The following is a 57,671-nucleotide window of genomic DNA, read 5'->3' on the forward strand; positions in this document are numbered from 1 at the left end:
CCGCCTCATTCTCTGTGATTAGACCTACACATAATCTACACAATCGGGGTATTACGGCAGCCCCTTCCCGAAAATCAAAACAGGCATAAAGTAAATAAAAACAGTTTACTAGCGAACAAAGACAGAGGCGATCGCCAACTTTGGAGGTATTAGAATTGCTTAGATTGCCTACACAATTTCTAGCTAAATCTACAATATTTCCATTTGCACCGTTCTCTTCCATATAGATTGCGAGCGTAAGCATACACCCGTTTGTGAAATATCGGACATCGCTGTCCGATAGGGAAAACCAATTGAGAAGCTCTACGGCAAGGCTTCAAGATACGACCAGTAAGGAGGTCAAGATGAACGGAATCATGAAGAGGACGACAACTTGTATCATCGCACTTGCGATGCTGTTCGGTAGCATTGTTACCGCAAACGCCTACGATGGCCCCAAGCTCAAATTCCGTCTTGCACACACCACCCCTCCCGGCAACCACATCACTTTGGCGTACCAGAAGTTCGCTGACCTGGTGAAGGAAAAGTCCGAAGGCAAGATTCAGGTGCAGGTATTCCCGAACGCAGTTCTTGGCAGTGACCGCGTTCTGATCGAAGGCGCACAGCGCGGCTCTCTTGAGATGGCTGTGAGTTCCACCCCCAACATGGCCAACTTTGCTCCCGACTATCAGGTATTCGACCTGCCCTACATCACCAGCCCCAAGTTCCAGCAGAACCTGTACAAGGCTCTGGACAGCGGCGATCTGGGCAAATACTTCGACAAGGTTGCCCACGGCATCGGCCTTGAGAACATCATGTGGGCCGAATACGGCTACCGTAACTTCTGCGCCGTAAGCAAAGAAATCACCAACGCCAAGAGCCTTGAAGGTCTGAAGGTCCGCACCACCGCTTCCCCCGTTGAAGTGGACGTTGCCAAGGCACTGGGCATGAGCCCCACCCCCATCGCCTGGGGCGAAGTATACACCGCCCTGCAGCAGGGAACCATCGACTCCGAAGGCAACACCTTCCCCCACCTCTACGGCGCAAAGCACAACGAGGTTCTGCGCTACGCCATGTACTCTTACCACAACTACGGCATGCAGCTCGGCGTTGCCAACAAGAAGTGGTGGGACAGCCTTGACCCCAAGACCCAGCAGGTCATCCGTGAAGCCGCTGCCGAAGCCGTGCAGTACCAGCGTGATGTGCTCTACCCCGAAAACGAAAAGAGCGCCTACGAAGGCTTTGTGAAGAGCGGCATCAAGGTGCACACCCTGACCGACGCCGAAATGGATGAACTCAAGAAGCTCACCCGTCCTGTTTGGGACAACTACCTGAACAAGCTTGCTCCTGAACTCGTACAGATGGTTCAGGACACCCAGAAATAATTAAGGAATTGCGTATCGTCCGTGCGGGCGACGACACCGCACGGACGATATTCTTCAGTTGTACTGATAGAGAAGAGTGCCACTCTCAGTCGATGCAGCTGAGAACACGTTCCTCAAAGAAGGTAATATGAGTTCACTATCATCCTTTATTAAGCGGAATTATAACAACGTGGAAAAGCCGTTTCTGTTCGCCGGCTTCATGATTATGATTCTCGCGATTACATATCAGACCGCCTTCCGCTATATCGTAAGCAATCTCGTCAACTTTCTGAACGACCCTCAGAACAAGACGCTGCTGAACCTGTTCATCAACATAGATTCTGCCCGCCAGTTCATGAAGAGCATAGCCGGCTGGGCTGTCTGGTCAGAAGAGCTGGCCCGCTACGTCTTCGTCTGGGTGTCCTACCTGGCGGTTCCGCTGGCGGTGCTCAAGCGCACCAGCATCAGGGTTGACCTGGTCTACGAAAAACTTTCGGACAATCTCAAGGCCTGCAACTGGGTTGTGGTTGAGCTGTCCATCATCATCCTGTCCGGCATGCTGGCATACATGGGCTGGGGCATCGTGCAGATGCAGCTCGAATTCCCCCAGATCACCCCCGCCATGCGGATCGGGTACTACATTCCCTATCTCATCCTGCCCGTGGCATTCGGCCTTGCCGTTGTCCGCGGCCTGCAGAGCCTGTCCAAGCAGATCCGCAGCATGCCGCCCCTGCACTTCGTGCTCTCCGCAGTTGCCACTGTGCTGATGTACACCCCCATTCTCATATGGGATGACCTGAACCCCGTGGCCCTGCTGTTCGGCTACTTCATCCTGTTCGTATTCCTCGGCATTCCCATGGCGTTTGCGCTGGGCCTGTCCGCGTTCTCCACGGTGCTCGGCGCAGGCACACTGCCTGTGGACTACCTCTCGCAGATCGCGTTCACGTCTATCGACAACTTCCCGATCATGGCCATTCCGTTCTTCATCGCGGCCGGAGTGTTCATGGGTGCAGGCGGCCTTTCAACCAGACTGCTCGCCGTGGCTGACGAACTTGTCGGTTCACTCCCCGGCGGCGTGGCACTGGCCAGCGTTGTGACCTGCATGTTCTTCGCCTCCATCAGCGGTTCCGGTCCCGCTACCGTGGCCGCCATCGGGGCACTGACCATTCCCGCCATGATCGAGCGCGGTTACAACGTCAACTTCTCCGCTGCGGTTGTGGCCGCGGCAGGGGCCATCGGCGTCATGATTCCGCCCAGCAACCCCTTTGTGGTGTATGCTGTGTCAGGGCAGGTTTCCGTGGGCAAACTCTTTGTCGCAGGCATCATTCCCGGCCTTCTGACCGGTCTTGCCCTGATGGTTGTGGTCTACTTCATTTCCAAGAAGAACGGCTGGTGCGGCGAGCAGCGTGAACGCAACATCAAGACGGTGGCACGAAGCATGTGGGAAGCCAAATGGGCTCTGCTTGTTCCCGTCATCGTTCTCGGCGGCATCTACGGCGGTCTCATGACCCCCACCGAAGCCGCAGCCGTTGCCGCCTTCTACGGCATGATGGTCGGTCTCTTCGTCTACAAGGAGCTGAACTGGAAGAGACTGTACGAGAGCACTCTCAGTTCCGCCATGACCTCTTCGGTCATCATCATCCTGATGGCCATGGCAACCCTGTTCGGCAACATCATGACCATTGAGCAGGTGCCTGAGAGAATCACCTCGATCATTCTCTCGATGACTGAAAACAAGATTATCATCCTGCTTCTGATCAACCTGTTCCTGCTGTGGATAGGCACGTTCATGGAAGCACTGGCAGCCATCGTGATCATCACGCCCATTCTCATGCCCCTGATCCTGAAGATAGGCATGGACCCCATTCACTTCGGGGTGGTGATGGTCGTCAACCTTGCAATCGGCTTCTTCACTCCCCCTGTCGGCGTAAACCTGTTCGTTGCCAGCGGCATGAGCGGAACCAAGCTGACGGCGGTGGCCCGTGCAGGCATGCCGCTGCTCATAGCAATGCTGGTTGTCCTCATGCTGGTTACCTACATCCCCTTCCTCTCACTCGCCCTGCTGTAGCAGGCCCGCTGTAAGGAGATGTTGTGAGAATAACGCTTGAACAGGCCATGCAGGCCATCAGCGCAACAGTGGAACGCGCCGCGAACGACGGTGGCAACCACGTGGCCCTGACGGTTGTGGATGCCGCAGGCATAACCATTGCGGCGGCAACCATGGACAAGGCCCCTGCACGGGTTGTCGGCATAGCCAGAGCCAAGGCGTATACCGCCGCCAAGATGACGGTGCCTACTGAAGTGTTTCTGCAAAAGCTCCGGAACGAGAACCTGCAGGCCGAATGGTTCTGCGACAAGGAATTCTCGCCGCTTCCTGGAGGCATTCCCATCCTCATGGACGGTGCATGCATCGGCGCCGTGGGGGTAAGCGGAAGAGCACTTGATGATGATGTGAAACTGGCGATGTTCTTTGCCCGGACACTTGAGGCATCGCTGGCACGATAAAAGACCGGTGCCGTGCGGTGCCGGCTCCTGACAGGCTTATCAGGGCATTGTCCAACTAAAATAACAGTCAGAAAACGTCGGCAGAACCGGCCGGCAAGACGTAACACAAGGAGTACTGTCATGAAGATGACCACTGAAGAAGCATTTGTGAAAGTTCTTCAGATGCACGGAATCGATAACGCCTTCGGCATTATCGGCTCTGCGATGATGCCCATATCCGACCTGTTCCCCAAGGCAGGCATTACCTTCTGGGACTGCGCACACGAAACCAACGCAGGCATGATGGCCGACGGCTTCACCCGTGCATCGGGCAAGATGTCCATGATGATCGCCCAGAACGGCCCCGGCATCACCAACTTCGTAACTCCGGTCAAGACCGCTTACTGGAACCACACCCCGCTGCTGCTGGTAACCCCGCAGGCTGCCAACAAGACCATGGGTCAGGGCGGCTTCCAGGAAGTTCCCCAGATGTCCGTGTTCGAAGACATGGTAGCGTATCAGGAAGAAGTTCTGCACCCCACGCGCATCGCCGAAGTGCTGAACCGTGTAATCCTCAAGGCCAAGCGTGCTTCCGCACCTGCGCAGATCAACATTCCCCGCGACTTCTGGACGCAGGTGATCGACATTGAACTGCCCGCAATCGTGGACTTCGAACTGCCCGGCGGCGGTGAAGATGCCATTGCACGTGCAGCCGAGCTGCTCTCCAATGCCAAGCACCCCGTTATCCTCAACGGCGGCGGCGTTGTCATCGGCGGCGCAATCGAAGATGCCAAGGCTCTGGCCGAGCGTCTTGATGCTCCCGTATGCTGCGGCTACCAGCACAACGATGCCTTCCCCGGCAGCCACCCCCTGTACGCCGGTCCTCTGGGCTACAACGGCTCCAAGGCAGGCATGGAACTCATCGCCAAGGCTGACGTGGTGCTCGCACTGGGCACCCGCCTGAACCCCTTCTCCACCCTGCCCGGCTACGGCATTGACTACTGGCCTGCCAACGCCGCCATCATTCAGGTTGACATCAACCCCGACCGCATCGGCCTGACCAAGACCGTCAGCGTCGGTATCGTCGGCGATGCCAAGAAGGTTGCCCGGAGCATTCTCGCCAAGCTGGCACCCACTGCCGGTGATGCCGGTCGCGAAGAGCGCAAGGCACTCATTGCTCAGACCAAGGCTGCATGGGACAAGGAACTGGCTTCCATGGACCACGAGCAGGACGATCCCGGCACCAGCTGGAACGAGCGCGCCCGCACCCGTGAGCCCGAAAAGCTCACCGCCCGCATGGCATGGCGCGTAATCAAGGAAGTGATGCCCGAAGGTTCCATCATCTCCACCGATATCGGTAACAACTGCGCCATAGGCAACGCGTACCCGACCTTCGAAGAAGGCCGCAAGTACCTTGCTCCCGGCATGTTCGGTCCCTGCGGTTACGGCTTCCCCGCCATTCTGGGTGCCAAGATCGCCAAGCCTGAAGCTCCCGTAATCGGCTTTGCCGGTGACGGTGCGTTCGGCATCTCCATGAACGAAATGGCTGCCTGCGGCCGTAAGGACTGGCCCGCCATCACCATGGTCATCTTCCGCAACTACCAGTGGGGCGCTGAAAAGCGTAACACCACCCTGTGGTACGATGACAACTTCGTGGGTACCGAACTGAACACCAACGTATCCTACGCCAACGTAGCCAAGGCGTGCGGTGTAGACGGTTGTCAGGCTTCCACCGCCGAAGAACTGCGCGAAAAGCTCGCTGCAGCCGTGAAGGCACAGATGGAAGAAGGCAAGACCACCTTCATCGAAATCCTGAACAATCAGGAACTCGGCGAACCTTTCCGTCGTGACGCCATGAAGAAGCCCGTTCCCGTAGCAGGCATCTGCAAGGACGACATGCGCTCCTAAGAGGGAGACGGAACCCGAACTCCACTAGCTCACCAACCCCTCCTTCCGGTGGCAGCCGTTGCGCCCAACAGCCGCTGCCACCGGAGGAGACGTTTTACACGGGGCCTTAATACCCGATGAGACGCACAACCGCCGCCTAAGTACCTTCAGGCGGCGGTCTCATGTGCACGATCCGGCAACGGGAAATATAGGGCTACTGACACATACCGGTTGCACGGATCTGCCAGATCTCTCGCCCCGCTATCTGCCTGTTCATATGGAACGCATTACACACCACTCATGTAAAGCCGTCTGAACTCCTCATACCGCTTGCGGTTCACACCGAAATCCCAATAACCTGAGCGTGAAGCAGAACGGTAGTGCACCATTCCGGTTTCCTCTTCGATGTACAATTCAACATCATCCTTGAAGTGGAAAAGACGGCTCACGAACACAACGTGCACATACACATCTTCCTGCTTTTCAACACTGTTGTGCCCCATGGTGGCAAAAGTCTTCAAAATCAGCGCCATGGTCTGCTGCCTGTCTCCCTTCATGGGTAACGCAGGCACCTGACGGGAAGCATCTCCGCTCAGGCTAGAAACCGCATTGGGCGAAGAAGGCAACGGCGCAAGCCGCCCTGCGGCACCAGTTTCCACAGTTGCATTTGCCTGCACCATACCCGCCTCCGTTCCGTGTCCGGGCGCATTCTGCGCACTTGTACTTGAACACCCTGCCAGCATAAGAACCATTACAACCATTCCCAACGCTACCCGCTTCATGGCCGTGCTCCCAATCGTTAGTTATTCCGGACCTTACAGGGCACAAGGCCCACATGTAGCCTATTCCGACATTTCTGTTGGTTTTCCCAACAAATTCAGCGTTATTGCTTTCACAACATCCCGAATACATGAAATTTTATTGTAGCATATATTTTGCAGCAAAGCCAACCAAGGGAGGACACACTATGAAAAACACCCATACCCTTCTCATTATCCTTCTGATTACAGTCATTACCGGACTCATGCCCGTTTCTCGCGCGCATGCCCTTTTCATTGAATACACGGAAACGTATACGGACGGATCTTCGCAACCTTTCGGGGAGTATCCGTGGCTTTCAGCCAACTTTGCAGACTACGCCCCCGGCGAAGTTCTGCTTACCCTGAGGGCGGTTAACCTGACCGACGCAGAGTTTGCCACCTCGTGGTTCTTCAACTTCAACCCGCTGAAGAATGTCAACCAGCTGAATATCCAGTATCTTGAAGGCACGGCTGCAGCTTCAGTGACCATTGACCCCGACCTTATCTCAGCGGGGGCAAACGTCACCATGCCCATCAGCATCGACTTTGCCACTTCGGCCGGTTCGTCCAAGGCAAAGAAGGCCGCACTCGACCGGTTTGAAGCAGGCGACTACACAGTCTTCCTGCTCTCCGGACTTGATGATCTTACGGCAAAGGATTTCAACACCATTTACTCGAGTAAAGGCCTTGATTACCTTTCCGTTGTCCACATTCAGGGCATCGGGGAAGGTAGCGCGTGGGTAAAGGATGGAACGCCCGTGCCTGCGCCTGAGCCCCAGACATGGATTCTCATGGGTTCCGGACTGGTCCTTCTGGTCATAGGCAGCCGCCGGATGAGAAAGAATCAGGCAACGGCCGGAGCGTAACGGGCTTGAATAAGCTCTGGATGGTCATAACAGACCAGCGGGCCGGAACAGGCCGGAGCGAATATAGCGGACCGAACGAGCTGGTCGGACAGGTCTAAATGGCCGAACCAGCCAGACTGCCAGTCGAAATCAGTTGAGATCGGTTGAGATCAGTTAAGCCTGACGGGGCAGACAGAACGTGCGAACCTGACTTCAGTCACATGAGCCGAGCTGAAGGGACCACAGTAAGCCGAGCCAATCAGCTGCTGGCCAACTCCCCTGCTTCATCATGGATACAGCAAACACAAACCTGCCCATACCGGCCGTTTTCTGGCAACAAAAAAGCCCCCGCTAACGCGGGGGCTTCGTGATTCGCTTTTCGAACGTTCGCTTAGTAGCGGGGACGGCTCGGACGGCTCTCACGGGGCTGAGCTTCGTTAACCTTGAGGTCACGACCGCCAATACCCTTACCATTCAGTGCCTGAATGGCCTGTGCTGCACCGGCATCGTCCATTTCCACAAAGCCGAAGCCGCGGGAGCGACCGGTTTCGCGGTCAGAGATGACACGGGCGGAAATCACTTCACCGAATTCAGCGAAGAGGTTACGAAGATCCGCATCAGTGGTGGACCAAGCCAGATTGCCGACATAAATGTTCTTAGCCAAGTGAATAACTCCAAAATAAAAAAGGGAAGGGGATGTGCTGCCGTCCTCCAGAGCCTACTCAAGAAAATACAGCACCGCTATTGTTTAGAAATCCACTTATACTCTCCTGACACGGATAGTCAACACTTATTTTCGTTTACATCAGATTTATTTCCGCCCGCAACCTATCATAAATCATGAACAATTTTATTCAACCCAAAAACAGTTCAAAAAAAGATGATACTAACATCCACTCCACATGCCTTTTCCGGCCATTTATCTCCCACTAACAATCCACCACGCCCACACTGTATCGTCATCAAACCATTCGCCACGCAAGCAACCCATAATACACCGGCTATTAACAAAATATTCCACAACTCTCCGGCAGCTCCCTAAATAAACACTAATAATTGAAAAGCGGAGTAACCGCACCCCTGCTTTCCCCGTATTTCCACGTATCGATACGTTTCCAACCACGCTTCAGGAAAACTGGCATGCACATACTCTCTCAACGTCTCAGACGATTCAGAAACATCGTGGCGGCAGAGGTGCTCAACCTCGCCTATACCGGAAAGGCCAATGTCGTCTCTTCCAACGCGCTGTTCATCCATATCCCGCACAACGCCGGAGAGGCGATCTCCAGCGCCTTCGGCCTGTCGTCATCAGATCATTATACAGCACGGGAACTGAACTGGTGGATGGGCAAACGCTGTTACGAGCGCTTCTTTACCTTCTGCTTTGTCCGCAACCCGTATGACCGATTCCTCTCCCTGTACCGCAACGCACGCTCTCCCCGCGAAGAAAGCGAACACAGCGCTGCCGACTATGAACTTCTGCGTAATGCCGACCTTGAAACATGCGCAGAGCTGCTCCTGCTGGGCAAATTGTCCAGGCAGTGGCACCCGCAGACAAGCTGGTTTCTCAATGACACGGGTGAGATCATTGTGGATTACATCGGGCGCTATGAAACGCTGAACGAAGACCTTGCCTTCGTATCGCAGCGCATATGCGGTGAATACCTGCTCATGCCGGACAGACACACCGCCGGAAACGACAAGGCCTACCGCAGAATACTCCCCGACAGCGTGACTGATGCGCTGAGCCGGTACTATATGCAGGATATGGCAATGCTCGGTTACACCTTCTGAGCCGCCGGACACATCAGGCGTCGCATCGGCAACGGACAAAGCGCGAAGCTGCGGAAACGTTGCCTTATTTCCACTCTGTCCCCATTGACAAAAGCGCTCTCTCGCGGAAAGGTAGCCCTCTACAAGACCATTCGGATGCCTCGTGCCTGCTTCACTGAATACGATTCAGGCCGTGCCCGATTACGCAATACTTTCTTGAACCGAAGGGATGGACCATGGAAATTTCTCTGAATCTGCTGCCGGAATCCGAACGTCGGCATTCCGTTCTCAAGGGCATGGACAGCCTGCCCTTTGGCAAGCTTCGCTGCGACCACATGCTTGTCATGGACTACGCCAACAAGGAATGGTCCAATCCGCGCATTGTTCCCTACGGTGACTTCAGCGTTCCCCCCGGAGCCATCGCACTGCACTACGGCCAGGCCATCTTTGAAGGCGCCAAGGCATTCCGCCATGAAGACGGCGAAATCTACACCTTCCGCTTTGAAAAGAATGCCGAACGCCTGAACAGATCTGCCGACATCATGTGCATGCCCCACGTTCCCGTGGACATGCAGGTGCAGGGACTCATGCGGCTTCTGGACATAGAGCGCGAATGGTGCCCCACCATTCCCGAATCTTCGCTCTACATCCGCCCCTTCCTGTTCGCCACCGAAGATGCTCTCGGCGTAAAGCCCAGCGACAAATTCACTTACTGCATCATGCTGTCGCCCAGCGGCCCCTACTACGCAGGCGGCTTCAACAAGACCGTTACCCTGCTGATCACCGAACAGTTCCACCGTGCCACCCCCGGCGGCACCGGCGCCGCCAAGGCGGCGGGCAACTATGCCGCATCGCTGCGCGCACAGCTGTTCGCACAGTCCAAGGGGGCCGCTCAGGTACTGTATCTTGATGCATCCAACACCTATCTTGAAGAAGTGGGCGCCATGAACCACTTCCACGTCATGCGCGACGGCAGCGTGGTCATTCCCGAATTCACGGATACCATTCTGCAGTCCATCACGTCTGAATCGGTTCTGGAACTGCTGCCCAACGCCCGTCAGGAACGTGTGAAGCTCAGCGACTTCGTCGCCATGGTCAAGTCCGGCGAAATCACTGAAGCGGGCGGCTTCGGCACCGCAGCCGTTATCACCCCCGTGGGCAAGTACATCACCGACGAAGGCGACTCCTTCACAGTGGGCGACGGCTCCATCGGTCCCGTTACCCGCAAGCTGTACGAAACCTACACCGGCATCCAGAAGGGCGCCCTGCCCGACACCAAGGGCTGGCTCACGAAGGTTCCGCACTTCTAGACCTCAAGGCCAGACGATTAGAACACGAAAGCCCCGCATTGCTGCGGGGCTTTTCTGCTGACAACGTCATTTCTGGTATTTTTCGGCTCCGCCGGGCAGGAACCTAACGTTCCTGCACCTCGTATATGCGATGAAAATCCGTTTTGGATCTCGATCCCGGCTTACCGGGAATACGGTTTTACTGAAAACGAAGGTTTGGCGTTAACCTAAAGCCCCGCATTGCTGCGGGGCTTTTCTGTTTCATGCGAGGCGTCCGTGCTCTCTATGGCAGGATTGGCAAAGCTGGCCGGACGGGGCTGGCGGATTCGGCCCATTCAGCAGAACATTCAGCAGCGGGCGCACCGGCTATTTCTTGCCGTTCTTGCGCTCCCACCAGCTGCGGTCCGGTCCTATGAACCACCAGTCGGTATGATCCGTCTCCGAAATGGTCTGAGCCAGCGCATTCCCCTGCGGGGTGCGCAGACGCTGCAGGGCAGATTCCATCCACTTTCCCGCATACTTGTTGCCCAGATCAAGCTCCTGCTTCAGGTTCAGGATAAGGTCTATCTGGTCGGCATCATGAGCAAGCTGTGCCTCAACGGAACGGGATTCTTCCAGCTCGTCCCACAGTCCGAGAACCGTATCTTCAAGACCGGTTCCTTCCGTGGCGTGCTCCATGGCGGCGCGGGGCTTGGTGGTATTGTAAATGCGGTTCACGTAGTTGAAGTCGCCGATACGGGCCTCATGAAAATCGTGAAAGAGGCACATCATGGCTGTATGCTCGGCATCAACACCCGCTTCCCTTGCCAGCACCCAGCCTATGACCGCTGTGCGGAAGGAGTGCTCTGCCACATTTTCATTGCCCGTTCCAAGAAACTGGTACCCGCTCCTCGGCGTCTTGCGCAGCATACCCGCCTCGAACAAGAAATCAGCCAGACGTGTGAGCCGGTCTCTGCCCTGCAGGTTCTGTTGCGGATTGCATGCTGTCATTGTCATCTCCTGTATCTGTCGCCCGAGCGGGGCGGAATGAAGCCCTTGGCTTACCCCCTTTTCCCTCCCCTGTATAGTCGCCCTGTTTCTCTGGACGGCTCACCAGCACAGCCGGAATCCTGTTCAACTCCAGTTAAAATATTGCGAAGGGAAGCTTGACAGCAGTACGCCATAGCCATATTGCTATATGGCAATATGGAGATACGACATGACAGAACTGGATATTTTCACCCGAGTGTCCAAGGCCATTTCCGATCCCGGTAGAATCAAGATTCTGAAAATGCTCGAAGTCCGTGAGATGTGCGCCTGCGAGATCGTTGCAGCGTTGAATCTGGCGCAGCCCACGGTTTCCAAGCATCTCAAACAACTCACGGAAGCAGGCCTGATAACCGCCCGAAGGGAAGGTTCATGGATGCACTTCCGACTGGCAGAAGACACGGTCGCGGCAGACAGCGCCGAAAACAGCCCGGCCGCCATACGTGCATCCGTTCTGGGCATTCTGAGGACGCATCTGAATAACGATCCCGCCATACGCGTCCTGCGTCTGCAACTGCCTGAACTGTCACCCGAAAAATTGCAATGCAGCAAGGGGTAAGTCATGGATAAACCGGAATCATTCCCGCAGGGCTGCGGTTGCGGCAAGGGTGCTGCACCACGCCCTGCCGACGGTCATTTTGCACAGGCCGTTTTCGGCCAGCCTGTTCCCCCGGCCCAACCGGCACCATCCGGACAACCGGCGCCATCGGCCCAACCTGCTCCCTCGGGCAAATTCGCGGCCTCGGCATTCGGTGCTCCGCAAACAGATCAGGGATCGACCAGCCCCCTTGCGGGCGGTTGCGCCTGTCAGCGCACCACCGCTCCCACCAGCGTACAGCGTGGAAAGGCTGTGTATCTGCTCACAGGCACAACGCTTCTGCTGCTGTGGTTTGCGCTCTACCAGCAGCTCGCGCCCATGGCACGAGCTGCAACGGACATGATTCCCGGCCTTGAACAAGGCAGCCACTGGTATGAGGCCATTGCCTTTTTCCTGTATGATACGCCCAAGGTGCTCATGCTGCTCATGCTTGTCGTATTCGGCATCGGCATGCTCAGAACATGGGTCACGCCCCAGCGCACCAGAAAACTGCTGGCCGGAGACCGGGAGTCCGCAGGCAATGTGCTTGCCGCCCTGCTCGGCGTTGTCACCCCCTTCTGCTCCTGCTCCGCCGTCCCGCTGTTTCTGGGCTTTGTAGCTGCGGGAGTGCCGCTCGGCGTCACCTTCTCCTTTCTCGTCTCCGCCCCCATGGTCAACGAAATAGCGCTGGTGCTGCTCTACGGCCTTTTCGGCTTCAAGGTTGCCGCCATCTATTTTGCCACGGGTGTCGGCATTGCCATCGTGGCCGGATGGATTCTGGGTCGCATGAAACTCGACAACTGGCTGGAGCCATGGGTGCTTCAGGTACGGAACGATGCGGAAGAAAAAGCCCCCCTCTACCGCGACTGGCGTGACAGAATCGACTTTGGCCTCAACTCCGTAAAGGACATTGTCGGCAAGACGTGGAAGTACATCATTCTGGGTATCGCAGCCGGTGCGGGCATACATGGTTTCGTCCCGCAGGGATTCATGGCGGGCATCATGGGAGCCGAAGCATGGTGGAGCGTTCCCGCCGCTGTTCTGGTCGGCATTCCCCTCTACGCCAACGCCGCTGGCATCATTCCCATAGTCTCTGCCCTGCTGGGCAAGGGTGCCGCCCTCGGCACTGTTCTGGCCTTCATGATGTCAGTGATTGCTCTCAGTTTTCCTGAAATGGTAATCCTCAGAAAGGTGCTTACCAAAAAGCTCATCGCCGTGTTTGCCGCAACGGTCGGCACCGGAATACTGGTGGTAGGTTACCTGTTCAACGCCATACTCTAACTTGGGGAAAACACATGGACACCTGCACGGAAGACATTCTGCAAGCTGAAGATGATGCGACAGTATGTTACTGCAATCAGGTGACCAAGAAGGAAGTGATAGCCCTCATCCGGCAAGGCAATTCCGACCTTGCCGTGCTCAAAAGACTCATGGGGGCCGACGGCAGCCGCTGCCCCGAACTTTCTCCCCGTGGCCGGTGCTGCACACCGGAAATAGTCCGCCTGCTGCGCCATGAAAAAGGCATGCTCCCCATGGCATAACTGACAGAACAAAGAAGGCCCCGCAAACGCGGGGCCTTTCAGACTGCTGACAAAGTCATTTCTGGTATTTTTTGGCTCCGCCGGGCAGGAACCTAACGTTCCTGCACCTCGTATAAGCGATGTAAATCCGTTTTTTGGACTTCAGCTCCGGCTTAACGGGAATACGGTTTTACTGAAAACGAAGGTTTGTCATTAACCTGGAAGGCCCCGCAAACGCGGGGCCTTTTCATGTACGTTGTCATATTGACTTGCTAGCGGCTTCCCCACCGCTTGCCGAATACCCAGAACAGAATCAGCGTGACCACGGCGCCAAGCGTATCGGCCAGCATGTCCTTCTGGGCATCCCAGATATCGCCCTGACTGCCAAGAAATTCAATTCCGGCCTCGCCACCTTCGGCCACGGCGTACCACCATTCGATAATCTCATACCCTGCCGCAATGGACATGATGAAAAAAAGTCCGAAGAAGGTGGTGACAATGGGCCCGGCCAGTTTGCGGCGGATGAACAGTTCTGCCATGGGGTATGCGTAGAATCCTACGGAGAAGTGACCGATGCGGTCAAAGTGATTGCGCTGCGAACCCAGCAGTTCAGAAATCCATCCGAACGGCACGTTGGCAAAGGTGAAATGGCCCCCGATGGTATGCCAGAACAGCCACACAGCCATAAGGCCGTATGCCACGTTGGAAAACCGGAACCACCTGTAGGTGGCAACGAGCAGAAGAAAGACAAAGGCCACGGGAATGACCTCGGCTATCCACACTGCGCGGGAAACCGGATTGATGGCAAGAAGCCCGAAAAACACGGTGAATACCGCGGCAAGAACCAGAGGGAAATTATCTGCTGTAACTTTAAAACGCATAAGTACCTGCCTGCATGGAGTAGTATATATGTGCCACTGTGCATCAGCATGAAGGTAAAGTAAACAACGTCAGCGGTAAGCCATGCCCGCCTGAGGAACACCAAAAGGAGCACCCAAAAAAGAAGGGCCGCCTTGCGGCGGCCCTGAATCACGGAGTCTGAACTCCCACCCCCCATGTGGTGGTCGTTAGCCACCGAGGAGCTGCATGGCCATTCTGGGCAGGCTGTTTGCCTGAGACAGCATGGCTACTGCGGCCTGGGTGAGAATCTGCTGGCGGACGAATTCCGTCATTTCGGACGATACGTCAACGTCGGAGATTCGGGATTCTGCAGCCTGCAGGTTTTCGGACTGAATCTGCAGGTTGGAAATGGTGTTTTCCAGACGGTTCTGCAGAGCACCGAGGTTGGCGCGGATCTTGTCCTTGGAAATAATCGCGTTTTCGATACCTACCAGAGCCTGCTGAGCGGCAGACTGGGTGGAAATGGTGTAACCCTGATTGGTAGCGGAAGCCTGGTTGCCAAGGCCGAGAGCAGACGCGGTAGCGGTACCGATCTTGATGTAGTAGTAGTCTTCCGCGCTGTCATTCTTAGTACCGAAGTGGATCTTCATCTTGCCGGTAGACTGCATAGCAGAACCGCTGTGGGTGTCGCTGGACAGGTTACCGTTGAGCAGATGGATGCCGTTGAAGTCGGTGGCGTTTGCGATACGGGTAATTTCCGAAGCCATTGCCTGATATTCGGAGTCGATGATCAGACGCTGCTCAGAGGTGTACGTACCGGTTGCGGCCTGTTCTGCCAGTTCCTTCATGCGGATGAGCTTTTCGTCGATAACGGAAAGCGCGCCGTCCGCGGTCTGAATCAGCGAAATGGCGTCGTTAGCGTTACGAACGCCCTGGTTCAGTGCGGAGATATCGGAACGCATAAGTTCGCGAATCGCCAGACCGGCTGCGTCATCAGAAGCAGTGCCCACACGCAGACCCGAAGAAAGGCGGCGTACGGAGGTTGAAAGGTTGCCAAATGAAGTGCCCAGGTTACGGGCAGCGTTCTGCGCCATCATGTTGTGATTTATGACCAGAGACATAATATTCCTCCCTGAATATTTGTGTCACCAAGGCGGTAGCCCTTTGCTCGGCCGCATCCATGCAGCCTTGTCCGCCAATGCTTGCAGTACTGATCGACCCAGCTTCACACTTCTTAAGGGTTGTTAAGAAAAAAACTTCATAACCCCAGAGTGCGTTTCAAAAAGGGGGCAACACGACACGAAACAGGCACGCGGACTCACTCGGCAAGACGTATCCATCAAATATCATGTATGAAAAACGATATAAAAACTGAAATATGCGCGACTCGGACACTCCAGTTTTTCCTCGTCATTTCTTGCCCTGCCGCCCTCAATCATATACAAATCCAGCCCTGCACAGCACAATTGTCTTTGGTGAACCGGATTCCCACATGACCAATAAGAAGGAATGACCATGAGCACGCATTCGCAAAACGCCCCCTCCGTTACCTCTCTTACAATCAGGGCTGCCAAGGGGAAGCGCAAACTCACCATGCTCACCGCATATGATTACTCCTCCGCCACGTTGGTGGACGAATGCGGCATTGATATGATTCTTGTGGGTGATTCGCTGGGAATGGTCATGCTGGGGCGCGACGACACCATCAGCGTTACCATGGATGAAATGATCCACCATTGCCGCGCGGTGACACGCGGAGCAAAGCAGGCGCTGGTTATCGCCGACATGCCGTTCATGAGCTATGAACCCGGGGTAGAAACGGCCATGAAGAACGCCGCACGGCTGTTTCAGGAAGGCAACGCCCGTGCCGTGAAGCTTGAAGGCGGCCACGATGTGGTGCCCCAGATAGCCGCTCTGGTGAAAGCGGGCATCCCCGTTGTCGGCCATATCGGGCTCACTCCCCAACGGGTGGCCACCCTCGGCGGATTCAAGGTGCAGGGCAAAACTGCCGATGCAGCCCTCAAGCTCATAGAGGAAGCAAAGGCCCTTGAAGCGGCGGGCGCTTTCTGCATCGTGCTGGAAGCCATTCCAGCAACCATTGCCAAGCGCATCACGGAATCGGTGGGCGTTCCCACCATCGGCATTGGTGCCGGCAAGGACTGCGACGGACAGGTGCTTGTGTTCCACGACCTGCTGGGACTCTTCGACCGGTTCGTTCCCAAGTTCGTGAAGCAGTATGCCAACCTGGGGGAGATCGCCTCCAAAGCTATCGGCGACTACAAGGCTGAAGTGGAATCCGGTGCTTTTCCGGGGCAGGAACATGGCTTTGCCATGCCCAGAAATGAAGAAGACAAGCTGGAAGGCTGATATCATCCGCTGACTGCTGAAACGGCATGGCAAACAGGGTCATGGCCTGCAGGATCATGACCGGCTGCGGCATACCTGTCAGAGCGTACCGGCACCTGCACACACAGCGGAGACAAGGCGGACTGCCTGTATACCGCCTCCATACGGTGTGGCCGGATACCCCTGAAGTCGCCGGACCGGCCAAGTAAGACCAAATAAGACCGGATACGCCCCGATACCCCGGCAGGACCGGACAGGACAAACAGAACAGGCAGGCCAGACGGACAGAATACCGCTCAGGCGGTTTCGAGCAGAAAAACGCAGGCCGGATCGACAACAAGCAGCTGTGAGGCGGAGACATTCTCACGCCGGCAAACAAACCCGTATTTATCTATAAGATGCACCGCTGTTTCCTCCATGCTCGCATCAAACAGGAACAGGGTATCCCCCATGAACCTGTCCACCGTTGTCCAATGGCAGACCACGGGGTCTTCACGCGCAGGCAGAAAACGCTGAAAACGGAACACTGCCGTGCGTCGGCCGCCCCCGCCCATCCAGCCGGACATGCCGGACCAGACAACGGCAGGGGCCACGTTGCCCTTATCAGCCCACGGCCGGTGCGCCCGGATGGGAAACAGCTCCTTGCCGTATTCGGCCACAAGCCATTCCACCAGCCATACATAGTCGGTGCGATTCCACACAAGATCATTCCAGCTGTCGGGCATTTCATCGGGAAGCCTCGAAAGAAGCTCGCCAAGCACCCTCTTGGCCTGCCATGCAGACATGGAATGCAGCTGCTGAAAGGCATTCAGCATGGCATACACTGCGCAAAAGACGTCCAGTTTTCCCTGATAAAATGGGCGCATGGCTCCCTCCTCCCGCAAACCTACTCCAGATCGGGCAGGCAAGGCAATCCATCTGTGCCTTTTCCCCTCTCCCGTGCAGCACAGAGATTCAGACTCGAAAACTGCATTTCTGATGGAAAAAGTCCGGCAATGCGATACCATGTTTATCCCGTAGCAGTCAGGCACACCCGGATGAACCACATTTTTCATGAATAACAGCATGTTGCAATGCGCGCTTTTTTCTGGACAAAGGGCACTAGGCAGGCTATATGCTACACAACCATATGCGGATAACTTGATATGCAGATAATTACAGATCCTTCCGAGTTACAGAGTTGCTGCCTCGCATGGCGCATGCAGGGGTTGAAAACGGCACTGGTACCCACCATGGGCTATTTCCATGCTGGCCACGAAAGCCTCATGGCCCATGCCCGCAGCAATGCGGACAAGGTGGTGGTTACCCTTTTCGTCAACCCTGCGCAGTTCGGTCCCAACGAGGACCTTGCCGCTTACCCGCGCAATCATGAGCGGGATATTGTCATAGCGGAGTCGCATGGCGTTGACGTGCTCTTCCTTCCGGAAGCAGGCTCCATGTATGCCCCCGACCATGCCACATGGGTGGATGTGCCGGAACTGGCCAAGGGTCTGTGCGGCATAACCCGCCCGATACACTTTCGCGGGGTGTGCACCGTGGTCATGAAGCTGTTCATGCTCACCCTGCCCAAGGTGGCCGTCTTCGGCCAGAAGGACTGGCAGCAGGTTGCCATCATCAAGCGTATGGTCAGAGATCTCAATGTTCCCGTCGAGATTGTTCCCTGCCCCATCGTCCGCGAGCATGACGGACTGGCGCTCAGCTCCCGCAACGTCTATCTTGCGGGGCATGAACGCGCGCAGGCGCCCGCCATCCGTGCAGGTCTTCTGCAGGCGAAGGGTATGGTTGCCGATGGATGCAGAAACGTGGACGAACTTGCGCAGGCCATCCGCCACTACTGGGCTGAAAAACTGCCCGACGGTGTGGAGGATTACCTTTCCTTCGTGCACCCGGATACGCTTGCACCCCTTGAACGTATTGATGATGCCGCCCTTTGCGCCGTGGCCGTAAAGCTGGGCAAAGCGCGCCTGATTGACAACATAGTGCTGACGGAACAAAGCGCCTAGCGCTCCCTATTCCGTCCATGAACATACGGTGACCGCTCACCGGCAATTCGTAACGGCAGGACCGGCCGACAGCCACCACGCCGTACGGCCAAGCAGGGAGGTTTCATGTCCCAACCGACACCGGAACCCAAAGGACTTCTGAACGCGATCAAACGGTTCTTCAAAGTCAACCTGATTGCCGGGATTCTGTTCCTTGTTCCGCTCATGGCCACCTTCATGACTCTGCGAGTCATCGTGCGCTGGATGGACAAGTCGCTGCTGCTGCTGCCGCCCGCCTACCGCCCGGAAGCCTTTCTGTCTTTCAAGGTGCCGGGACTGGGAGCCATACTGGTGGTGGTCATCGTGCTGGCGACGGGCATACTGGTCCGCAACCTGCTCGGACGCAGACTGGTGCTCTTGTGGGATGCCATAGTGGACCGCATCCCCTTCGTGAGCAATTTTTACAAGGCCGTGAAGCAACTGGTGGAAACCATTTTTTACGGCCCCGCGCGGGATTTCAAACGGGTGGTGCTCATAGAATACCCGCGCACAGGGCTGTATACGCTGGCTTTCGTAACCGGCGTGGCAGTGGGGGAAATTCAGCAGAAGACAGTGAAGAAAGTGCTGAACGTCTTTGTTGCAACAACCCCGAACCCTACATCGGGCTTTTATCTGATGGTACCGGAAGAGGACATCATTCCCCTTGAAATGAGCGTGGAAGATGCCTTCAAGGTGCTTATGTCCGGCGGCATTCTCAATCCGGATGCAGCCGCAGGCAAAAAGAAATCTCAAGCGACAACAAACGCGGAAACCGCTCAGGAGGACACCCCGCAATGATGATCAACAACAAAGGCAAGTATCACTTTACTTCCGAATCCGTGACCGAAGGCCATCCCGACAAAGTTGCCGACGCCATTTCCGATGCCGTTCTGGATACCCTTCTTGAGCAGGATCCCGATTCCCGCGTTGCCTGCGAAACGCTGGTAACCACCGGCATGGCCGTTATCGCCGGCGAAATCACTACCAAAGGCTACGCCGACCTGCCCCAGGTGGTTCGCGATACCATCCGCGAAATCGGTTACACCAGCTCCGACATGGGATTCGACTGCGATACCTGCGCTGTCATCTCCTCCATCGACAAGCAGTCTCCCGACATTGCTCAGGGCGTTGACCGCACTGCTCCCGAAGAACAGGGCGCAGGCGACCAGGGCATGATGTTCGGTTTTGCATGCAACGAAACCCCCACCCTGATGCCCGCCCCCATTTACTGGGCGCACCAGCTTTCCCAGACGCTGACCCGCGTCCGCAAGGAAGGCGTGCTGAACTTCCTGCGCCCCGACGGCAAGACCGAAGTCTCCTTCGAGTACCAGAACGGCAAACCCTCCCGCATCGACACCGTGGTCGTTTCCGCACAGCACACTCCTGAAGCAACTCAGGAAGAGATTATTGAAGGCATCAAGAAAGAAGTTATCCTCAAGACCCTGCCCGCCGAACTGCTCGACAACGCCACCCGTATTTTCATCAATACCACCGGCCGGTTCGTTATCGGCGGCCCCATGGGCGACTGCGGTCTCACCGGCCGCAAGATCATTCAGGACACCTACGGCGGCATGGGCCACCACGGCGGTGGCGCATTCTCCGGCAAGGACCCGTCCAAGGTTGACCGTTCCGCTGCCTACATGGGCCGCTACATCGCCAAGAACGTTGTTGCAGCCGGTCTTGCTCCCACCTGCGAAGTGCAGATCGCATACGTTATCGGCGTGGCCGAGCCCGTATCCGTGCTTGCCACTTCTTTCGGCACTTCCGAAATTCCGGACGAAGTGCTCACCAAGGCAGTGAAGGAAGTATTCGACCTGCGCCCCTACGGCATCACCAAGACTCTGGACCTGAAGCGCCCCATCTACAGGAAGACTTCCTGCTACGGTCACTTCGGTCGCGAGCTGCCCGAATTCGTCTGGGAACAGACCAATGCGGTCGACGATCTGCGCACCGCCGCAAAAATCTAGACAGTAGCCGAAGAATATGGTTTTCAGATGCCGGGGCTATATGCCCCGGCATTTTATCTTCCCCGTCCATGAGGTAGCCTTTTGCGTCCCGTAGCCCGCTCATTTCTCCTGCTGGTTCTTTTACTGGCATTGCATCGCCCCGCTTCCGCAGCGGGTAAGGTTTCACTCGCCTATGAACCGGCCAGCAAGGAAGATGTGGAAATTGCCGAAATGCTCATCGAAAGTCATATCGGTGACGATGTGGCGCGGGTTATCAACGTCCTCAACTGCCTTCCCCGAAACGTCGTCATCCGCTTCGGCACCGAGGAAGGACCGCAGTACGCTCCGGCCATGAAGGGCAGACCGGCGGAGATTCACTTCCCCTACGCCTTTGTTTCCGAACTGCGCCGCATTTTCACACGCAACGGATACACCGACAGCCCGCAGGCACTGGAACGCGCCACACTTGATGCCGTGCAGCACACCCTGTTTCATGAACTCGGTCACGCCATCATCTCCATGCGCGGCATTCCCACCGACGGTGGTGAAGAAGACGCCGTTGATTCGCTGGCAACCATTCTGCTCATCGAATCATTTGAAAATGGCGGAGACATCGCTCTGAGCGCTGCCGACTCCTTCTCCTTCCTTGCACGCGAGGAAGAGATAGATATGAGCGTTCCGCAGGGCGACGTTCCCGACGACAAATTCGGCACCCTGCAGCCCAACATTGCTGCCGCACTGGATGAGCACAGCCTGAACGTGCACCGCTATGAAGCCATCGCCTGCCTCATCTACGGCAGCAACCCCGACCGGTACGATTTCATCGCGCAGGATCTCCAGCTTTCGAAGCAGGACGCCTCCAGCTGCGTGGAAAACTACGACAAGCAATCCGAGTACTGGTTCTCGCTTCTCCAGCGTTAAAAAAGCCCCCGCAGCCGTAACTGCAGGGGCATCTATTCCGTTTTGAGAAATCTCTATTTACCGTGATACTTGCGGATAAGCCCCTTGGCCCGCTCCGTCAGTGTAGGCAGATCGGGCTTGGATACCTGATCGTCAGCGCCCACGGCAATCCCCTTGTGGCGCAGTGTCTCCGTAATGAGAGATGAAAAGAGAATCACCGGCAGGGTCTTCAGCACCGGGTCTTCCTTCACACGCCTGGTGAAGTTGTGGCCGTCCATCTCCGGCATTTCAATATCCGAAACAATCAGGTCCACAAAATCGGTTATGGGCCTCTCCTGCTCCGCAGCCTGCTTTTTCATATCAAGCACTAGGTCCCAGGCCTCGCGGCCGTTGAGCGCCTGCGTGCACTCGAAACCGGCCTTTTCCATGGTGCGGACTATCATGTTGCGGATGGAGCCGGAATCGTCCGCCACCAGTGCCCTGTAGGATACTGCCTCGGCCTGCTGCACTTCCTCTATCCGCCTGTCCATCTGCAGACGCGGGTTAAGGGAAGCAACCACCTTTTCCATGTCCAGAATGAACACGATACGGTCTTCAAAGCGCACGACCCCGGTAACGGAATCGTTGCTGAAGCTGCGCACATGCCCGCTGGGCGCTTCCACCTGACTCCAGCTCAGGCGGTGAATGCGGGTAACCCCCGAGACCAGAAAGGCGGTAATGACACCGCTGAACTCGGAAACGATAACCTTATTGGTATCGGAGGCTTCCATCTTCTTGCCCAGCCATATGGAAAGGTCCACAAGGGGCAGAACACGGCCGCGCAGATTAAACGTTCCCAGAGCGGCAGGATGATGCTTGTTGGGCATTCCCGTCACATCCGGCTTGCGGATTATCTCCAGCACTTTGGCAACGTTCATGCCATAGTAGCCGGTATACTTAATGCCCTGAGCGTCTTCCTCGGCAATGTAAAATTCGATGATCTCGAGCTCGTTGGTACCAGATTCGAGAAGAATATTGCTCTGCGTCATGCTGCGTTCACCCCGTTATACTAGCAAACATACTATATTTCGTCGTCCGATGCATCTTCGCGCAATGATATTTCGCAAATGCCGGAAATACGGACCACATACAAGCCATCAAGGCATCTCCGGCGGCAGATGATCCCGTCGCAGCACCCGCCTGTTCTCACAGATTATCCAAAAGACTGCATCTGTCCTGTTACTGTATACAATATCTCACGGGACGCGGCAAACGGATTCTCCGGTACATTGGGTTCCGGCAACCGCTTGAGTGTCGCAAACGGCGTTGCGGCAAGGTGTTCGTTATATGCCCATATGGCCAGAGGCATAAGGTTGAGCACATCTTCAACATTGTAAGCAAGCAGTGTTTCCAGCGCCCGTGCATCCCCCGTGCGGCGGTAATGCCGCCACAACAGCACAGCCAGAAAACCGTCCACGCCTGAAAGATCGCCACGATCAATACCGAGCACTTTTTCAACGTTCTTCAGTCCGCCGGATATTCCGAGCGCCTTGAACACATACCGCAGGTCTATATGCCCGCACTGCAGCGATATGCCGAAGCTCCGTTCAATAAAGGGTACGTCAAAGCATTTGCCGTTGAAGGTTATCAGCAGTTGATACTGTCGTATATCGTCCGCGAATGCTTCAAGATTATCCCCGTGGACATATGTTTTCACATTGGTCCCGTCATACAGCGCAATGGTGGTGATATGTGCCTGCGGCCATGATAGGCCGGTGGTTTCTATGTCCACGCAGGCAACGGAGTCCATGAAGTCAGGCAGCAGCCGCCACTGCTGGTTGGCTGGCATGCGGGTGCCGAACCATGCTGCATCGCGCGAGTCCAGACGCTTGCGGGATTCATCGAGCAGACGGCACATGCCCTCGTGCGAAGGGCGCTTCACCGGCAGGGAAGAAGCATTCAGGGCATCCTGCCACGTGAACACACCGGCATCCCACAGGCGCTGTTCAGAGGCTCCCCCCACACCGTCGAGATGGCAAAACGAAGATTCAAGCATGTATCGGTCCTATTTAGTCGATTTCTTGCGCGGGGTGCGTGGGCGTTTGGCCTTGGCTTCCGATGCACAGGCGACATCACAGGCAGCGTGGCAGGCAGCAGGTCCCACACCGCAGCGCGGGCATATATCCAGCATCTCGCAATGATCACAATCCGGCTTGCGGGCATCGCAGACATGCCTGCCGAACCAGACCATTCGGTGGTTCACATTGCCCCACTCCGCCTCGGGAAAGAGAGGAAGCAGGTCCTTCTCCACCTGTACGGGATCACCGGAACCGGTCAGCCCGAGCCGAAAGGCGATGCGCTTGACGTGGGTGTCCACCGCCATACCCTCGTTGATGCCGAACCCGCCCCAGAGCACCACGTTGGCCGTCTTGCGCGCCAGCCCCGGCAGGGTGACAAGTTCCGCCATGGTGCGCGGCACCTCGCCGCCATATACCGACATGACCCGACCCGCCGCAGCAATAAGGTTCTTTGCCTTGTTGCGGAAGAATCCGGTGGAGTGCACCACCTCTTCCAGCTCCTCCTGCGGGGCCGTGGCCAGTTCCGCCGGTCCCGGCCAGCGCCGGAACAACTCGGGCGTAACCTTGTTCACGCGTTCGTCTGTACACTGCGCGGCGAGCACGGTGGCCACGAGCAAATCCCACGGGGTCTGGTGATCAAGATGCGTCTCAGGCTCGGGATAACGGGCCTTGAGCCGCTCCAGAATCAAAAGGGCGCGCTGTTCTTTTTTCGGCATCATTCGGTATTCCTTGTATCGGTGTTCCTTGCGGCTGATCCGGCCGGGTGGATATACGACATGAGAAGTGCCGGATATGGCACAGCCTTACAGAGAACGCAACAACCGGAGCTTTCTGCGCGATACAGCGGGCATATACATTCATACGCCATACTCTCCTTGCCTGCTGAATTATCAGCAGTATACGGCTGCAACGCCGTTGCCCGCCATGCCATCTTGCTGTATTGCTAATCCACTTTGCAGCGGCAACAGAAATCACTTCTGCAGCCGCAGATCACAGGAGGCACCATGCACCTTCCGCCGGAAGCAACCTTACTGGTATACATGACGGCAGCGAACGATGCCGAAGCACGCAGCATAGGCGCAGCACTTGTGGAAAAGCGGCTTGCCGCCTGTGTGAACATCCTTGGCGGAATCCAGTCCATCTTCCACTGGGACGGCAAGGTACAGGATGAAAAGGAAGTGGCGTTCACGGCCAAGACCACGGTCGGCCGGTTTGATGCGCTCACGACAGAAGTCAAAAGACTGCACAGCTACGAGGTGCCCTGCATCATCGCCCTGCCCATGGCGGGCGGCAGCGCCGAGTTCCTAGACTGGATACGCACGGAAACCGCCGAACAGGGGTAGCCCTGCACCCAAAAAACACCAACCTTTCCCAGCACAGTTCAAGGAGACGCCATGTCCATCTATATTTCCGGCTCCATTGCATACGACCGCATCATGAACTTTCCCGGCAAGTTCTCCGATCATATCCTGCCCGACAAGATCCATATTCTGAACGTATGCTTCCTCATAGACAGGCTGGAAGAAAAGCGTGGCGGCACCGCCGGCAACATTGCATATTCCCTGTCGCTGCTGGGTGAAAAGCCGATCATCCTCTCTGCAGCGGGCAAGGACTTCGACCGTTACGAAGAAGCCCTGCTCAAGGCCGGACTGCCCCTTGAAGGCATTAAGAAGTTCGACGACCTTTTCACCGCCAGCGCCTACATCACCACCGACCAGAACGACAACCAGATCACCGGTTTCAACCCTGGTGCCATGACCAACCGCTGCGGCTACGAATTCAAGCATCTTGATCCGGCAAAGGACATCGCCCTTGTCTCTCCCGGCAACAAGGACGACATGATCGAGCTGCCCCGCGCGTACCGCGCCGCCGGTATCCGCTATATCTTCGATCCCGGCCAGCAGATTCCCGTCTTCAATGCCGAAGAAATGCTGGAATGCATAACCGGTGCCTACATGCTGGTAACCAACGATTACGAACTGGAAATGATCATGAACACCACCGGCTGCACCAAGGCGCAGCTGCTGGAAAAGTGCGACTATATCATCACCACTCTCGGTGAAAACGGCAGCCGCATAGACAACGGCAGCCCCATACAGGTGGGCATTGCACAGCCCGAAGTGGTGCAGGATCCCACCGGTGCAGGCGACGCTTTCCGCGCCGGACTCATCAAGGGTATTGTCGACGGCAAGTCTATTGAAGAAGCCGCCCGCATGGGTGCGGTATGTGCAAGCTACTGCATTGAGCACTACGGTACGCAGGAGCACGTTTTCTCGCAGGAGAGCTTTGCCGCGCGCCATAGCGCCGCTTTCGGCAAGTAGCGTTTTCCAACCGGAAAAATACAAACGCCGCCATGGTTCCGTGGCGGCGTTTTATTGTATCCGGTGCTTTCCGTAGTCCGACCGGCAGCGCGTCTTCAACTATGTCTGTTTTGAGGCTGCCACACCTTCCATACCTGTTATGCCGTTTGTACCTGCTACGCCAGTCACACCAGTCACCCAAGCCTTTCCGGCGCAACGACTGCGTATCCATGGCAGGCACCCTCAGCGTATCCCCGGATACCATAGTGCCTTCGGCATTCATTCCAGCGACATACCGGTTTCCCCTACCGATGTGTCGCGCAGGGCAAACCGGCTATTCGGAGCTCTGCTCCTCAAGCATGGCCAGCTCGGATTGCAGCGATGCCAGTTCTATTCTCTTGGCATCCAACTCTTCCTTGGCTTCCTCGTCATTATTTGTCTTTGACTGCAGTTTGGTAATCTCCTCCTGCAGCTTTTCAATTTTCTCCTGCAGGTTCTCGATGGTGTCCTCATCGCTGTCGGATGATTCTTCCGTTTCACCCGTGCCTGCTGCGCCCGTGCCTGCTGCAGCCGATCCGCTGGAACTGGCAGAATTGGCGGAACTGGTCGACGCAGCCGAACTGGCTGAACCAGAAGCAAAAGCAACCTGCGTCATATCATCCGTATCGCCCGTATCACCAGGCGAGGTTGCGGTCACAGCATCGGATGATTCTTCCGACAGCACGGAACCCAGCTGCGTCATGAGTGCTCCCTGCTGTTCCGAGGTCAGCTCGTCCACAGAATCGGCACCATATTCCTCAAGCTTTTTGGCCAGCAATTCCCGAGCTTCATCCGAGATGCTGACCGTATCGCCACTGCTCTGAGCCATTCCCGCAGATGACTCCTCGGATGTTCCATACGCAGCGGATTTCGTTTTTGCGGTGAACAACTGCGTCTGCCCTGTGCCTGTCAACAGTTCTGAACTGATGGAAACCATATGCACCTCCATGATATGGATCGTTCGTTGTCTGTACTATCGGCAAAAGCAAAGGACAGCCTGCTTTTCAGAACCTCAATAATAGTCAAGAAGCATTATACAACCGGCGTTCCACATTTACGAATGTGAAGAGGATTATAGGGAAGTACCGGTTCCCCGACAAAAATCCGCAGCAACAAAAAAGTGCCGCCGGAACAGATTCCGGCGGCACCTTGCCCGCAAGAGAACGGAAAGCGGACTATTCTTCCACTTCGTATCCGGCCTGCTCAACGGCTTCCTTCAATATGGACATATCCACACAGGCGGTGGGACCATAGGTCACTTCGCCGGTAGCAAGGTTCACGTTTACGGTTTCCACACCATCGACAGTGGAAACAGCCTGAGAGACAGTCGCTGCGCAATCGGGGCTCTGCATGCCCCGCACCTTGAACTTCTTCATGATATCCTCCGGAATACCTAGTTGGTAGGTATGATTTTTACCATCTGTAGCGCGTGTTCCGAATAATTGCCACTGTTTGCACTCCTGCTTCGCTCTGCAGGCCCTGCCCGTATTCTGCGCACGGGGGGCGCATGCGGTCTTGCTTGCGCCCGGGCCGGTAATGCCGTATTGCATAGCCACCTGAAACGGACGGATCAACCGTCCAAATTCACCAACAGGAATACCATGCTCAAACTGGACTTTACCACGACCGGCTATATTATCATGTGTCTTATCTGGTCCCTGGCCGGTATCATCGGGGCCGTTATTGCTCATAAAAAGGGGCGCAGCCCGTTTTTCTGGGGCATACTCTGCCTCATCGCTCCCTTGGCGCTCTTTGCCATCGGCGGCATGCGCGCTCCCGGCGAGCCGCTTCCCCCCATATTCCAGCGCGAGAAGGAAGAACTGGAACGCCTTGCCCGCGAACGTGCCGAACAGCAGTCACGCCAGTAAACCACGCCCGAAAGCCATCCGCACTGTGCAGCCCATGGAATAACAACCATATTCTGCACTGCCACATTCACTCCGCAAACGGCGCGTGATACAGGAATACGGGACAGGCAACGCATGCAGAGAGCCTGACCGTATTCCTTGCGCAGAGGCGCCGCAGCCTGCGCCACACACAACTTTCGCAGCGGCACCGCCCATTTCCCAGCACCGAGAATGCCATGATTGAACGTAATTTTCACATAATGACCTTTGGCTGCCAGATGAATTCCAACGATTCCGACTGGCTGAAGCGCTCCCTCATCTCCCGCGGCTTTACGGAAGCAGCCACGCCGGAAGACGCATCTGTCTTCATACTCAACACCTGCTCCGTCCGTGAAAAGCCTGAGCAGAAGGTTTACAGCCTGCTGGGCAGAATCCAGACCATGACCAAGGGCCGCGAAGACATTCTCGTGGCTGTGGGCGGCTGCGTTGCGCAGCAGGTAGGCCGGGGTTTCTTCAACCGCTTCAAACAGGTGCGCCTTGTCTTCGGCACGGACGGCCTTGCTTCGGCCCCACAGGCACTCGACCGGCTTGTGGAGGAAGATCAGCTGCGCATGAGCCTGCTCGACTTTTCCGAGGAATACCCTGAAAAGGATCAGGAATGGTCCGACGGCGTGGTTCCTCCGGCGGGATTCGTCAACATCATGCAGGGCTGCGACAACTTCTGCGCATACTGCATCGTGCCCTACACCCGTGGCAGACAGAAATCGCGCTCCAGCGTTTCCGTGCTGGAAGAATGCCGCACGCTGGTTGCACGCGGCATGCGCGATATCACCCTGCTGGGGCAGAACGTGAACTCCTTCGGGCAGGACGCGCACGGCGACGGCACCTCCTTTGCCGCACTGCTGCATCAGGTGGCCGACATCAAGGGACTGGAACGCCTGCGGTTTGTCACCTCGCACCCCAAGGATATCGCCGACGAAGTCATCGACGCATTCGGCACCCGCGAGAATATCTGCCCGCGTCTGCACCTTCCCATGCAGTCCGGCTCTGACCGCATTCTCAAAAGCATGGGCCGCAAGTACGACATTACCCGCTACCGCGGCATAGTGGACAAACTGCGCCACGCCCGTCCCGACCTGCAGCTGACCACGGACATTATTGTCGGCTTCCCCGGCGAAACCGAAGAAGATTTTCTGCAGACCCTGCGCACGGCGCAGGAAATCGGATTTGCCCAGTCCTTCTCGTTCAATTACTCCGACCGCCCCGGAACCCGCGCGGAAATGCTTGCCGACAAGGTGACCAAAGAGGTCATGCAGGACAGGCTGCAGCGATATCAGGATTGGCAGTCGGAATATACTGAACATATCCTGCAAAGTATGGTAGGAAGGAAACTGGACGTCCTTTTCGAAGGCATGAGCAAAAAGCCCGGCTCCGACAACAATGCAGAGGCATGGCAGGGACGCGACGTGTTCGGCCAGCTGGTGCATGTGACACTGCCCTCCGGCGGCGACATGGCGGGCAAATTCATGCCGGTGACCATCACCGAGGCGAAAAAGCACTCCCTGATCGGAGAAAAGGCTGGTGAACCATGGTAGTGATGCAGGTTGCGGGACTGACCCTGGACGAGCAGACCAAGGCTCCCATTCTTGTACTCAAAAGCGTGCAGGGCAATGACACCCTTCCCATCTGGATAGGCGCCATGGAGGCCATGGCTATTTCCGTGGTCATCAACGCCGTCAGCGTTCCCCGCCCCCTTACCCACGACCTCATGCTCGGCACCATCGGCAAGCTCGGCGCCGAACTGCTGGGGGTGGAAATTGTCGATCTGCGTGAAGGCACCTATTTTGCGGAACTGGATATCCTTTCCGCAGGAACCCGCCACAGGGTAGACAGCCGCCCCTCGGACGGCATTGCCCTTGCGCTTCGCGCCGGAGTTCCCATTCTCGTCCGTCAGAGCGTGCTCGATGCCGCCGCCAGGGATAATCTGCGTCCGTCCGCATCCAAACCCGCCCACCTGATTGAACCTGCCGACGCCGCAGCCGAGATGATGCGCAAGGCAGAGAGCATCCGCGCTGCCCACACAGGGCAGACCGGACAGGAAGGGGAGGAACACGAAGGGCCGGACGAAGAGACCCTCAAGGAACTCCTCAAACATCTTGAGCCTGATACAAAAACCAAGATGTAAGCAGCAACACCAAGCCGGGGCCACCCGGCTTTTATTTTTCCCCATTCTCTTTACAATTCTTATAGTTACCCAACGGTGAGTTAAGCTCCTGCGGCCGCCGCCTTGCACGCCTTGCGCATGACACCGCACAGGGAAAATTCTGCCCTGCGCCAACACGAATAGAGAGGTGTGAGTCATGTCTATTTACGGAGTCAGCGGCAGTTCCTCCGGCAGCATGGCAGATGCGCTTGCCCAGCTGCGCAATGCGATGGAACAGAAGGATACGGGCGAGTTTGCCGCATCATTCATTTCCGGCCATGATACGGACCAAAACGGCCTGCTCAGCATTGAAGAAACCGATTTCAGTAAGGAGCAGTTCAATGCAATTGATGCAGACGGAGACGGCTCTCTTTCTGCGGATGAACTGACCGCCGAGGAGCGGAGAAGGCAGGAAAAGGGGGCCTTCAACATGGGGATGCGCGTTTCTCCCACTGCCGATGAAATTGCGTCTTCCCTCATTTCCCAGCTGGATGGGGATGGTGACGGTTCCCTGAGTCAGGAAGAACTGGGCATGGACAGCGACCAGTTCAGCTCCATCGACAGCGATGGCGACGGAATTCTCTCCTCGGAAGAAATTACCGAGGACCTGCAGGCCCGCATGGATGAGATGCATCAGGCAGCCATGCAGATGGGGGCATCCTCCACCAGTACAACCGAAAGCACAAACGGGGACGCATCGGATGTAGCCGCCGCTTCAGCCTCGGACACGAGTGAGACCGCAGCCTCTGCATCCGGCACTCAGGCATCCTCTTCATCTTCCGAAGAAGAGGAATACGATGAACTGGACCTGAACAAGGACGGTACCGTCAGTTTTGACGAGCTTCGTCAGGCCATGATGAACGGCACATTCAGCGGCACGCTGGACGGTCTGTCGGGCAGCGGCTCTTCAGGTTCAGACAGCGGCAGCTTTGTTTCCGGCTTCATGCGCAGAATGGCCGATCAGGCATATCAGACGCAGATGTCACAGATGGCCAGTTATTCCGACACAGCGGCCGCAGCTGTATGACCCTTGCCCCGCTCCTAATCCACATGGCCTCCGCCTGCAAAGGCGGAGGCCATTGCGTTTGCATCATGCAACGCTCTGGCGTATATCGTTTCTGACCCGTAACCCACGACCCATTACCGGACAGGAACGTTCATGATCGATCTGCACGTGCATACCAATTTCAGCGACGGCAAACACATTCCCGCACACATGCTGCGCCTTGCCAAGCTTGCGGGCTACCGCGCCATTGTCTTCACCGACCACGCCGACGCCAGCAACATGCGCCATATTCTGGAAAACCAGCTGCCCATGGCAAAGACCTATTCCCTGCATGAAGGCATTGACCTGTTCGTAGGGGTTGAGCTCACAAGCGTTCCCCCTGCCCTGATACCGGACACCATTGCGCAAGCCCGCGAACTCGGCGCACAGGTGGTCAGCGTACACGGCCAGACTCTTTCCGATGTGGTGGAAGAAGGTACAAACCTCGCCGCCATTGAAGGCGGAGCAGACATTCTGTGTCATCCCGGCCTCATCACGGAGCAGGAAGCCATGCTCGCGGCAGAAAAGGGCGTGCTGCTGGAACTTTCCACCCGCCCGAGCAACGCCCTGTGCAACGGCCTGCTTGTCAATGTGGCCCGACGGGCAAACGCCAGGATCGTGATCAACAACGACGCGCATCACGGATCGGACTTCATATCTCGCGACAAGCGGCGGGCCATCGCCATTGGCGCAGGCATGACGCCGGATGAATACAAACAGGCAGAAGGAAACAGCCGCGAATTCATCTCGCGGTTGCTCCGGCAATCATAACGGTATATTACGGATTGCATACCCATGTGACATCTGCCGCTGCACCATACGGCAGGCAAACATCATTTCATGTCCCACCGAGGAGTTTTTGCATGATCAGACTGGCTTCACTGATGCTCATGATCATCACCCTGATGAGCCCTGCCATCGCTTCCGGCAAGCAGGCCCTTTCCCAGAACGAAAAGACCACCATCATCTTCTTCGATACCATCCGCGAGAATCCGCCCATGCTGCGCGGCTTTCTTACGGCCATGCCCAAGGGAGCGGACCTTCACGCCCATCTTTCCGGCTCGGTCTATGCGGAAGATTACCTCGAGTGGGCAATGCAGGATAACCGCTGCATAAACACCACCACCTTCGAAATTTCAGCTGCTGCCGGCAAGCCGGAAAAAACGGGCAAAACCGACAAGCCCGTCAAGGCCCCTGCACAGTGCCCCGAAGGCACTGTTCCCGCCGCCACCATGGAAAAGGATACCAAGCTGTATTCCTCTGCCATCAACGCGCTTTCAACCCGCGATGTGCAGTATACTTCGGCCATGTGGGGGCATGATCATTTCTTTGATACCTTCGGCAAGTTCGGTGCGGCCCAGCAGGGACGCGATGCCGACATGCTGGCATCCGTTATCCGCCGCGCAGCCGCCCAGAACATCATGCATCTGGAACTGATGGCCTCCATCTATCCTCCGGAACTCAAGACCATAGCCACCACGGTGGGCTGGAACGGTGATGCGGCAGCAACCCTCGCTGCCCTCCGGCAGGCCGGGCTGTTCAATTCCGTGCCCGCCTCCGTGGAAGCACGCCGCCAGCTGCTTGAAAGAACCCGCCCCCTGCTCACCGAACGTGAAGCAGCCCTCGGCGTTTCGTTCATACAGCAGGTCACCCGCACCCAGACTCCTGCGGTGGTGTTCGCCCAGATTGCCTACAGCTTCGAAATGGTCCGGCAGGACCCCGCCACCATCGCCTTCAACCTTGTGGCCCCCGAAGACAACCCTGTGGCCCTGCGCGACTACTCCCTGCACATGAGCATGATAGACGCCCTCTACGGCCTGCCCGAATATGCAGACACCCCCATCACCCTGCATGCGGGCGAACTGACCATGGGGCTTGTTCCCCCGCGCCACCTCGGTTTCCATATCCGCGAAGCCGTGGAAAAGGGCCATGCCCGCCGCATCGGTCACGGTGTGGACGTGATGTATGAAGATAAGCCCTTCGAGCTGCTGCGCACCATGCAGAGCAAGCGCATTGCGGTAGAGATATGCCTCACCAGCAACGACCGCATTCTGGGCGTTTCCGGCGGCAATCATCCTTTCCCCATCTACCGCCAGTTCGGCGTACCGGTGGTGCTGAACACGGATGACGAGGGGGTTTCCCGCATTGACCTGACCAATGAATACCTGCGTGCCGCCAAGGATTATGACCTCGGCTATACCGAGGTGAAAACCCTGTCGCGCAACAGCCTTGAATACAGCTTTCTGCCGGGACAAAGCCTGTGGGATGATCCTGCCGCCTTTGTCATGACCGGAGCCTGCAAAGACTCGCTCATCGGCCACGAAACAGCCACCTGCAGCAAGCTGCTGAACGAAAGTGAAAAGGCGCGGGCACAGTGGAATCTGGAGATGGCCTTCTCCGACTTTGAAAAGGAAGTGGCGGATTCCATGACCAACCGCTAGTTCCGGACACAACATAAGCGGCACCTCAAGGTGCCGCAGACTGCTGACAATGTCATTTCTGGTATTTTTTGGCTCTGCCGGGCAGAAACCTAACGTTCCTGCACCTCGTATACGCGATGAAAATCCGTTTTTATGCCTCAGTTCCGGCTTAATGTGGATGTGGTTTTACTGAAAACAACAGTTTGTCATTAATCTGCGGCACCTCAGGGTGCCGCATTTTTTATGCCTTCTGACCAAGCAGGTACATCGAACAGCAGACAAGGTTCAAAACACGACAGCTTTACTGTTTTCTCCCGCATGGGTACAGTGAGAGGGTATAACCTATATTCTGCGAGCACCCACATGGACTTCATCCGCTTTTCCATACGCAAGCCTGTTGCGGTTTTCGTCGGCGTAATCCTTGTTGTCATGTTCGGCACCATCGGCCTGCTGAGCATGCCCTACCAGCTCAGCCCCACGGTCACGGAACCTGAAATAACCGTGACAACGGACTGGAGCGGCGCCACGCCCTATGAGGTCGAGCGGGATATCATCGAAGAACAGGAAAAGGTGCTCAAGGGGCTGCCCAACCTTATTACCATGGAATCCACTGCTTCCAGCGGCAGAGGGCAGATCACACTGCGCTTCAAGATAGGCACGGATACGGACAACGCCCTGCTCCGCGTCTCCAACAAGCTCAACGAGGTGCAGAGCTATCCGCTCAACGTGGATAAGCCCATCATCAGCGCCACGGGTGAATCCTCATCGCCTGTCATCTGGCTTGTGCTGAAAACCCTGCCGGATAACCCCAGACCCGCCGAACAGTACCGGACCTTCTTTGAAAACGAGGTGCGGCAGTATCTGGAGCGCGTTGACGGCGTCTCGGATCTGTTCGTCTTCGGTGGCACGGAACGTGAGATGCAGGTCATTGTGAACCCGCGCAAACTGGCAGCCCACAACCTGACCATCACCGACCTCATTACAGTGCTGCGCACGGAAAACGCCAACACCTCGGCAGGCACGCTCGATCTGGGCCGCAGGCAGTACCGCATCCGGACAATCGCGGAATTCAACTCTCCGGAATCCATACTGAACACCGTCATATCCTCCAGCGGAGCACGGCGCATAACCGTGGGGGATGTGGCAGATGCCTCTTACGGCTATGCCAAGCACACCACAGCCATGATGCATAACGGCGAGGGGGGCATTGTCTGCGGTATACGGTCAGAGGCGGGTGCCAACGTCCTGACCATGACGGACAGTGTGGAGGCTGTGGTTAGCGAGCTGAATGCGGGCATTCTGAAAAACAACGGCCTGCGCATGGACTGGTCCTACGACCAGCGCCCCTACATCAACGGCGCCATTGATCTGGTAAAAGAAAACATCATGATCGGCGGGGTGCTGGCCATTGTGGTTCTGCTGGTCTTCCTGCAGTCGGTCACATCCACCGTTGTGGTAGCCGTGGCCATTCCCATAAGCGTGGTAGGCACCTTCATCTTCATGAACGCGCTGGGCCGCAACCTCAACGTGGTGAGCCTTGCGGGTATCTCCTTTGCCGTGGGTATGCTGGTGGACAACGCCATTGTCGTGCTCGAGAATATCGACCGCCACCGCAGCATGGGCAAAACACCCTTCCGCGCCACCTATGACGGCACATCAGAAGTGTGGGGAGCGGTTGTGGCCTCCACCCTCACCACTGTGGCCGTATTCCTGCCCGTGGCCTTCATCGAGGAAGAAGCAGGCCAGCTTTTCAAGGATATAGCCATTGCCGTTACCTGCGCCATAACGCTCAGCCTGTTCGTTTCCGTCTCGGTCATCCCCATGCTGGCCAACCTGTTCTTTTCCATGAGCCGCAAGCGGCCAACGGGCAAAAAACTCTTTCCCTTCGTGGATGCTCTCGGCAAGCGCATTGCCGATGCCTTCATGTCGCTGGTACGGCTTGCCATAAGAAACACCGTTACACGGCTTGCCACCATTGCGCTGCTCACCGCGGTTTCCGTCTTCATCACCTGGGCGGCCTTTCCCAAGATGGAATACCTGCCGCAGGGCAACCGCAACCTCGTGCTGAACATCCTCATACCGCCTCCGGGCCTTTCGTATGAGGAACGCAAAGACATAGGCGACTATATCCAGAGCACCTACCGTCCGCTTTATACCTCGGATACGGACGTGAACGGATTACCGCCCATAGACGCCCTGTTCTATGTGGGTGCGGCCGACTTCATGCTCTTTGGCACCACATCCAAGGTGGAAGACCGCGCAGGTGAATACATTCCGGAATTCACCCGCACCATACGCTCCATTCCCGGCATGTACGGCGTTTCCATGCAGGCGGGCATATTTCAGGACAACATCGGCAAGGGCCGCACCATTGAAGTGGACCTTTCCGCAGGCGACATCGACAAACTGGTCGGCGGGGCGGGCGCACTCTTCGGCACGCTCATGCAGGCCATTCCCGGTGCCCAGATACGCCCTGTTCCCTCGCTGGAACTGCTTTTTCCCGAAGTTCGCCTGCACCCCGAGCGCGACCGGCTGAAGGCGGCGGGGCTCACCTCTTCCGAACTGGGCATAGCGGTTGACGTGCTCATGGACGGCCGCAAGATAGGTGACTTCAACGAAGAAGGAAAAAAGAAGATAGATCTGGTGGTCAAGGCGGATGACCGCGACGTGCTCTCGCCCGAAGATCTGTACCACTCGCTGGTGGCCACGCCCACCGGCATACCTGTTCCCGTGTCTTCGCTTGCGGCATTGGAGCGCACCAACGGCATTACGCAGATACGCCACCTTGAACGCCAGCGTACCATCACCCTGCAGGTCACACCGCCCCAGAGCATGCCTCTGGAACAGGCTATGGATATCATCCGTGACGATACCATTCCCAAGCTGCAGCAGGGACCGCTTGCCGGAATCACCTACCGTCTTTCAGGCGCTGCGGACAAGCTGACCCAGACCCGGCAGGCACTGCAATGGAACTTCCTGCTCGCCGTGGCCATTACCTACCTGCTCATGGCTGCGCTGTTCGAGAACTTCATTTATCCGCTGATCATCCTGTTCACGGTTCCGCTCGCCTCCGCAGGGGGAATTCTGGGACTGAAGCTTGAGAACCTGTTCATTGCCCAGCAGCCCATGGATATTCTGACCATGCTCGGCTTCATCATTCTCATCGGGGTGGTGGTGAACAACGCCATCCTCATTGTGCATCAGGCGCTGAACAACATCCGCGAGGGTGGCATGCAGCACAGGGAGGCCGTGCTGGAATCAGTGCGCACAAGGTTGCGCCCCATCTACATGAGCGCGACAACCTCAGTCTTCGGCATGCTGCCCCTTGCCGTTGCTCCCGGGCCCGGTTCAGAACTCTACCGGGGACTCGGTTCCGTGGTGCTGGGCGGGCTTGCCCTTTCCACCATTTTCACGGTCTTCGTCATTCCCGCACTGCTGCTCTTTGTCATTGGCATGGAGAAACCCGCCTCTTCCGACGACTGAGAATACAGACAGCCGCTCCCTCACCGACAAGTAGCCTCCCCTGCGGCGCAGCGCCGTTGCGGTTTCCGGTCTGCAAGAGGCTTGCCCGTGCAGCCACGGGTTGTCCCGTGCCGCCTGAAACCATGCGCCGCATCTGCCAACGGGCCTGCCGGACTGCCTGCTCCCCATCATTCACTTTCAAACGCAGAAATATCTCACAGACAGACTAAAGTTTCGCCCCCACCGGCCGATAGACATTTTGTATTACCTGAAATGGCAACTCTATCACGGTACGAGGATATGTATCATGCTTAACTATTACCGCTACAAAGAGGTGTACGAGCTCTTCCTCAAAGGCAAATACGAGGAAGCCAAGCACCTTCTCATGGAGTTGCAGTCGCGCTATATTGAAACATGCGACGAGAATAGCGTTCTTAAATCCCAGATACAGGAATTTGAGGACATTCTTTATCTTTCAAAGAATCTCATATTCGATGGCAGTCATTACTGGCTGATCACCGGCAACATAAAGCAGGGACCGTTCTGCACCACCTGCTACAACAGAGACGGCACCCTTATCCGCCTGCATGACAATGGTGATGCCAAACGGTGCTACCACTGCGGAACGGAATATGACAGGGACAACGCCATTCAGAATGAGGGAGTGGAGAAAGCGGCAACCCCGCCACGATTGGCCAAGGTCATCCCCCTTTACAAGTAGGAGTTGAGTATGCGCCAGACTCACGCCGCAGCAATGGAGTATGATTTGTTTCTGCAACGTCTGTATATCGCTACCGGCCTGTTCTCGCTTATCGCGCTCTGCTTTCTCACATACGTGACGATGTAGGCCCCCGGCCCTCACCATAACCAGACCGACCCGCCTTTCAGGCGGGTCTTTCTTTTGCCTACGGACGAACTCTAAAGTTCACGGAGGCAACTGCCGATATGGATGGCAAGCTAACGCCGCCAATCTCCCCCGACGGGCGGCACAACAGCGAGGCCCTGACAATGCGAAACAAGACTCAATCTCCCTTTGCGTCCGCGCTTGTTGTTGCGGATAACGAAGGCGTAGCCGCCATCGACCGCACAGCGCTTCACGGTCTGGGCATCCGCCATGTGCGGGTGGTCTCTTCCGGCGAGCTGGCGGCAAAACTACTGGCAAAGCAGGCGACCGCAGGTATCACGTTCAAGAACGACCTGCCGCCTTTTGATATCGTGATCTGCAATGCCACACTTGAAGATATGCGGGGAACGGAGTTTCTCGGCATCATCCGCAAGCATCCCCGGCTTGCCGCCCTGCCCGTGGTGCTGGCCTCTGCCAACGCCACACGCACAGACGTGCTGGACGGCGTGCGCGCAGGATGCTCCGGCTTTCTTCTGCGCCCCTACACCACCACCGCCTTTGAAGAACAGCTGCAACTGGCTGCCAAGGCCCTGCCGGGCACCTACCTGAGCGGCAAGATGCAGCAGGGACAGCAGGCGATAGATACCAACGACTTTGACAAGGCACTCGACCAGCTGCATACGGTTGTGGAAATTGCCCGCCCCAGAGCGCAGGTGCTGTATGAAAGCGGCATGGATCTTCTTGCTGTGGGCGATTACGACGGTGCCATAGGTGCCTTCAACAAGGCCGTGCGACTGAATGTGCTCTATGCCGAGGCATACGTCGGTCTTTCCCGCGCATGGCGCGGCAAGGGAGATGTAAAGCAGTCGCAGAAATACATGCGCATGGCTGCCGAGGCCTATGCACGCCTTGAACAGTTCGCCGAATCGCGCGCCGTGTTTCAGCAGCTTGTCAAGGAACGGCCGGACATGTCCAACCCGCTTACCGGCACGGCCACCTTCCTGCTCAAGCAGGGCAACTATACCGCGGCGGCGCGGGCCTTTGCGGAAGGCCACAGGGTTGACCCCGAGTCCGACCTGACCACCCAGATTTCCCGCGCCTGCCATTTCACCGACAAGCCGGAGGCAACGGCAAAGGCACTGTGCCTCGCACTGGAACGTGAGGGAGAAAAGGATCTGGCCGAGCGGGTATTCCGCCGCATACTGACGGAACCCACCCCGCGCGGAGACGCAGCCCCCAACTCCATGCTCGCGCGCTTTCCCCGCCTTAACGAGCTGGTTTCCGTTGCCCGTTACACCTTCCGCCTGTACCGCGACGCCAAGCTCGCGGACGACGTCGCCTGAACCGCGCACCCATAACAACAGAAAAGCCGGGCATTGCCCGGCTTTTTTCCGTCTTTTATCACAGCCAGCACGCTATTACTGTTCCTCAATATCCCGAAGATAGCGGAACAGGGTACGCGCAGTTTTGGAAGGTTTGCCCGCCGCAATTTCCTTCCGCCCGTTGCGCACAAGCTGGCGCACGTACTGCACGTCAGCAGAAGGATACGTTTCCAGCATTTCGTCCAAGGCTCCTTCCTGCTCATTCATGAGAGCATCGCGCAGCCGTTCAAGATGCTGAAAATCAGCGGTGGCGGATGCCCTTCCGGCATGGTAGTCGCTCAGGCGGGCTTCCAGCTCGGCGGTATCTACCTCCCGCAGCATTCTGCCGATAAACTGCATCTGCCTGCGCTTCGCCTCATGTTTGGAATATTTGTGAAATTCCTCAAAGGCCGCAACCAGCGCAGACGGAAGCCCGAAGCTGCGTACGGCGGTTATGGGCATGCGCGCAAGGTCCTCGCCAATCTTCTGGCGGGCCGTGCTTCTGCGCTTTTTTTCGGAGCGGCTGAGATATTCCTCGCCCTCGTTATCGTCCATTTCGTCATGTATGAAATCAAAATCTTCGGTCATGCGTCCTCCGCTGCCTAGGCGTGTACGACAAGCAGGCCATGCACGTCCAGTCCGCAGAATACGACGCGCAGAAAAAAGCGGCCCCGCAGGGCCGCTTCATCATACTCCATTCCATAGCATCATGCACGTTTTTCCGGTGTGGTCTGCTTCCAGAGAGCATGTGGCAGCTCCACATTAATCTCCACATCCCGCTCCGGCACGGAAAGCACCAGCAGCAGACTGCCGGAAGGTTCCAGCCGGAACACAAACTGGAACAACCTGTCATGTATGATCGACACCGGTACGCCTGCTTCCGAAGCCACCTGCTCGGCTGCCCCTTCCAGTACCTTTGCGGCATCCTCATGCAGGGCAAGCAGTTCAGGGTCCATGCAAATAACCCTTTGCTCGGGCCTCAGCACCTGAAGGCGCTTGCGGATATACTCCTGACGCATGGGAATCTGCATTATCACACCCTCCTCCGGCACACACCCGCTGCAACCGTTACACAATTCTCAGCAGATGTAATTCACTGTAGAGTTAAGGATTCCGCATCAAGCGTCAAGAAGTGCGTCCGTTCCTGCCCGCCATCAGTTAAGATAGCGGCTCTGCCCCTTGAATGTCCACATCCGTGCAGGCACCTCCGCAAAGAGCTCAAGGCCGTGCTCCGGCATGTATATGGCCATCACCAGCGTGCCGGAGGGCTCCACATAATACATGTTGCCGAACAGATTATTCACCACATCCTGTCCACGCACGCCCACGGCTTCCGCAACCTTCTGCGCGGAACGGGCGATGGCCCGCTTGCCTTCCATGAGTATGAGTATGTCTGCAGCACTCACGTGCACAACCCGCTGCCCCGAATACACGGTTTCCACTCTTTCCGCGACCATGGCTTCTATAGTGTATTCCTGCATGACTGCCTCCTTCCGGAATCTTACCCGTCAGCCTTTATGGAGAACAACAATGCAACAGTGGTGCCATAAAAAATTATTGCATCACATTCACCACAATAGAATAACCATGACTGGAGAAACAAATCACAAAGCGCTTTACCGCCCCGAAAGGCCGCCGGAAAGAGGAAAAACTGACCATAACCAACGCTTTTGCCGCCACCGCATTGACACCATGTATCCATCCACATAGAACTGTATAAATTATCAGAGAAACTCTAACAGGAATGTAACCATTCATGTCAGTGCACGCCCATTCGCGCCACCTCGCCCGACCACACGGCGGCCAGCTTCTCCGCAGCTTTCCGTGTGTTCTCAGAGCATTATTCCTGTTACTTGTTCCTGTTGCCATTCTTGCCTTCACACCGGCCCCCTCGCGTGCCGATCTTCATAAGGTAACATTGCAGTTACACTGGCAGAACCAATTTGAATTTGCCGGTTACTATGCCGCTGTGGAGCAGGGATATTACAGGGAAGAGGGGCTTGAGGTTACCATACGCGAAGGCGGCCCCGGCATTGTACCGCTTACACAGATAATGCAGGGCAAGGCGGAATTCTGCGTCGGCGGCTCGGAAATACTGCTCGCCCGCCTGCGGGGGCAGCCTGTTGTGGCCCTTGCGGCCATATTCCAGCATTCAGCGGCAACTCTGCTCGTTCGTTCCGATTCCGGCATCTACACTCCGCAGGATCTTGCCGGCCGCATCCTTGAAATGGGTGACATGGAAAGCGATGCCGAAATATATGCCCTGCTGATGAACGAAGGGCTCACCAAGGACAAGATAATCCACGTTCCTTCCACCTTCACCATGAACGGCATTATCGACAAAAAGGTGGATGCGCTTTCCAGCTATCTCTCCAACCAGCCGTTCTTTTTAAAAAAGGCATCAGTCCCTTATCGCCTGCTGCGTCCCCTGTGGTATGGCATCGATTTTTACGGAGACACCCTCTTCACCACGGAAACCCTTGCCGAGCAGAACCCCGCACTTGTCGAGGCATTCATCCGTGCCTCCCTCAAAGGCTGGGGGTACGCCCTTAACCATCCGGACGAGCTGATCCGCACCATATTCACCAAGTACCCGCCATCTCTCATTCCGAGAACGCAGGAGCACCTCTGGTTTGAGTATCAGGAGATGAAGAAGCTGATCATGCCCACGGTCATCGAAATAGGCCACATGAACCCCGGCAGGTTCAGGCACATGGCCGACACCTTCGTGCAGCTGGGACTCGCTAAACCGGGATACAACCTCAACCACTTCATTTATCAGCCCAAGCATAGCTTCATAGACTGGCATAGCTACGAAGCCCAGTTCGTCTTGTATGTAGCCCCCGCAACCCTGCTGCTGCTCTTCATGTGGTGGATGTTCCGCCGCAGGCTCTTTGCCGAACATGAGCTCAGAATGCTGGCTGAATCCGACCTCGAAGCATGGCGCTTCAAAACCCGTCAGGTTCTTTCCAGCACGCAGGCCGGTTATTGGGAATGGGATCTCAGACAGAATGAGTTCTTTCTTGATGAAAGAACCGCCACCCTGCTCGGCCTGCCCCCCATATCCATCCAACTGACACCGGAAGACATGCCCAAGCTTTCCGATTCCGCCATAACAACCTTTTATGCTTCATTAAAGTCCGCTGTTCAGGACAAGGCGGAAACCATCAATCTGGAATTCAGAACCAGCTCCAGCGGCCTGCGCTGGGTTTCCTGCAAAGGTGCCGTGGTCAAGGTAGGAACACTGCCGCCCAAACTTGTTGCGGGCATTCTCACGGACATAACAGCCATAAAGCAGCTCGCGCGTGAGGTGGAAGAAATAGGCCGCACAAGCCTGCTTAACGGCATCCCCAACAGACACCTGTTCTTCCAGAGAGCAGAAACAAGCTTCATACAGGCCAAGAAAAACAGCCTTACCGTCACTATTGCGATCATCCATATCGACCAGTTCAAGGACATGCTGGCGGCCCATGGCACCATCGCCGCCGAGCAGCTGCTCAAGGACTTTTATGCCGCGCTCAGCGCCTCGGTGCGGCCGCAGGATACAGTGGCCCTCATGGGCAACAACGAGTTCTTCATCCTGTTCCCCGGAGCGGACAGAACCATCTGCCGCTCATTGCTCGAATCATTCCGCATGCATGTAAGCACTACGGAATTCACCACACCGCATTTCCATATGCCCATCACCTTCTCGGCGGGCATTGCGGACACGACAGAGCTGGCAAAGGATAATATACGCCCAAGAGCCCTTATCGCCCTTGCCGACAAACGGCTGGATGCCGCCCAGACAGCCGGAAAAGACCGGTTGATAGCGGATTAACACGATCCCTGCTCTGCGTTTCCGCCGGGCAGGTCCGTTGCTCCGCTGCCCCTTACTGCGGGATGTTGACGCAACGCTCCGCCTGACATAGTGCTAGAGCACGGAAACATTGTATGCGTACACGATTCACGAAAGCGATATCGCGCTACGTCCGGGTAGCCCCTTTTCCCCACATGACCACTCTCAGCATGGCGGGCCTTTCGCTGTTGTGCGGTGCCGAGGCAGGGCTTGCCAGCGAATCCGGCAACAAAATCATCGCCTTGATATTCTGGACGCTCTCTGCCCTGTTTGCATGGGGAATACTGCTCTGTCAGGCGGATGCCCTTTCCCGCTTCAGAGAATTCAAACGGGTACGCGCCACCTTGCGGCGCTACGGGTTCAAGCCGCGCATTCTGCACCCCGTTTCCTCGTCACGCTGCCAGCGGGACGCCGCGCTTCTGGCCGCCTGTGAAACAGGCTTCAGGGCTCAGGCGCACCGCTACTTCCGTGAAATGGGCTACCGCTGGTATCACATTCTGCCGGACCGCATAGTGGCCAACCCGCTCTACTTCTTCCATCCCAGCTTTCTGCGCAGCACCTTCCTGCCGCGCCGCACCTCGATGGAATAGCCTTTTCGTCCCAAAACCTCCTTTTTCAGGAGGACATCCCATGACATCCGGATTGAAAGTACTTATACTCTCCGTACTTCCATCTCTAATGCGCATACGGAGAATGCCATGCAGTATAAAATCCATCCCATTGTCATGGGAACCAAGGTATTTGATAAAGGCATGATGACCTATCAGCACGACTACGGGAAGTCCTACACCATCCCTATCTACTGCTGGTATGTCGAAGGCGGCGACAAGAAGATTCTGGTGGATACGGGCGAAATGCAGCCCATCAAGTCTGAAGACCGCGAAAAGGCCATAGGCGGCCCCATCTACACCTTTGAAGAAGGGCTTGCCAAATACGGCCTTACGCCGGACGACATAGACATCATCATCCACACGCACCTGCACAACGACCATTGCGAAAATGACTACAAGTGCAGCAATGCCGAAATATATGTGCACGAGCGCGAACTTGAGCACATCCACAATCCGCACCCGCTCGATTTCCGCTATCTGGAAGATTACATCGAAGATGTGGAGGAAAACGGTCAGCTGCGCGTCATCACCGAAAACGAAAAGGAAATCGTGCCCGGTATCCGCGTCATGCACACCCCCGTGCACACGGCCGGTGGCCTGACCATATTCATTGATACAGCAGAAGGCACCGTTGCCATCACCGGATTCTGCATCATTGACGAAAATCTCAATCCGCCTGCGGAGATCCGCGCACAGGAGATGGAGGTCATTCCCCCCGGAACCTGCATCAACCCGACGGAGAGCTACGACATCATGCTCAAGGTGAAGTCCATGGCATCCAGAGTGCTGGCCCTGCACGAACCCCGCTACGCCGGTGTGGAAACCATAGGCTGATAGTAACGCTAGCCCCCATAGGCATTCAGAGGCACCCCGATGAGCAATACCATTCTCGACGTGACATACGAAGGCGGCATGAAAGTGGCCGCAAGCATCCGCAACTTCACGGTGCACACAGATCAGAAGGAAAAACAGGGCGGCGAGGACAGTGCGCCCACGCCGTTTGAACTGTTCTTTGCCGCACTGGCCACCTGCGCCGGTGTCTATGCCAAGCGCTTCTGCGACAAGAAGGATATTCCCATGGACGGCATTGCCATCTCCATGGAATGCGAGTTCGATCCCGATCCCAAGAAATATCGCGCGCAGAAGATCACCACGATCATAACCGTGCCGGACAGTTTTCCGGAAAAGTTCGAAACCGCCTTCATCCGCACAGTAGAAGGCTGTGCCGTGAAAAAGCAGATTCTGGAACCGCCGGTATTCGCGGTGGAAATCAGACGCTGAGTGTAGCGAAGCAGTGTACCGACAAAAGCCCGTCTCACCGACGGGCTTTTGTTATATCCAGAGCGCCACAGTATCCTTCAGAGCTGCCATTCCTTACAACAGGCGACGCAAAATGCCCCCCCTGCCCCAAAACCGCACAAGAACACGGGGGAACACAGCACCTCAGCTATTCACACCTGCTGCATAATGTGGCATCCTGCCAAGATACGTTGAAATTTATGCCATACGCAAAGCGCGTCTCTGTCTGCACAGATTATGGTGCGCAGAACGCTTCAGGAGTATCCCCTATGCCCACATCCACACAGCTTTCACTTCACGTTGCCGAAACCCCTGAATCCATGGCCCGCCTTGCAGCGGAGCTGCTTATAGAGCGCTGCAAACGCGCCATAGACGATCATGGCACCTTTTCCGTGGCCCTTTCCGGTGGCAGAACCCCGACCCTGCTGTTCCGCCTGCTCTCCTCCCCCGAATTCCAGAACTGTATGCCGTGGGAGAAAGTGCTTTTTTACTGGGTAGACGAGCGCTGTGTCGATCCCGACCACCCCGACAGCAACTACCGTGTGGCCCGCGATGAGCTGCTCCACAAGGTAGAGGCGACCAAATTCTACCGCATGCGCGGCGAACTGGACCCGGAAGAGGCTGCACAGACATATGAACGCCTGCTGCGCCAGCATTTCGAACTGGGACCGGACGATCTGCCCCGTTTTGACTGCATTCTTCTCGGCATGGGTGAAGACGGGCATGTGGCCTCCCTGTTCCCTGAAGAAGAAGGCATCAACATCAAAGACCGGCTCGTCGTGGACCAGCACATCCGCAAGCTCAAGAGCGACCGGCTCACGCTGACACTGCCCGTGCTGAACAACGCCCGCTGCTGCATCTTCATGGTTCAGGGCAAAGAAAAGCATGCTGTGCTGGCCAAGGCGCTCAATCTGCTCGGCTCTCCCGACCTGCCAGCACAGAGGGTGAAGCCCACCAACGGCGAACTCATCTGGGTGGTGGACGAGCAGGCCCGCCGCGGCTAACTGCTTCCGTCAGTATTCCCGCACAAAAACAACAAGGCCGGTGCTTTCGTACCGGCCTTTCAGACTGCTGACAAAGTTATTTCTGGTATTTTTTGGCTCCGCCGGGCAGGAACCTAACGTTCCTGCACCTCGTATATGCGATGAAAATCCGTTTTCAGACCTCGGTTCCGGCTTACCGGGAATACAGCTTTACTGAAAACGAGGGGTTGGCATTACCCTGCAAGGCCGGTGCGTTCGTACCGGCCTTTTCCATTCTCAATGGCTCATCGCAGCCTGGGCGTGTTCTTCCTGCAGCAACTCCACAAGCACGGTGCCGTTGGTCATCTCTTCCAGCGCAAGGCGAAGTCCTTCGGCACGTTCCTCGGGCATTTCGAGCACATAACGGGCATCAACCGTGAACGCCTCTTCAAGCACCACGGCCTCATATTCCGGCAGCAGACGCTTGAACAGCGTGATGGCACTGTAGTCCAGCACCACCTCCATCTGCACGGGAACAATGCGTTCGCGGACAGGCAGAGTATCCAGCCCCACCTTGACCATACCGGCATAGGCGCGGACGAGGCCGCCGGTGCCGAGCTTTATGCCGCCGAAATAGCGCGTCACCACGCAGGCTATTTCTCCCACCGGAGCATGCAGCAGCACATTCAGCATGGGCCTGCCTGCCGTACCGTGGGGTTCGCCGTCGTCGCTCATACCCACGTGGGCAGTGCTGCCGGGCGGACCGGCCTGAAACGCCCAGCAGTTATGCGTGGCATCGGAATGCTCGGCACGAATGCGATCGATGAATTCGCGCGCAGCCTCGACAGAGGGAGCATGCGCCATGGTGGTGATGAACCGGCTCTTCTTGATCATCTCTTCCACGCGGTGAAAGGATGAGTCCGGTATGGAGTAACGTGCAGTCATGGTGGCTGGATAGCGGCAGGCGAACATAAGGTCAACTCCGGTTTCCCGGCACCGCCAATCGAGGCCCGGCAAGGGCTTGTTGACCAAACGCCGCATTCGTCCTACATCCTCGGCAACATGTCCAAAACGCTCATCATCGCAGAAAAACCCTCGGTCGCACGGGAAATAGCCCCCTTAGTCAATGCCACAGGCCGCCGCGACGGCTACATGGAAGGTCCTACCCATCTGGTCAGCTGGGCCGTCGGCCACCTTGTGGGCATTGCCGAACCTGAAGACCAGCACGAAGCCTGGAAAGGCAAGTGGAGTCTTGAACAGCTGCCCATCATTCCTCCCAAGTTCAAACTCGCCGTGCTCAACGAGGGACGCAAGCAGTTTGCGGTGCTGAACAGGCTGTTGAATCTGGACGAAGTGGACACCGTCATCAACGCAACTGACGCCGGTCGTGAAGGTGAGCTGATATTTCGCCGCATCTACCTGATGGCGGAATGTTCAAAGCCCGTCAAACGCTTCTGGGCCAACGACATGACCGAAGAGGGCCTGAAGAAAAGCCTTGCCAAACTGCTGCCGGACAGCAACAAGCGCAACCTCGGTCTTGCCTCCTTTGCACGGGCCGAAGCCGACTGGCTCATCGGCATGAATTTTTCGCGCATCTTCACCATCAAGGCCAACAGCCTTGTTTCCGTGGGCCGCGTGCAGACGCCGGTTCTCAAACTGATGGCTGACAGGCGCCGCGAGATCGAGCACTTTGTCCCGCAGAATTACTGGACGGTAGAAGGTTCTTTCGGCAAAGGGGCCGCCCCTGCCGACGAGCAACGGGAACCCCCTTTTGCCGCCACGTGGCACCAGCCGCCGGAACTCAGCGAAACGCGCATAAACAAAGAAGAGCAGGCCAACCACATCGTTCACGAATGCGAGGGCAAAGATGGTGTGGTGGACAGCACCACCAGCCGCAAGGGCAGCACCAAGCCCCCCCTGCCCTTTGACCTGACCACGTTGCAACGGGAGGCCAACACCCGCTTCGGTTATTCGGCAAAAGATACGCTGACCATCGCGCAGGCACTCTACGAACAGAAGAAACTGCTCACCTATCCGCGAACCGACTCCCGGCACCTGACCAAGGAGCTCTTTGCGGAGATACTCAACTACTTCAGGGCCATTTATCACCTCTACCCTGACGAGACAGTTCCGGCAGTGGGCCGCATCCGCGACGGCAAGAAATTTCCCTGTGTGGACGACAAGAAGGTCACGGACCACCACGCCATCATCCCCACGGCCAACAAGGCCGACCTCGACCGCCTTTCTGCTGAAGAGCGCAACATTTATGATATGGTGTGCCGACGTTTCATCGCCGCCTTCAGCGCTGAGGCCACCTTCTCATCGTCCACGGTGCACATTGTGGTCGAAGGCCATACCTTCATAGCCAAGGGCAAGGTGTTCAAGGACAGGGGCTGGCTGCTGGTGGAACCGTGGCGTGCTGCAGAAGACAATCCCCTCCCCTCGCTGCGCAAGGGCAGCAAGGTCACAACCGAGGCGGTAAACGCCGTACGCCGTCAGACCAAGGCCCCCGCGCACTTCACCGACGCATCGCTGCTCGCCGCCATGGAAACCGCAGGCAAATTCGTGGAAGACGAAGAACTGCGCAATGCCATGAAGGAACGCGGGCTTGGCACCCCAGCCACACGCGCCCAGATCATTGAAACACTGCTCTCCCGCCACTATGTTGATAAGGACGGGAAAAAGCTGATCTGCAGCGAAAGAGGGCTGGAGGTGGCGGACATCGTCTCCGCGCTCCTGCCCGAGGTGGCCTCTCCTGAAATGACCGGCCTGTGGGAGAAGAAACTCAAGGATATCGAAGCAGCCCAGTACACCTATCCCGACTTCATGCGTGAGATCCGCACCATGGTCAGCCGTGGCATAGGGCACATTAAGGGGCGCAGTGTCGCTTCCATCATTGTGGCAGCCAAGGCGAGGTCCATGCCCGCCCGCGAGCCGGATGGCAAATGCCCCCTGTGCGGCGGCGAGATTGTGGAACGGGAAAAAGGATTCAGCTGTTCGCGCTGGAAGCGTGAAGACGGTGGCTGTCTTTTTGTGATATGGAAGACCATGTTCGGGCGTGAACTGCCTCCGGAGATTATCCGTGAGTTGCTGGAAACCGGCCGCACGGCCGAACCGCTGGACTTTGTCTCGCGTGCAGGCAAGCCCTATACGGCCCGCCTTGTGCTGGAAGAGGGACAGGTGAAACCCGAATTTGTCAATGACCGGGCTCCCCGCACGCACGCCCCTGAACGCGAAACCAGTTCCGGAAGCGAAATACCGGATGAGGCAGCACCATCCTGCAACACGGACCAGCCTTTGGAAGAAGCCCGCTTTGCTCATAACGATTTCTCTGCTATGCAAGAACAGTCAGAGGATAGCGAGACTCCACCTCCCGGCTCCGAAGAGGCATAAGGAGTAGAATTTCCGAACCTTGCAAAGTTTTTTCACTTTTCTCTTTACATGAATCACTGTTTTACTTAAATAGTAACCATTCCTATTAAGGAGAGGCCAAACGGCCACCTCATATACATCACAAACAAGAATATTTAAGGAGAACAAACTCATGAGTAAGACCCTTGCCAATCTGATGGAAGCTTTTGCAGGTGAATCCCAGGCTAACCGCAAGTACCTTGCCTACGCCAAGCAGGCCGACAAGGAAGGCTTTCCCCAGGTAGCAAAGCTGTTCCGTGCAGCTGCAGACGCTGAAACCATCCACGCTCACGGCCACCTGCGCAACGCTGGCAAGATTGGTGACACCATCTCCAACCTCAAGGACGCCATCGCCGGTGAAACCCACGAGTTCAAGAACATGTATCCCCAGATGATCGTCGAGGCAGAAGCCGAAGGCGAAAAGGTAGCAGCACGCTACTTCGGCTTTGCCAACAAGGCAGAGCAGGTACATGCGGAACTGTACTCCAAGATGCTCGAATCTCTGGAAAACCCCAAGGACGTTGACTACTACAACTGCTCCGTTTGCGGTTACACCCACGAAGGCGAGTTCACCGACAGCAAGTGCCCCATCTGTGGCGCTGCTCCCAAGGCCTTCTACAAGGTCGACTAACTGTCACAAAGGACAGGCGCAGCACCAGCAGCCCTGCCCAGACTTGGAATGCAACAGCCCCCTGCTTCTCTGAAGCCGGGGGCTTTTTCATGCACAAAAAAAGCCCGCCAGAGGCGGGCTTTCGGTGTTGGCGTATTCTAGCTAGTAACGGGGACGGCGTTCACGGGGCTGTGCTTCGTTCACGCGCAGGTCACGACCCTGGAAGTTCTGACCGTTCAGTGCTTCAATAGCCTGAAGGGCGTCTGCGTTATCCATTTCAACGAAGCCGAAACCACGGGAGCGGCCGGTTTCACGGTCTTCAACAACCTTGGCGGACAGTACGTTTCCGTAGTTGGAGAACAGGGAACGGAGGTCGTCGTCAGTTGCGGACCAGGACAGATTGCCAACATAGATGTTCTTGGACATAGCCTAAAAAACTCCGGATAATAAAATTGTACAAAGTGTTCTGCAGCCTGTCCGAACCCTGTAGATCTCTGAAAGAAAGAAGCCCAAGCGTTTTCCAGGATGCCGTAACACGAGCGGTAAAACCGAACTCCCCACACACGGAGAAGGCTAATCCGCTCTACCAAACATTTCCCCCCTAGCTGAGATTTGAGAAAAGTGTCAATACGTTTGTTCTATTTATTATAAAATTTTTACCTGAATTATATCAGCCTACACGCTCGATACAAAAATGAAACCCCGCCGGAGCGGGGTTATTTCATTCGCATAATACAGCTTACTCTATGCCAGCCATGCGGCCAGCTCGGCCAGTTGGGCCCTTACTGAATCAGGCCCTGTGCCACCCTGCGTCTTGCGGCGTGCAACGGCAGTTTCATAGGCAAGAACAGTGTATACATCGTCCGTGATAAGTTCGGAAACAGAGCGGAATTCATCAAGACTCAAATCTTCCAGAGCCTTGCCCTTGTCTTCGGCAAGCGCCACAGCCGCACCGGTAATATGGTGGGCCTCACGGAAGGGAACCCCCTTGCCCACAAGGTAATCGGCAAGCTCGGTGGCGTTCAGGAAGCCGGAACGCATCACCATGGCCATGCGCTGCGTATTGAACCGCAGTTCGGAGAGCATGCCCGCCATGAGTGCCAGCGAGTTGGATACGGTCTTGTCCGCATCCATGAACGGTTCCTTGTCTTCCTGCAGGTCCCGGTTGTAGGTCATGGGCAGCCCCTTCACCGTGGTGAGCAGGGTTGTCAGCGCACCATACACACGCCCAACCTTGCCGCGCATGATCTCGGCAACGTCGGGGTTCTTCTTCTGCGGCATGATGCTGGAACCTGTAGCATAGGCATCGGGCAGGTAGATGTAGCCGAAGTTGGGGTTGGCCCAGATGATCAGCTCTTCGCAGAATCGGGAAAGATGCGCCATGATCAGAGAACCGCAGAACATGGATTCCAGCGCAAAGTCGCGGTCGGAAACGGCGTCCATGGAGTTGCGGAAGGTGCCGAACATGCCGAGCTCTTCAGCCACGGAGGCAGGATCGAGAGGATAGGTGGTACCGGCAAGTGCGGCTGCTCCCAGCGGGCACACACGTGTGCGCTTATCGCAATCCGCGATACGGTCATAATCCCTGCGCAGCATCCATGCATATGCCAGAAGATGGTGGCCCAGCGATACGGGCTGTGCGGGCTGCATGTGGGTGCAACCGGGCAGCAGGGTATCGACATGGTGTTCGGCCTGTTTGACGAGTTCGGCAATGACGGCGCGAATCTGTTCCTGCCATTCGCGGATGGCGTCGGACACGTACAGGCGGAAATCCAGAGCTACCTGATCGTTACGGGAGCGGCCGGTGTGCAGGCGCTTGCCCGCATCGCCCACCAGTTCGGAAAGACGGCTCTCGATGTTCATGTGCACGTCTTCCATTTCCCTGCGCCAGACAAAATTGCCGGACTCGATCTCTTCCTGAATCTGCGCAAGACCGGAGACGATCTTGTCCGCATCATCCTGCGAGATAACGCCCTGCCGTGCCAGCATGCGCGCGTGCGCCTTGGAGCCTGCAATATCCTGACGGTACATCAGCCTGTCGTAGGACACGGACTGGGTATACTCTTCCACAAGGGCCGCTGTCTTCTGGCGGAAGCGTCCGCCCCACATCTTCTTTTCTGCCATGTCTGTTCCGTATTGTGATGCTGCACGGGAGCCGGGGCTCTGGCGATCGGTTGCTGAGGTCTTCTGCAGTCCGGCGAAATGCCACTGCGACCTCCAATGTCAATAATGGGGTAACGCGGCCTGTGTGCCACGCTACCCCACTTGTATACTCTACTATTCTACTGCAGGGAAATGCTGCCGATCACCTCAGGGCACAGCCTTCACAGGCTGGCGGAATCGGCGCTCCCTGCATCAGAAACCGACAGAGAAGCTACTTCTTGTATCCGAGCAGGCGCAGGCCCTGCAGACGGATGAAGCCGGCTGCGTCCGCCTGGTTGTAGACCTCATCTTCTTCAAAGGTGGCGAGGTCTGCACGGTACAGAGAGAACGGCGACTTGCGGCCCACGGGAACAACGTTGCCCTTGTAGAGCTTCACACGCACGGTGCCGGTCACGTTTCTCTGGGTTTCGTCAATGAGCTTCTGCAGCGCTTCACGCTCGGGCGCGAACCAGAACCCGTTGTACACGCACTCGGAGTAACGGGTAATCAGGGAATCGCGCAGGTGCATGGATTCGCGGTCGAGGCAGATGCCTTCAAGGTCGCGATGAGCAATGTGCATGATGGTGCCGCCGGGAGTTTCGTACACGCCGCGGGACTTGATGCCCACGAAACGGTTCTCAACCATGTCCAGACGGCCGATGCCGTGCTTGCCGCCCAGCGTGTTCAGCGCCTTCAGCATGGCTGCGGGGCTGAGTTTTTCGCCGTTCAGTGCAACGGGGTCGCCATGCAGGTATTCAAGCTCGATGTATTCGGGAGTGTCGGGAGCCTGCTCAACCGGCACAGCCATGATGTAGGAGCCTTCCAGCGGTTCGTTCCACGGATCTTCCAGTTCGCCGCCTTCGAAGGAGCAGTGCAGCATGTTGCGGTCCATGCTGTAGAGCTTGCGGGAAGCGGCAACAGGCAGCGGAATGCCGTGCTGCGAGGCAAAATTGGTCAGGTCGGTACGCGAACGGAAGTTCCATTCACGCCACGGGGCGATCATCTTCAGCTTGGGATCAAGGGCCATGGCTGCCAGTTCGAAACGCACCTGGTCATTCCCCTTGCCGGTGGCACCGTGGGCAATGGCCTGTGCGCCTTCCTCATGGGCAATTTCCACAAGGCGCTTGGCAATGAGCGGACGGGCAATGGAGGTACCCAGCAGATAGCGGCCTTCGTACACGGCGTTGGCGCGCATCATGGGGAAAATGAAATCGCGTGCAAATTCTTCACGCAGGTCTTCCACGTAGGCGCGGCTGGCACCGGTGGCAAGGGCCTTTGCATCCACGCCGTCAAGGTCCTCTTCCTGACCAAGGTCGGCGGTAAGGGTGACCACTTCGCAGTTGTAGGTAAGGGCGATCCACTTGAGGATCACAGACGTATCAAGCCCGCCGGAATAGGCGAGCACGACCTTTTTGATATCCTTGCTCATTGTTCTTCCTTGTATACACTCAATCTATGCGGGGTATCGGCCCGCGAACGTACCGGTCCGCACTGCGGACGCTACGAAAAAATCCACTCAAGAATGGCTTTCTGCATGTGCAGGCGGTTTTCCGCCTGATCGAAAACTATGGAAGCCTCGCTCTCAAACACTTCCTCGCTCACTTCCTCGCCGCGATGCGCGGGCAGGCAGTGCATGAACTTGGCACCCTTTGCGGCGTACTTCATCATATTGCTGTCGATCATGTATCCGGCAAAGGCCTTTTCGCGGCGGGCCTGCTCTGCTTCCTGTCCCATGGATGCCCACACGTCGGTATTGACGTAGTGCGCGCCTTCAATGGCTTCCTTGGGGTCGTGGGTGCAGAAAATCTTGGCACCGGCCTGCAGGGCAAGGCCGAGCAGGTTTCTGTCGGGCTCGTAGCCTTCGGGGAAGGCCATGAACAGCTCGAAGGGGAAGTACATGGCAGCTTCGATCCACGAGTTGGCCATGTTATTGCCGTCACCTATCCATGCCACGCGGATGGTGCTGAAATCGGGGGTATGCTCATACATGGTGAGCAGGTCGCTCATGACCTGACAGGGGTGTCCCTGATCGGTCAGGGCGTTGACCACCGGAATGCTGCCGAAGCGCACCAGCTCGTCGATCTTCTCCTGCCCGAAAGTACGCACAATCATGCAGTCGTTGTAGCGGGAAAGAACGCGGGCGGTATCGCGAAGCGGCTCGCTGCGGCCCAGCTGGCTTTCAGCGGGAGTCATGAAAATGGTCTTCGCACCAAGGTGGTGCAGAGCCGTCTCAAACGATACCCGGGTTCGCGTGGAGGCTTTCTCGAACAACAGAATGGCAGACTTGCCTGCCATCAGGTCGCTGCGATGATTCGTATCCTTCATTTCCTTGGCGCGGGCAATCAGCCTGCGCGCGTTTTCACAGCCCAGATCTCTGATTCTCGTGAAATGCTTTGTCATTCGGGAAAACCTCTCGGTATGTCGTACATCGCGTACGCTTCATGAAAAGAGTGTTCATAGGCTCAAATGTCCATATTTGTAAACCCGCAGCAAGGGGTATGCCGCCCCTTTTTTTTCCGAAGCCCGCATGCTCATTGCCTCTGACTGCACATTCCTGATATTGAATATCCGTACCCGGGCAACCGCGCCAACGCTTGCGGCCTGTCACCGCAGGTAATCAGGGCCGGCAACCTCTGCCGATCATATCAGGCTGCCACGGCATGCATTGCGCCCACGTTGCGGCTCTCAGGCCCCACAAGTCCCCGTCGCTACATGTTGTCACACGTCGTCGCATGTCACTGCATGTCACTTCATGACACGACATGACAGGGGCACGGCCCATATAGCCGCATGTCACCATTGACGGAAAGGCAAGGCAGCAAGTAAGGCAATACCTGCTTCCCGCAACACATTGCAGGGAATTATTCCGCGACAATGCCGATAGCGTTATCCGCGAAAGCCAGAACCAAACACGTCTCCCCATCAGGAGAGCCAGACATACAACTAATGGCAGCCATGCAACAATCCTCCCGCCCGCCTGTGGCACTCTTCATCAAGACCTTCTCCCGCTACGGCGGCGTGGAGCAGTTCTGCTACCGCTTCAATGAGTTTCTCATCAGCAGGGGCTATCAGGTCACCGTGTTCTGCGGTGAGGATAAAACCGAGGAAGCTGCGGCAGGCAAGCCGCGCCCCGAGGTTGTGGAAGTGGGCATGTGGCGGCCGGGGCGTTTTCTCAAGCACCTCAGCCTGTACCACAAGATGAAATCGCGCCGTGCAAGGCTGCCCAAGGGTACCGTCTCCATGTGCTTCGGCAATTTTGCAGGTTGTACCATCTACCGCTCCGGCGGGCCGCATCTCGATTTTCTCGGCCGAAGCATCCGCGCCCAGCGCAACCCGCTGCGCAGACTTTCCAAAATGGCCGTGCGGTTCTTCTCGCCCATAAACTGGCTCATGCCCATGCTCGACCTTTCCGTGTATCCGCATCCGGATACACGCTGCATTCTGGCCATATCCAACAAGGTACGGCAGGCAGTGGAAGCCTATTTTCCCGGCACCAAGGGACGCATTGCCGTCATTCCCAACGGCGTGAACACGACGCGGTTCAATCCTGCACGATTCGCGGAACTGCGGCAGGATGCGCGCATATGGTACTCCCTGCACGAAGGGCAGAAAGCCATCGGGTTCTGCTCCACCAATTTCGAGCTCAAGGGGCTGGACCGTCTCATCAAGACGCTCACCCTGCTCCCGCCGGAATATATGCTGGTCGCAGCCGGTGGCCGCAACCACACAAAATACATCGAATATGCCCGCTCGCTGGGTGTGCACGAGCGCATCATCTTTCCCGGCAAGGTGGACGACATGCCCAAGTTCTATGCCGCGCTTGATGTCTTCTGCCATCCTTCCTTCTACGACACCTTCGGCAGCGTGGTTGCGGAAGCTCTGGCCATGGGCGTGCCCACCGTCACCACCGAGGATGTAGGTGCCTGCGACCTCATCAAGAACGGCGAAAACGGCGTTGTGGTCAAAAACCCCACGCCCGAGGAACTCAGCAGGGCCATTCTGGTCTTGCGCAGCGTGAATGCAGGCCAGAATTTCAATTGCGTGCAGGATGATACAGCCGTGTTTGAACGGTACCTCCAACTCATTGAACGGGCCGCTGCAGGCAAGAAACCTGCTCCCGCCCGGCCTGACAAATAGGACGGCATTTCTGCTGCCCTGTTATCTCGCGGGGACATGACACCGCTGCCGGTTGACGCCTGACAGCAAGTATGTTGAAACCTCGCAGACCGCACATCTCGCCCCTGTCATGCCGCCGGTACAGGGAACAGCAGACGCCTCGTCAAGGCTCTTCCGGCGCCAACAACAAGCCTGTGAAGAACACATGTCCCAGTCAGTGAACGATGTTTCCATACTCATTCCGGCCTACAAACCGGAATGGTTCGCCCAGAGTCTGGACAGCTGCCTTGCCCAGACCGCAAAGGTGCGGGAAATACTCGTTTCCGACGACTGCCCCACAGACGAGATACAGCGCATACTCGCCTCTCGCCTGAGCGACCCGAGAATACGGTATATCAGAAACACCCCTTCGCTGGGACTTGCCGCCAACTATCTGCAACTGGCGCGTGAGGCCAAGGGCCGCTGGTTCAAGTTCTTCGATGACGACGACATCATGCATCCTGACTGCGTTGAGCGGCTCATGCAACATGCGGATGATTCCGTCAGCCTTGTTATTGGCGGCTGCCGCCTGCTGCACGAAGACGGCAGCATTACCGAAAAACGGGAACCCCTGCCGGCATTCACCGGAGGAACCACCTATTTTCTCAATACATATCCCCGGGTACCGCTCACCCTCTTTTCCCGCATGCTCATACGGGGTGATGTGCTGCACGACCTGCTCACGGAGCAGATACCGGCACGCATGATCAGCCTTGACGAACTGGTCGGGCTGCGTGCCTGCCTCAAGGGTGGCGTGGCATATGAACCCACGCTTGTGTGCGACCACCGCAACTATCCGGGCGGCTATTCGCGCACGGTGGATACTGAAGTACTGCTCGCCGACGCCGCCTATGTGACCAATCCCCACGAATGCGCCCTGCGCATGGGGCTGGCACCGCGCCCTGTTCTGGACAAGTGGCACGCAACCATGGTGCGCAAATATGCGCGCGGCGTGATCACCAAGTACCTGCAGGTTCAGGACCATGCGGGCCTTTTCACCTTTCTCGCGCGCCTGCGTGAACGCTTCGGCCTGCTCGCCATCGGCTCTGCCGCATCCCCGCGACTCATTGCCAGATTCTTCAAGAATCTTTTCAGATAGGAAATTTCATGTCCAAGCCCGTTCTCTTTCGCGTGACCAACAACCTGAACATAGGCGGAGTCCAGCGCCGCATGCGCTCTGTGCTGCCACTTCTGACCGACGATTTTGATGTGCACGTGGTCACCTACAAAGACAAGGGCGTTTTCTGGGATGAGCTGCCGGAACTGGGCGTGCAGACCCATTTCGTCAAGCTGAAGGGCAAGTGGGACCTCGGCGGCATACGCCGCATGAGCCAGCTTTTCAGGGAATACCGGGCCGACATAGTGCACACCCATTCCCTTGGCGGCAACATTTCGGGCATTCTGGCCGCTGCCATGGCCGGTGTGCCGGTGCGCATAGGTCAGGTGCACAGCCGTGGCCTGCACTGGT

55 protein-coding genes (1 of these 55 cut by a window edge) are annotated in these 57,671 nt (G+C 56.7%); 36 read left to right on the forward strand and 19 right to left on the reverse strand.

The genetic code is table 11. The features are described 5' to 3' along the window. Positions 1–344 precede the first annotated feature (344 nt). From HUV30_RS13785 to xsc, 4 genes are all read left to right on the forward strand, one after another. Positions 345–1,364: a TRAP transporter substrate-binding protein gene (locus tag HUV30_RS13785; protein WP_174405998.1), complete on the forward strand. Its 1,020-nt coding sequence runs from the start codon at positions 345–347 to the stop codon at positions 1,362–1,364. A gap of 127 nt (positions 1,365–1,491) precedes the next feature. Continuing rightward, positions 1,492–3,411, forward strand: a complete 1,920-nt coding sequence (locus tag HUV30_RS13790; protein WP_174405999.1) for a TRAP transporter large permease — start codon at positions 1,492–1,494, stop codon at positions 3,409–3,411. Between the two features lie 23 nt (positions 3,412–3,434). Then, positions 3,435–3,848 (forward strand): GlcG/HbpS family heme-binding protein, encoded by a 414-nt coding sequence (locus HUV30_RS13795; protein WP_174406000.1) that lies wholly within the window; start codon positions 3,435–3,437, stop codon positions 3,846–3,848. A 120-nt stretch (positions 3,849–3,968) separates the two neighbouring features. Further along, a complete protein-coding gene (gene xsc, locus HUV30_RS13800) occupies positions 3,969–5,735 on the forward strand; it encodes a sulfoacetaldehyde acetyltransferase (protein ID WP_174406001.1) in 1,767 nt (588 codons plus the stop codon). A 266-nt stretch (positions 5,736–6,001) separates the two neighbouring features. Here xsc and HUV30_RS13805 read toward each other — a convergent pair whose 3' ends face one another. Continuing rightward, positions 6,002–6,394 carry a DUF1499 domain-containing protein gene (locus tag HUV30_RS13805; RefSeq protein ID WP_174406002.1) on the reverse strand — a complete coding sequence of 131 codons (393 nt, stop codon included), beginning with the start codon at positions 6,392–6,394 and terminating at the stop codon, positions 6,002–6,004. A 287-nt stretch (positions 6,395–6,681) separates the two neighbouring features. Between HUV30_RS13805 and HUV30_RS13810 the strand changes: the two genes are divergently transcribed. Further along, positions 6,682–7,380: a hypothetical protein gene (locus HUV30_RS13810; protein WP_174406003.1), complete on the forward strand. Its 699-nt coding sequence runs from the start codon at positions 6,682–6,684 to the stop codon at positions 7,378–7,380. Positions 7,381–7,750: 370 nt separating this feature from the next. Here the strand turns inward: HUV30_RS13810 and rbp (HUV30_RS13815) are convergent, their stop codons facing one another. Then, positions 7,751–8,023 carry an RNA-binding regulator gene (gene rbp, locus HUV30_RS13815; protein ID WP_174406004.1) on the reverse strand — a complete coding sequence of 91 codons (273 nt, stop codon included), beginning with the start codon at positions 8,021–8,023 and terminating at the stop codon, positions 7,751–7,753. A 476-nt stretch (positions 8,024–8,499) separates the two neighbouring features. Here rbp (HUV30_RS13815) and HUV30_RS13820 point away from each other — a divergent pair, with 476 nt between their 5' ends. Further along, positions 8,500–9,153, forward strand: a complete 654-nt coding sequence (locus tag HUV30_RS13820; protein WP_174406005.1) for a sulfotransferase family 2 domain-containing protein — start codon at positions 8,500–8,502, stop codon at positions 9,151–9,153. Positions 9,154–9,368: 215 nt separating this feature from the next. Continuing rightward, positions 9,369–10,442, forward strand: coding sequence for a branched-chain amino acid aminotransferase (locus tag HUV30_RS13825; protein WP_174406006.1), 1,074 nt, complete (start codon positions 9,369–9,371; stop codon positions 10,440–10,442). A 345-nt stretch (positions 10,443–10,787) separates the two neighbouring features. Here the strand turns inward: HUV30_RS13825 and HUV30_RS13830 are convergent, their stop codons facing one another. Then, complete coding sequence (locus HUV30_RS13830; protein WP_174406007.1) at positions 10,788–11,411, reverse strand: HD domain-containing protein; 624 nt, start codon at positions 11,409–11,411, stop codon at positions 10,788–10,790. Between the two features lie 208 nt (positions 11,412–11,619). Here HUV30_RS13830 and HUV30_RS13835 point away from each other — a divergent pair, with 208 nt between their 5' ends. From HUV30_RS13835 to HUV30_RS13845, 3 genes are all read left to right on the forward strand, one after another. Continuing rightward, entirely contained in the window at positions 11,620–12,006 is a 387-nt protein-coding gene (locus HUV30_RS13835) for an ArsR/SmtB family transcription factor (RefSeq protein ID WP_205245223.1), read from the forward strand. Positions 12,007–12,363: 357 nt separating this feature from the next. Beyond that, positions 12,364–13,305, forward strand: a complete 942-nt coding sequence (locus tag HUV30_RS13840; protein ID WP_243452205.1) for a permease — start codon at positions 12,364–12,366, stop codon at positions 13,303–13,305. 14 nt (positions 13,306–13,319) lie between these two features. Continuing rightward, positions 13,320–13,565, forward strand: a complete 246-nt coding sequence (locus HUV30_RS13845; RefSeq protein ID WP_174406009.1) for a (2Fe-2S)-binding protein — start codon at positions 13,320–13,322, stop codon at positions 13,563–13,565. Positions 13,566–13,816: 251 nt separating this feature from the next. Here HUV30_RS13845 and HUV30_RS13850 read toward each other — a convergent pair whose 3' ends face one another. Both HUV30_RS13850 and HUV30_RS13855 read right to left on the reverse strand, forming a co-directional pair. Beyond that, entirely contained in the window at positions 13,817–14,425 is a 609-nt protein-coding gene (locus HUV30_RS13850) for a DUF2238 domain-containing protein (protein ID WP_174406010.1), read from the reverse strand. Between the two features lie 186 nt (positions 14,426–14,611). Next, positions 14,612–15,505 carry a flagellin N-terminal helical domain-containing protein gene (locus HUV30_RS13855; RefSeq protein WP_174406011.1) on the reverse strand — a complete coding sequence of 298 codons (894 nt, stop codon included), beginning with the start codon at positions 15,503–15,505 and terminating at the stop codon, positions 14,612–14,614. A gap of 394 nt (positions 15,506–15,899) precedes the next feature. Between HUV30_RS13855 and panB the strand changes: the two genes are divergently transcribed. Then, on the forward strand, positions 15,900–16,751 hold the full coding sequence (panB, locus tag HUV30_RS13860; protein WP_174406012.1) for a 3-methyl-2-oxobutanoate hydroxymethyltransferase: 852 nt from the start codon (positions 15,900–15,902) through the stop codon (positions 16,749–16,751). Between the two features lie 275 nt (positions 16,752–17,026). On the opposite strand, the gene HUV30_RS13865 is transcribed toward panB, so the two are convergent. Continuing rightward, positions 17,027–17,596 (reverse strand): hypothetical protein, encoded by a 570-nt coding sequence (locus HUV30_RS13865; protein ID WP_174406013.1) that lies wholly within the window; start codon positions 17,594–17,596, stop codon positions 17,027–17,029. 279 nt (positions 17,597–17,875) lie between these two features. On the opposite strand from HUV30_RS13865, the gene panC reads away from it, so the two are divergent. From panC to HUV30_RS13885, 4 genes are all read left to right on the forward strand, one after another. Continuing rightward, positions 17,876–18,733: a pantoate--beta-alanine ligase gene (panC, locus tag HUV30_RS13870; RefSeq protein WP_174406014.1), complete on the forward strand. Its 858-nt coding sequence runs from the start codon at positions 17,876–17,878 to the stop codon at positions 18,731–18,733. A 105-nt stretch (positions 18,734–18,838) separates the two neighbouring features. Further along, complete coding sequence (locus HUV30_RS13875) at positions 18,839–19,549, forward strand: DUF502 domain-containing protein (protein WP_174406015.1); 711 nt, start codon at positions 18,839–18,841, stop codon at positions 19,547–19,549. Continuing rightward, positions 19,549–20,718 carry a methionine adenosyltransferase gene (metK, locus tag HUV30_RS13880; protein ID WP_174406207.1) on the forward strand — a complete coding sequence of 390 codons (1,170 nt, stop codon included), beginning with the start codon at positions 19,549–19,551 and terminating at the stop codon, positions 20,716–20,718. Before HUV30_RS13875 ends, metK begins: the two co-directional genes overlap by 1 nt. 81 nt (positions 20,719–20,799) lie before the next feature. Continuing rightward, the gene (locus HUV30_RS13885; protein ID WP_174406016.1) at positions 20,800–21,618 is read left to right on the forward strand and encodes a DUF4344 domain-containing metallopeptidase; all 819 of its coding nucleotides are present in this window, start codon (positions 20,800–20,802) and stop codon (positions 21,616–21,618) included. Positions 21,619–21,671: 53 nt separating this feature from the next. Here HUV30_RS13885 and HUV30_RS13890 read toward each other — a convergent pair whose 3' ends face one another. The 3 genes from HUV30_RS13890 to nth form a co-directional block, all read right to left on the reverse strand. After that, a complete protein-coding gene (locus HUV30_RS13890; protein WP_174406017.1) occupies positions 21,672–22,625 on the reverse strand; it encodes a chemotaxis protein in 954 nt (317 codons plus the stop codon). 164 nt (positions 22,626–22,789) lie between these two features. After that, positions 22,790–23,632 carry a ribonuclease H-like domain-containing protein gene (locus HUV30_RS13895; protein WP_174406018.1) on the reverse strand — a complete coding sequence of 281 codons (843 nt, stop codon included), beginning with the start codon at positions 23,630–23,632 and terminating at the stop codon, positions 22,790–22,792. Positions 23,633–23,641: 9 nt separating this feature from the next. Then, on the reverse strand, positions 23,642–24,373 hold the full coding sequence (gene nth, locus HUV30_RS13900) for an endonuclease III (protein ID WP_174406019.1): 732 nt from the start codon (positions 24,371–24,373) through the stop codon (positions 23,642–23,644). A 285-nt stretch (positions 24,374–24,658) separates the two neighbouring features. On the opposite strand from nth, the gene cutA reads away from it, so the two are divergent. Both cutA and HUV30_RS13910 read left to right on the forward strand, forming a co-directional pair. Beyond that, positions 24,659–24,997, forward strand: a complete 339-nt coding sequence (gene cutA / locus HUV30_RS13905; RefSeq protein ID WP_174406020.1) for a divalent-cation tolerance protein CutA — start codon at positions 24,659–24,661, stop codon at positions 24,995–24,997. A 51-nt stretch (positions 24,998–25,048) separates the two neighbouring features. Further along, positions 25,049–25,975 (forward strand): carbohydrate kinase family protein, encoded by a 927-nt coding sequence (locus HUV30_RS13910; protein ID WP_174406021.1) that lies wholly within the window; start codon positions 25,049–25,051, stop codon positions 25,973–25,975. A 313-nt stretch (positions 25,976–26,288) separates the two neighbouring features. On the opposite strand, the gene HUV30_RS13915 is transcribed toward HUV30_RS13910, so the two are convergent. Both HUV30_RS13915 and HUV30_RS13920 read right to left on the reverse strand, forming a co-directional pair. Next, positions 26,289–26,822 (reverse strand): hypothetical protein, encoded by a 534-nt coding sequence (locus HUV30_RS13915; protein WP_174406022.1) that lies wholly within the window; start codon positions 26,820–26,822, stop codon positions 26,289–26,291. A 346-nt stretch (positions 26,823–27,168) separates the two neighbouring features. Then, on the reverse strand, positions 27,169–27,369 hold the full coding sequence (locus HUV30_RS13920) for a heavy-metal-associated domain-containing protein (RefSeq protein ID WP_174406023.1): 201 nt from the start codon (positions 27,367–27,369) through the stop codon (positions 27,169–27,171). Between the two features lie 225 nt (positions 27,370–27,594). Between HUV30_RS13920 and HUV30_RS13925 the strand changes: the two genes are divergently transcribed. The 9 genes from HUV30_RS13925 (at position 27,595) to HUV30_RS13965 (ending at position 39,157) form a co-directional block, all read left to right on the forward strand. Further along, a complete protein-coding gene (locus tag HUV30_RS13925) occupies positions 27,595–27,861 on the forward strand; it encodes a hypothetical protein (protein ID WP_174406024.1) in 267 nt (88 codons plus the stop codon). Between the two features lie 215 nt (positions 27,862–28,076). Beyond that, the gene (gene miaB / locus HUV30_RS13930; RefSeq protein ID WP_174406025.1) at positions 28,077–29,435 is read left to right on the forward strand and encodes a tRNA (N6-isopentenyl adenosine(37)-C2)-methylthiotransferase MiaB; all 1,359 of its coding nucleotides are present in this window, start codon (positions 28,077–28,079) and stop codon (positions 29,433–29,435) included. Further along, positions 29,429–30,025 (forward strand): bifunctional nuclease family protein, encoded by a 597-nt coding sequence (locus HUV30_RS13935; protein ID WP_174406026.1) that lies wholly within the window; start codon positions 29,429–29,431, stop codon positions 30,023–30,025. Before miaB ends, HUV30_RS13935 begins: the two co-directional genes overlap by 7 nt. Before the next feature lie 175 nt (positions 30,026–30,200). Continuing rightward, positions 30,201–31,070 carry a penta-EF hand family protein gene (locus tag HUV30_RS13940; protein ID WP_174406027.1) on the forward strand — a complete coding sequence of 290 codons (870 nt, stop codon included), beginning with the start codon at positions 30,201–30,203 and terminating at the stop codon, positions 31,068–31,070. A gap of 132 nt (positions 31,071–31,202) precedes the next feature. Then, positions 31,203–31,859 carry a histidinol phosphate phosphatase domain-containing protein gene (locus HUV30_RS13945; protein ID WP_174406028.1) on the forward strand — a complete coding sequence of 219 codons (657 nt, stop codon included), beginning with the start codon at positions 31,203–31,205 and terminating at the stop codon, positions 31,857–31,859. Positions 31,860–31,951: 92 nt separating this feature from the next. Then, positions 31,952–33,529 carry an adenosine deaminase family protein gene (locus HUV30_RS13950; protein WP_174406029.1) on the forward strand — a complete coding sequence of 526 codons (1,578 nt, stop codon included), beginning with the start codon at positions 31,952–31,954 and terminating at the stop codon, positions 33,527–33,529. Between the two features lie 342 nt (positions 33,530–33,871). Continuing rightward, positions 33,872–36,991 carry an efflux RND transporter permease subunit gene (locus tag HUV30_RS13955; protein ID WP_174406030.1) on the forward strand — a complete coding sequence of 1,040 codons (3,120 nt, stop codon included), beginning with the start codon at positions 33,872–33,874 and terminating at the stop codon, positions 36,989–36,991. Positions 36,992–37,277: 286 nt separating this feature from the next. After that, positions 37,278–37,691: a hypothetical protein gene (locus tag HUV30_RS13960; protein WP_174406031.1), complete on the forward strand. Its 414-nt coding sequence runs from the start codon at positions 37,278–37,280 to the stop codon at positions 37,689–37,691. A gap of 287 nt (positions 37,692–37,978) precedes the next feature. Then, a complete protein-coding gene (locus tag HUV30_RS13965) occupies positions 37,979–39,157 on the forward strand; it encodes a tetratricopeptide repeat protein (RefSeq protein WP_205245224.1) in 1,179 nt (392 codons plus the stop codon). Between the two features lie 75 nt (positions 39,158–39,232). Here the strand turns inward: HUV30_RS13965 and yjgA are convergent, their stop codons facing one another. The 3 genes from yjgA to HUV30_RS13980 all read right to left on the reverse strand — a co-directional run bounded on the left by yjgA (position 39,233) and on the right by HUV30_RS13980 (position 40,656). Further along, positions 39,233–39,763, reverse strand: a complete 531-nt coding sequence (gene yjgA / locus HUV30_RS13970) for a ribosome biogenesis factor YjgA (RefSeq protein ID WP_174406033.1) — start codon at positions 39,761–39,763, stop codon at positions 39,233–39,235. Between the two features lie 119 nt (positions 39,764–39,882). Then, the gene (locus HUV30_RS13975; protein WP_174406034.1) at positions 39,883–40,206 is read right to left on the reverse strand and encodes a hypothetical protein; all 324 of its coding nucleotides are present in this window, start codon (positions 40,204–40,206) and stop codon (positions 39,883–39,885) included. Between the two features lie 123 nt (positions 40,207–40,329). Next, positions 40,330–40,656 carry a hypothetical protein gene (locus HUV30_RS13980; RefSeq protein ID WP_174406035.1) on the reverse strand — a complete coding sequence of 109 codons (327 nt, stop codon included), beginning with the start codon at positions 40,654–40,656 and terminating at the stop codon, positions 40,330–40,332. A 275-nt stretch (positions 40,657–40,931) separates the two neighbouring features. Here HUV30_RS13980 and HUV30_RS13985 point away from each other — a divergent pair, with 275 nt between their 5' ends. The 5 genes from HUV30_RS13985 to pgl all read left to right on the forward strand — a co-directional run bounded on the left by HUV30_RS13985 (position 40,932) and on the right by pgl (position 45,927). After that, positions 40,932–42,995: a GGDEF domain-containing protein gene (locus tag HUV30_RS13985; protein ID WP_174406036.1), complete on the forward strand. Its 2,064-nt coding sequence runs from the start codon at positions 40,932–40,934 to the stop codon at positions 42,993–42,995. A gap of 113 nt (positions 42,996–43,108) precedes the next feature. Beyond that, positions 43,109–43,603: a hypothetical protein gene (locus HUV30_RS13990; RefSeq protein ID WP_174406037.1), complete on the forward strand. Its 495-nt coding sequence runs from the start codon at positions 43,109–43,111 to the stop codon at positions 43,601–43,603. Between the two features lie 108 nt (positions 43,604–43,711). Further along, positions 43,712–44,458, forward strand: coding sequence for an N-acyl homoserine lactonase family protein (locus HUV30_RS13995; RefSeq protein ID WP_174406038.1), 747 nt, complete (start codon positions 43,712–43,714; stop codon positions 44,456–44,458). Between the two features lie 39 nt (positions 44,459–44,497). Beyond that, on the forward strand, positions 44,498–44,905 hold the full coding sequence (locus HUV30_RS14000; protein WP_174406039.1) for an OsmC family protein: 408 nt from the start codon (positions 44,498–44,500) through the stop codon (positions 44,903–44,905). A 287-nt stretch (positions 44,906–45,192) separates the two neighbouring features. Further along, a complete protein-coding gene (pgl, locus tag HUV30_RS14005) occupies positions 45,193–45,927 on the forward strand; it encodes a 6-phosphogluconolactonase (protein WP_174406040.1) in 735 nt (244 codons plus the stop codon). A 255-nt stretch (positions 45,928–46,182) separates the two neighbouring features. Here pgl and HUV30_RS14010 read toward each other — a convergent pair whose 3' ends face one another. Then, positions 46,183–46,926, reverse strand: coding sequence for a YigZ family protein (locus HUV30_RS14010; RefSeq protein WP_373869333.1), 744 nt, complete (start codon positions 46,924–46,926; stop codon positions 46,183–46,185). A 21-nt stretch (positions 46,927–46,947) separates the two neighbouring features. Between HUV30_RS14010 and HUV30_RS14015 the strand changes: the two genes are divergently transcribed. Then, the gene (locus tag HUV30_RS14015; protein WP_174406041.1) at positions 46,948–49,278 is read left to right on the forward strand and encodes a type IA DNA topoisomerase; all 2,331 of its coding nucleotides are present in this window, start codon (positions 46,948–46,950) and stop codon (positions 49,276–49,278) included. 151 nt (positions 49,279–49,429) lie between these two features. Beyond that, positions 49,430–49,927 (forward strand): rubrerythrin family protein, encoded by a 498-nt coding sequence (locus HUV30_RS14020; RefSeq protein ID WP_174406042.1) that lies wholly within the window; start codon positions 49,430–49,432, stop codon positions 49,925–49,927. 141 nt (positions 49,928–50,068) lie between these two features. On the opposite strand, the gene rbp (HUV30_RS14025) is transcribed toward HUV30_RS14020, so the two are convergent. The 4 genes from rbp (HUV30_RS14025) to argF all read right to left on the reverse strand — a co-directional run bounded on the left by rbp (HUV30_RS14025) (position 50,069) and on the right by argF (position 54,448). Beyond that, positions 50,069–50,332 (reverse strand): RNA-binding regulator, encoded by a 264-nt coding sequence (rbp, locus tag HUV30_RS14025; RefSeq protein WP_174406043.1) that lies wholly within the window; start codon positions 50,330–50,332, stop codon positions 50,069–50,071. Between the two features lie 318 nt (positions 50,333–50,650). Then, positions 50,651–52,030 carry an argininosuccinate lyase gene (gene argH / locus HUV30_RS14030; protein ID WP_174406044.1) on the reverse strand — a complete coding sequence of 460 codons (1,380 nt, stop codon included), beginning with the start codon at positions 52,028–52,030 and terminating at the stop codon, positions 50,651–50,653. A 250-nt stretch (positions 52,031–52,280) separates the two neighbouring features. Then, positions 52,281–53,477 (reverse strand): argininosuccinate synthase, encoded by a 1,197-nt coding sequence (locus tag HUV30_RS14035; protein ID WP_174406045.1) that lies wholly within the window; start codon positions 53,475–53,477, stop codon positions 52,281–52,283. A gap of 71 nt (positions 53,478–53,548) precedes the next feature. Continuing rightward, positions 53,549–54,448 (reverse strand): ornithine carbamoyltransferase, encoded by a 900-nt coding sequence (gene argF, locus HUV30_RS14040; RefSeq protein WP_174406046.1) that lies wholly within the window; start codon positions 54,446–54,448, stop codon positions 53,549–53,551. Between the two features lie 546 nt (positions 54,449–54,994). On the opposite strand from argF, the gene HUV30_RS14045 reads away from it, so the two are divergent. The 3 genes from HUV30_RS14045 to HUV30_RS14055 all read left to right on the forward strand — a co-directional run. Continuing rightward, on the forward strand, positions 54,995–56,185 hold the full coding sequence (locus HUV30_RS14045) for a glycosyltransferase family 4 protein (RefSeq protein WP_174406047.1): 1,191 nt from the start codon (positions 54,995–54,997) through the stop codon (positions 56,183–56,185). Between the two features lie 184 nt (positions 56,186–56,369). Continuing rightward, positions 56,370–57,302, forward strand: a complete 933-nt coding sequence (locus tag HUV30_RS14050; protein ID WP_174406048.1) for a glycosyltransferase family 2 protein — start codon at positions 56,370–56,372, stop codon at positions 57,300–57,302. 8 nt (positions 57,303–57,310) lie between these two features. Continuing rightward, on the forward strand, positions 57,311–57,671 hold the beginning of the coding sequence (locus HUV30_RS14055; RefSeq protein ID WP_174406049.1) for a glycosyltransferase. It continues 758 nt past the right edge of the window; 361 of the gene's 1,119 nt are visible here — the first part of the coding sequence; it begins with the start codon at positions 57,311–57,313; its stop codon lies beyond the right edge, outside the window.

Origin of the sequence: Desulfovibrio subterraneus, from assembly GCF_013340285.1 — a bacterium.
GTDB classification, from domain to species: domain Bacteria; phylum Desulfobacterota; class Desulfovibrionia; order Desulfovibrionales; family Desulfovibrionaceae; genus Halodesulfovibrio; species Halodesulfovibrio subterraneus.

Coding starts and splice junctions, on each gene's coding strand:
- HUV30_RS13955 (WP_174406030.1), top strand. CDS start 33,872: ATGGACTTCATCCGCTTTTCCATACGCAAGCCTGTTGCGGTTTTCGTC.
- HUV30_RS13875 (WP_174406015.1), top strand. CDS start 18,839: ATGTCCCAACCGACACCGGAACCCAAAGGACTTCTGAACGCGATCAAA.
- HUV30_RS13960 (WP_174406031.1), top strand. CDS start 37,278: ATGCTTAACTATTACCGCTACAAAGAGGTGTACGAGCTCTTCCTCAAA.
- HUV30_RS13855 (WP_174406011.1), bottom strand. CDS start 15,505: ATGTCTCTGGTCATAAATCACAACATGATGGCGCAGAACGCTGCCCGT.
- HUV30_RS13825 (WP_174406006.1), top strand. CDS start 9,369: ATGGAAATTTCTCTGAATCTGCTGCCGGAATCCGAACGTCGGCATTCC.
- HUV30_RS13940 (WP_174406027.1), top strand. CDS start 30,201: ATGTCTATTTACGGAGTCAGCGGCAGTTCCTCCGGCAGCATGGCAGAT.
- HUV30_RS13935 (WP_174406026.1), top strand. CDS start 29,429: ATGGTAGTGATGCAGGTTGCGGGACTGACCCTGGACGAGCAGACCAAG.
- HUV30_RS13840 (WP_243452205.1), top strand. CDS start 12,364: ATGGCACGAGCTGCAACGGACATGATTCCCGGCCTTGAACAAGGCAGC.
- yjgA (WP_174406033.1), bottom strand. CDS start 39,763: ATGACCGAAGATTTTGATTTCATACATGACGAAATGGACGATAACGAG.
- nth (WP_174406019.1), bottom strand. CDS start 24,373: ATGATGCCGAAAAAAGAACAGCGCGCCCTTTTGATTCTGGAGCGGCTC.
- HUV30_RS13895 (WP_174406018.1), bottom strand. CDS start 23,632: ATGCTTGAATCTTCGTTTTGCCATCTCGACGGTGTGGGGGGAGCCTCT.
- HUV30_RS13810 (WP_174406003.1), top strand. CDS start 6,682: ATGAAAAACACCCATACCCTTCTCATTATCCTTCTGATTACAGTCATT.
- HUV30_RS13835 (WP_205245223.1), top strand. CDS start 11,620: ATGACAGAACTGGATATTTTCACCCGAGTGTCCAAGGCCATTTCCGAT.
- HUV30_RS14035 (WP_174406045.1), bottom strand. CDS start 53,477: ATGAGCAAGGATATCAAAAAGGTCGTGCTCGCCTATTCCGGCGGGCTT.
- HUV30_RS13915 (WP_174406022.1), bottom strand. CDS start 26,822: ATGGCTCAGAGCAGTGGCGATACGGTCAGCATCTCGGATGAAGCTCGG.
- HUV30_RS13865 (WP_174406013.1), bottom strand. CDS start 17,596: ATGCGCCCATTTTATCAGGGAAAACTGGACGTCTTTTGCGCAGTGTAT.
- argF (WP_174406046.1), bottom strand. CDS start 54,448: ATGACAAAGCATTTCACGAGAATCAGAGATCTGGGCTGTGAAAACGCG.
- miaB (WP_174406025.1), top strand. CDS start 28,077: ATGATTGAACGTAATTTTCACATAATGACCTTTGGCTGCCAGATGAAT.
- HUV30_RS14015 (WP_174406041.1), top strand. CDS start 46,948: ATGTCCAAAACGCTCATCATCGCAGAAAAACCCTCGGTCGCACGGGAA.
- HUV30_RS14045 (WP_174406047.1), top strand. CDS start 54,995: ATGGCAGCCATGCAACAATCCTCCCGCCCGCCTGTGGCACTCTTCATC.
- HUV30_RS13920 (WP_174406023.1), bottom strand. CDS start 27,369: ATGAAGAAGTTCAAGGTGCGGGGCATGCAGAGCCCCGATTGCGCAGCG.
- HUV30_RS14020 (WP_174406042.1), top strand. CDS start 49,430: ATGAGTAAGACCCTTGCCAATCTGATGGAAGCTTTTGCAGGTGAATCC.
- panC (WP_174406014.1), top strand. CDS start 17,876: ATGCAGATAATTACAGATCCTTCCGAGTTACAGAGTTGCTGCCTCGCA.
- HUV30_RS13805 (WP_174406002.1), bottom strand. CDS start 6,394: ATGGTGCAGGCAAATGCAACTGTGGAAACTGGTGCCGCAGGGCGGCTT.
- HUV30_RS13945 (WP_174406028.1), top strand. CDS start 31,203: ATGATCGATCTGCACGTGCATACCAATTTCAGCGACGGCAAACACATT.
- HUV30_RS13845 (WP_174406009.1), top strand. CDS start 13,320: ATGGACACCTGCACGGAAGACATTCTGCAAGCTGAAGATGATGCGACA.
- HUV30_RS13975 (WP_174406034.1), bottom strand. CDS start 40,206: ATGCAGATTCCCATGCGTCAGGAGTATATCCGCAAGCGCCTTCAGGTG.
- HUV30_RS13790 (WP_174405999.1), top strand. CDS start 1,492: ATGAGTTCACTATCATCCTTTATTAAGCGGAATTATAACAACGTGGAA.
- HUV30_RS13950 (WP_174406029.1), top strand. CDS start 31,952: ATGATCAGACTGGCTTCACTGATGCTCATGATCATCACCCTGATGAGC.
- HUV30_RS13850 (WP_174406010.1), bottom strand. CDS start 14,425: ATGCGTTTTAAAGTTACAGCAGATAATTTCCCTCTGGTTCTTGCCGCG.
- xsc (WP_174406001.1), top strand. CDS start 3,969: ATGAAGATGACCACTGAAGAAGCATTTGTGAAAGTTCTTCAGATGCAC.
- metK (WP_174406207.1), top strand. CDS start 19,549: ATGATCAACAACAAAGGCAAGTATCACTTTACTTCCGAATCCGTGACC.
- argH (WP_174406044.1), bottom strand. CDS start 52,030: ATGGCAGAAAAGAAGATGTGGGGCGGACGCTTCCGCCAGAAGACAGCG.
- cutA (WP_174406020.1), top strand. CDS start 24,659: ATGCACCTTCCGCCGGAAGCAACCTTACTGGTATACATGACGGCAGCG.
- HUV30_RS13990 (WP_174406037.1), top strand. CDS start 43,109: ATGCGTACACGATTCACGAAAGCGATATCGCGCTACGTCCGGGTAGCC.
- rbp (WP_174406043.1), bottom strand. CDS start 50,332: ATGTCCAAGAACATCTATGTTGGCAATCTGTCCTGGTCCGCAACTGAC.
- HUV30_RS13820 (WP_174406005.1), top strand. CDS start 8,500: ATGCACATACTCTCTCAACGTCTCAGACGATTCAGAAACATCGTGGCG.
- HUV30_RS13995 (WP_174406038.1), top strand. CDS start 43,712: ATGCAGTATAAAATCCATCCCATTGTCATGGGAACCAAGGTATTTGAT.
- panB (WP_174406012.1), top strand. CDS start 15,900: ATGAGCACGCATTCGCAAAACGCCCCCTCCGTTACCTCTCTTACAATC.
- HUV30_RS13910 (WP_174406021.1), top strand. CDS start 25,049: ATGTCCATCTATATTTCCGGCTCCATTGCATACGACCGCATCATGAAC.
- HUV30_RS13980 (WP_174406035.1), bottom strand. CDS start 40,656: ATGCAGGAATACACTATAGAAGCCATGGTCGCGGAAAGAGTGGAAACC.
- HUV30_RS13985 (WP_174406036.1), top strand. CDS start 40,932: ATGTCAGTGCACGCCCATTCGCGCCACCTCGCCCGACCACACGGCGGC.
- HUV30_RS14050 (WP_174406048.1), top strand. CDS start 56,370: ATGTCCCAGTCAGTGAACGATGTTTCCATACTCATTCCGGCCTACAAA.
- HUV30_RS14010 (WP_373869333.1), bottom strand. CDS start 46,926: ATGCGGCGTTTGGTCAACAAGCCCTTGCCGGGCCTCGATTGGCGGTGC.
- HUV30_RS13830 (WP_174406007.1), bottom strand. CDS start 11,411: ATGACAGCATGCAATCCGCAACAGAACCTGCAGGGCAGAGACCGGCTC.
- HUV30_RS13925 (WP_174406024.1), top strand. CDS start 27,595: ATGCTCAAACTGGACTTTACCACGACCGGCTATATTATCATGTGTCTT.
- HUV30_RS14000 (WP_174406039.1), top strand. CDS start 44,498: ATGAGCAATACCATTCTCGACGTGACATACGAAGGCGGCATGAAAGTG.
- pgl (WP_174406040.1), top strand. CDS start 45,193: ATGCCCACATCCACACAGCTTTCACTTCACGTTGCCGAAACCCCTGAA.
- HUV30_RS13890 (WP_174406017.1), bottom strand. CDS start 22,625: ATGACGCAGAGCAATATTCTTCTCGAATCTGGTACCAACGAGCTCGAG.
- HUV30_RS13785 (WP_174405998.1), top strand. CDS start 345: ATGAACGGAATCATGAAGAGGACGACAACTTGTATCATCGCACTTGCG.
- HUV30_RS13965 (WP_205245224.1), top strand. CDS start 37,979: ATGCGAAACAAGACTCAATCTCCCTTTGCGTCCGCGCTTGTTGTTGCG.